Raw genomic sequence first — 57,671 nt, 5'->3', positions numbered from 1 at the left:
GGGTCAGCGCCACCACCGCGCTGTGCGGATCGAGCGCCAGTTCGAGTACGGCGTCGTCAGGCATGCAGGTGAGCAGGTCGGCCCCCGGCACATCCCATTCCGTGCCGTATTCCTCGCGCGGATCGCAGACCACAACACGGTAGCCGAGCTGTTGCGCCATGTTGGCCAGAAAGCGGGAAATCTGGCCGGCACCGATGATCAGCAGCCGCCAGGCCGGGCCGTGCTGGGTAACGAGCAAGCTACCGTTCCACGACAACTGCGCGCCGCACTGGCCGCCGGCAATGCTCACCCGGTTGGCCGTCATATCGAGCCGGCGTTCGACCAACTGGCCGGCGGCGATGCGCCCGGCCATGGTGTCGAGCAGCGCAATCTCAGGCGCCGGTTCGACGACCAGTTCGAGCGTGCCGCCGCAGGGCAGGCCGAAGCGATGGGCCTCGTCGGCTGTCACGCCGTAACGGACGACCTGCATGGCCGGCCCGGCAAACTCACCGGCCGCCATGCGGTCGATCAGGTCGTCCTCGATGCAGCCACCGGACACCGAGCCCTGGACGCGGCCGTCGTCGCGGATCGCCATCCACGCGCCGGGCGGGCGTGGCGCCGAGCCCCAGGTGCGGGCCACGGTGACTAATGCGAAGCGGTGGCCGTCTGCCGCCCAGCGGCGGGCGGCGTCGAGCACTTGCGTGTCGAGATTGTCCATGGCGCCCTCCTCAGGCGGCGAGGTCCGTGCTGCGGATGGGCAGGCGGTGCAGGCGCTTGCCGGTCGCCGCCGCGATGGCGTTGGCCACGGCCGGCGCCACCGGCGGCACACCCGGTTCGCCGATCCCGGTCGGCGCCGCGGTAGACGGCACGATATGCACCTCCACCCTGGGCATTTCGCCTATACGGAGCGGCGGGTAGCCATCGAAATTGCCCTGCTCGACGATGCCGTCCTTGAGGGTGATTTCGCCGTGCAGCACGGCCGACAGCGCGAAACCGACCCCGCCTTCGACCTGGGAGCGGATGTTGTCCGGGTTGATCGCCGTGCCGCAGTCGACGGCACACACCATGCGGTCGACGCGCAGGTCACCGGATTTACTCACCGTCACCTCGGCCACCTGGGCGACCACGCTGTTGAACGACTCATGCACCGCGACACCCCGGCCGCGCCGCTCGCCGGCCTTGCCCGGCTTCAGCGGCTGCCCCCAGCCGGCCTTGTCGGCGGCCAGGCGCAGCACGGCAGCGTACTTGGGATGATCCTTGAGCAGTTCGAGGCGCAGGGCCAGCGGGTCCTTGCCGGCCGCCGCCGCCACTTCGTCGAGGAAGGCCTCGGTCGAGAAGGCGGTGTGCGACGAACCGACCGAACGCCACCACAGCACCGGCACGCCGATGTCGGTCGGCGTGTGCAGGTCCACGGTCAGGTTGGGAATGGCATACGGCAGGTTGGCGGCACCTTCGACCGACACGCCGTCGATGCCGTCCTTGACCAGCATTTTCTCGAAGGGTGAGCCGATCAGGATGGACTGGCCGACCAGCCGGTGCGTCCAGCCGACGACATTGCCCTGGGCGTCGAGCCCGGCTTGCAGCGCGTGGTGGAAAGCCGGCCGGTAATAGCCGGCGCGCATGTCGTCCTCACGCAGCCAGACCAGCTTGACCGGCGCCTTGGCCTGCATCGCCTTGACGATGTGTGCGGCCTCCAGCACGTAATCCGAATCCTTGCAGGCGCGCCGGCCGAAGCTGCCGCCGGCGTACAGCATATGGATGACGACCTGCTCGGGCTTCAGGCCGAACAACCCGGCCAACGCATACTGGTCGCCGGTATGCAACTGCTCGCCGTTCCACACCTCGCAGCCGGCGGCGGTCAGTTGCACGACGCAGTTCATCGGCTCCATCGCCGCGTGGGCGAGGTAGGGGAAATCGTAACTGGCGCTGACCACCTTGGCCGCGCCGGCCAGCGCCGCATCGGTGTCGCCCTGCTTCTTGGCGGTCAGGCCGGGCTTCTTGGCCATTTCGCGGTAGCGGGCGAGGATTTCGTCGCTGCCCAGCTTGAAGGCGGCGCTGTCGTCCCATTCGACGCGCAGCGCATCGCGCCCCTTCTTCGCCGTCCACGTGTCGCGGGCCAGCACGGCGACGCCCTGCGGAATCTGCACCACCTCGACGACGCCCTTGACGGCCCGCGCCGCGCTGGCGTCGAAGGACTTAACCTTGCCGCCGAAGCGCGGCGGATGGGCGACCACGGCAACCAGCATGCCGGGCAACTGAACGTCCTGGGTAAATTGCGCCGTGCCGTTGACCTTGGCGTGGGTGTCCTTGCGCCTGGCCTGTTTGCCGATCAGCTTAAACTGGTCCGGACTCTTCAGCACCACGTCGGCCGGTACCGTTTCCCGGGCCGCCGCTTCGGCCAGTTCGCCGAAGGTGGCCGTGCGTTTCGAGGCAGCATGGCGCACCACCCCGCGCTCGACGGTGATTTCGCCGGCTGGCACCTGCCAGCGCTTGGCCGCCGCGGCAACCAGCATGGCCCGGCCGGCGGCGCCCGCCTTGCGCATCTGCTCCCACGAGTTAGCCATCGCCGTGCTGCCGCCGGTGCCCTGGGCGGCGCCCCAGAACAGGTTGTTGTAGCGCTTGGCATCGGCCGCCGCGCCTTCGACGCGGACCTGCGCCCAGTCGGCGTCCAGTTCCTCTGCCAGCATGGTGGCCAGGCCGGTGTAGGTGCCCTGGCCCATTTCGAGGTGCTTGGAAATCACCGTCACCGAGTTGTCGGCGCCGATACGCAGAAAAGCGTTGGGCTCAAAAGTCACCGGCGCAACGACGCCTTCGCCGGCCTTGCCCGGCCCGGCGGCCGCTGCAGCAGCGATACCGGGCAGGCAGAAACCGAGCGTCAGCCCGGCCCCGCCCTGCAGGAAGCGGCGGCGGGAGATGTTTTCGATAGTGGTAGCCATGCGCGTTCTCCTAGGCCAGGGACTTGGCGGCTTCGTGGATGGCCGCGCGGATGCGGACGTAGGTCGCGCAGCGGCAGAGATTGCCCGACATGGCGGCGTCGATGTCGGCATCGCTCGGCTTGCGGTTCCTGGCGAGCAGCGCCACGGCGCTCATCACCTGGCCCGACTGGCAGTAGCCGCACTGCACGACGTCGAGCTTTTCCCAGGCCGCCTGGACGGCCTTGCCGATGCGGCCGGCATCGACCGTCTCGATGGTGGTGATCTTCTTGCCGACCGCCGCCGACACGGGCAGCGAGCAGGAGCGCATCGGTACGCCGTCCACATGCACGGTACAGGCACCGCATAGGCCTTGGCCGCAGCCGTACTTGGTACCGGTCAGCTGCAGCGTGTCGCGCAGGACCCAGAGCAAGGGGGTATCGGGATCGACATCGGCCTGCTGGCGCCGACCATTAACGTTGAGGGTAATCATCTTGCCTCCTGTGATGTCCGGAATGAATCGATGCCCAGTGTGCGCGCCGCCACCCGGCCGACGGTAACCCAAAGCTGCAAACTTCTTGCCTGATCCTCCATAATTCCTTGATCAGCACTCGCCTCGAATAGGCAAACGCGTTACGCTGCTTGGCATGGAGAACAGCCTTCAGACCACCGCCACTCAAAATGATTCCGTCATCGACCCAGCACGGCGCATGCGCGAGCAGCGTGCCGAGCTGGCGGACATCGTCCGTCGCCACTGCCCGCACGACGGTGCCCAGGAAACCGCCATTCCCGGCCTCAGCGTGTTTCGCGGATCGACCACGTGCACGACGAGCTGCGGCATCGCCTCGTCCATCTTCGCGATGATGGCGCAGGGCGCCAAGCGCATCCAGGTCGGCGACGACTGCTACGACTACGACGCCGGGCACTACCTGGTCTCCTCGGTCGAGCTACCGGTTTTCTCGCAACTGACGCGCGCCTCGGTGCTCGAACCCTATCTCGGCTTCGGCCTGCGCCTCGATCCGGTCAAACTGGGCGAGCTGTGCGCTCGCTTGCCCAAAAATATCCTGCCCAGCGAGGTCGATCGCGGCATCGGCGTCGCCGCGCAAACGGTTGAAATCCAGGAAGCCGCGCTCCGCCTGGCCCGCCTGCTAGACACCCCGGCCGACATCCCGGTCCTCGCCCCGCTCGCCGAACAGGAACTGCTCTACCGCCTGCTCACAGGTGCCCTCGGCTCCCGCCTGCACCAAGCCGCCAGCCACGGCAGCCACAGCCACCGCATCGTGCGTACTATTTCCCTGCTCCAGATGCGCTTGGCGGAAACCATCAGCATCGACGAAATGGCGGCCCTGGCCAACATGAGCAAGTCGTCGCTACACCACCATTTCAAGGCGCTGACCGGCATGACGCCGCTGCAATACCAGAAGCAGCTCCGTCTGCAGGAAGCCCGGCGCATCATGCTCACCCACAACCAAGATGCGGCCTCGGCCGCCCACCGTGTCGGCTACGAAAGCCCCTCGCAATTCAGCCGCGAATACCGACGCATGTTCGGCACCCCGCCGGCCAGCGATGTCGCCCAACTACGGGGAACCGCCCCGGCTGCCGTTTGAGCGGCACAACGCCGGCCGGATAACCGACCGGCGCACGGAGAAATCGTCCGCCCGAATCCGGAACCATTCGCTCTGCCCGCCGTCCATAGGCTAGCCGGTCTGCCGTGTCCGTAGCCATGCCGTCGGATATCGCTCCGGCCTTCCCACACCATAGGAGGCAGAAATGAAAAAAACCTTGATCACCGCCGGCCTGATCCTGTTTGCTGCATCAGCCGCCGCCCAGGGCCTGAGCGTGGACGACATGAAGGTGTTCAACCCCGCGACGATCAAGTGGGGCGAGGACCCTGCCCTGCCCAAAGGCGCCAAGGTCGCGGTCCTGGTCGGCGATCCGTCCAAAGCCGAGACTTTCGTCGCCCTCATCAAATTTCCGCCCCACTACAAGGTCCAGCCGCATACCCATCCATTTCCCGAGCTGATTACCATCGTCAGCGGCAGCCTGGGCAACGGCATGGGCGATAAGTTCGACGCCAAGAAAGGCGAAGTGCTGAAGGCCGGCACCAGCTTCGCGCTGCCCGCCAAGCACGCCCATTACGTGTGGACCGCCGACCAGCCGACCGTCCTGCAACTGGTGGCGAGCGGCCCGTGGGGACTCGAATACATCAACCCGGCCGACGACCCGCGCAAGAAGAAGTGAGAGGTCGGCACCGGGTTTGAGTGCTGGACCCGGTCATAGGCAATTCGGCAAACGAATCGCCGCCACCACTGCCCGCAGATTTGCCGCTTACCAAATGCGGTCAGCAGCCTGCATTCGCCCACGCCGACGAAGTTACCCGTACCGGGCAGGCAGATACCGGTCAGCCGCCAAGGACCGGCGCCTATCTTGAAACCACATGTAAATAATAGTGGTTATCATTTACAGCCCAATTCACCTTCCTTAAACTCTCGTTTTTTGCCGCGAAGCCCCGTGGCTGCCAAGAAATCAGAGTCATCGCACCAGCCAGCTGTCGCCAGCCCGTGCTTCGACACGAAAGGAAAACGCTGTGCTGCCCCATACCCCCCTCACCCGCAAACCTGACGACGCCCGGCGCAATCACTGCAGCCACGGCTTTTACCAAGTCACCGGCGCCGACGTCGACCCGGCGCTACCGCCCAGCCGGGGAGCGAACTGAATATGGACCGCGCCAATGCTTCCGTCAGTACCGGGGACGCCATCCTGGCCGATCCCCTGCCGCGCCGCCGCAGCCGGCGAGCAATCTTCCTCACCTGGGTGCGCAAGATCCACCTCTATGTCGGCCTGTGGGGCGCCATCCTCGGCCTGCTCTTCGGCGCTACCGGCATCCTGCTCAACCACCGCGCGATCATGAAGATTCCGCTCGAGAAGACCGCCCAGAAAACCGTGCAACTGGCCTTGCCGGAACAGAAACCCACCACGCCGGAAGAACTGTCGGCCTGGCTCCAGGGCGAACTGAAATTCACCCCCGAACAGGTCGTTCAGGTCAAGAAACAACCAGCCAAAGCGGTGGTGTGGGCCGATCAGGAGGTGATGCAGCCGGAACGCTGGAGCGTCAGCCTGCAGACGCCGCAGCACGGCGTGTCGGCCGAATATTTCATCGGCAACCGCTTCGTCAAACTCGACCACACCGACGCCACGCCGATCGGCACCCTGACCCGCCTGCACATGTCGGTCGGCGTCAACGCCTTCTGGGTACTGCTGGCCGACACCATCGCCGGCAGCCTGATCCTGTTGTCGATCACCGGACTTCTGCTGTGGACGCAGCTACGTGCCATGCATACCGCCACAGTCGGCACCAGCATTGGCGCGCTGCTCGCTGCTACCTGGTTCATGTGGTCGATTTGAAGCCAGCATAGTTGGGTTTTGGCCTTTACAGCCGTTGGCGGACAGGATTACGGCCACTGACATCAACGGCCACTATCAAATGCTATCGGCCTTGCTGCATCAAGGTACATGGCGGACTCGGCTGAACAGGCAGAATGCCTGCCCTTGCCGGGCATGCAGCCCTGGGCCGTACAGGACAGTCCGGGTTCTACTGGCGGTGGCCATCCGGCCTCACCCAACCACCCCAGGAGACCCATCCATGCCGTCAGCCCACTTCGACGATCAAGCCATTCGTTGGCAGCCCTTTGGCGATTTTCCCCACTTCGTGTTTTCCATACTGCAGGTCGATATGGAACAGCGCATCGCCGACGTGCTGTTCAAATTCGCGGCTGGCCAGCAGATCGTTCTGCATCGCCACAAGGCTCTGAACCACACCTTCGTCGTACGCGGCGAACATCATATTTACGAGATGGACGGCAGCCGGCGGGAAGTCCGGCCGACCGGCAGCTACACCATCTCGCCAGCCAGCGAGGCGCCGCATCGGGAAGGCGGTGGCGCCGACGACGTCATCGTCCTGTTCAGCATGCGTCCGAAGCCCGGAGAAGTACTCTACGAGGTGCTGGACGACGATGGCCATCCGGTCGCCGAAATCACCCTCGACACCTTGTATGAAATTTTCCGCGCAACCAAGGAAGGCACCGCGTAAACATTTGGGCTCGGTCTGCCAATGGTCGCCATGTAATCAGAGGCGGCCATTTTTCATCACAAAGGCCAATCGCCGGTTCGATCGATGCACCGCCGGTCGGATAGCGCTGGATACGCCTCGTTGGCGCTCTCAACCTCTAACCAAAAATCGACCAGACAACAAAAAAGCCAACCGCTTTGGGTTGGCTTTGCTTTTTCAGATCAACGATCTGCCTGAATTCATTATGGAGCGGGCGAAGGGAATCGAACCCTCGGCATCAGCTTGGGAAGCTGAGGTATTACCATTATACGACGCCCGCTCTGGGCAATAAGGCTGCCATTCTAACGCAGAAGGCAGCCGGTTCAATCACTGCGGGTCGGCCGCCAGTCGGCCGTAGCGGCCGGCGTGGAAAAGCAGCGGGGCGATATCCGGGGTTTCGGCGAAGCGTTCGACGCGGCCGATGAAGAGGGTGTGGTCGCCGCCGGCATGCGCCGTTTCGTTAGCCACTTCGAAGGTGGCGCAGCAACCCGGGAAGACCGGGGCGCCGCCGGCGCCTGGATGCCAGGGCAGGCCGGCGAAGCGGTCGGCCGGCCAGGTAGCGAAGCGGTTGGAAAGATTTTCCTGATCCGCGGCCAGGATGTTGATGACGTGGTGGCTGGCTTTCTGGAAGGCCACCAGGTTGTTCGAATTGTTGTCCATGCACCAGAGGACCAGGGCCGGGTCGAGCGAAACCGCCGAGAACGAGTTCACGGTCAGGCCGATCGGGTGGCCATCCGGATCGATGGCCGTGACGATGGCAACGCCGGTGGCGAAACGTCCGAGGGCATTGCGCAGGGCGCGACTGTCGGTTTGCGGTTGGGTCATCGGGTAGAACGATAGGACTACGTAAAAAGAGGCCGTATTATCCGTGCTCCCGCAGCTTGCGTCGAGGCAGAATTTGGCCGTCCCCAATCGCTTTACCGAACAACTCATTGCCTGGCAGAAGGTCGCCGGCCGCCATGGCCTGCCCTGGCAAAACACCCGCGATCCTTACCGGATCTGGCTTTCCGAGATCATGCTGCAGCAGACGCAGGTGAGCACGGTGATCCCCTATTACCTGCGTTTTCTCGACAGTTTCCCGACGGTGATGGCCCTGGCGGCGGCGCCGATCGAGTCCGTCATCGAGCACTGGGCCGGCCTCGGCTATTACGCCCGGGCGCGGAATCTGCACAAGTGCGCCCAGCAGGTGGCCAGCCAGTTCGAAGGCCAGTTCCCGGCCAGCGCCGAGGCCCTGGCCGAACTGCCCGGTATCGGCCGGTCGACGGCCGCCGCGGTGGCCGCTTTCGCTTTCGGGCAGCGGGCGGCGATCCTCGACGGCAACGTCAAGCGGGTGCTGTGCCGGCAGTTCGGCGTCGAAGGTTTTCCCGGCGAAGCGGCGATCCACCGCCAGTTGTGGCAGCTGGCCGAAAGCCTGTTGCCGGAGGGCGATATCGAGCCCTACACGCAAGGCCTGATGGACCTCGGCGCCACGCTGTGCACGCGCAGCCGGCCGCGCTGCGGCGACTGCCCGGTGGCCGCCGGCTGCGTCGCCCGCCGCGACGGCCGCACCGCCGAATTGCCGATGACCAAGGCCCGCCCCGCTGTGCCGGAACGGACGTCGAGCTTCGTGCTGCTCACCGACGGCGCGCGGCTGCTGCTCGAACGCCGGCCGCCGAGCGGCCTGTGGGGCGGCTTGCTGGTGCCGCCGGAAGGCGAGCCGGCCCAGGTCGCCGCCCGCTTCGGCCTGAGCCTGGCAGAGCAGCGCCCTTTGCCTGCCTTCAAGCACACCTTCACGCATTTCCGGCTGACGCTGGAGCCGGTGCTGTGCCGGGTCGCCGGTGCCGGCGGCGTGGCCGAGCCGGGTCTGGAATGGGTAGAGCTGGAACGGGCGGCCGACGCCGGGGTGCCGGCGCCGATCCGCAAGCTGATCAGGCAGGTTGCCAGCGCAGCGGACTGATGCCCCAGCGTTCGTAGCTTTCGGCGCGGACAATCTGGCCGTAGTGATTGCCGACCTTGCGCGACAGGTCCACCTCGGCCGGTGTCGTCAGGTATTGCCGGCGGCCGGTGTGGTAGAAGACGCGGACGATGGGGGTCAGCATATTGTCCGGATGCAGTTGCTCGACCACGGCGAGGTGACCGCTTTCGAGCAGGACCAGGGTGCCGACCGGATAGATGCCGACCGTCTTGACGAAGGCGGCGACCAGCGCCGGATCGTATTGCCGGCCGCCCTCGTCGTAGAGCTGGCGCAGGGCCAGCGACGGCGACAGGGCGGCGCGGTAGGGGCGGGCCGAGGTCATCGCGTCGTAGGTGTCGACGATGGCCGCCATGCGGCCAGCGGTCGAAATCTCGTCGCCGGCCATGCGGTACGGATAGCCGCAGCCGTTGTAGCGCTCGTGGTGTTCGAGGACAACGGAAACCGAGGTGGCGGACAGGTGCGAGGTGGCTTCCAACACCGCCAACCCTTCCTCGACATGGCTCTGGACGATGGAGAACTCGGCCTGCGACAGCATGCCGGGCTTGGTGATCAGCCGCGCGTCGATGGCCGCCTGGCCGATGTCCTTGACCATGGTGCCGAGCGCCAGCTTTTCGATTTCCGGCTCCGGCATGCCCTGGTGCCGGCCGAAGGCGATGATCAGCCCGGCCGTGGCGACGGCATGCTCGGTGGCGTAGGTTTCCTCGCTCTTCAGGCGGGACAGCGGAACCAGCGCATCGGGATTGCGCGACACCGATTCGAGCATCTTGACGACCACCGGCTCAAGCCGTGCCGCATCGACGCCGCGGCCGGCCCTGGCCGACAGCATCAGGTCGGTGACCGTATCGCTGGCCTCGCGCAACAGCTTGGTCGCCCGCCGGCGTTCCTCGCCGAGCGAGACGGTGTGGGTAATTTCGGCCTTGATCTCGGCCAGAGACTTGAATTTCTGCTCGACTGCGTCGCTGCGGATGGTGGGCGGAGGCGGCGCCGGCAGGTCGACGCCCCTGTCGGTATCGATGCTGACCTCGGTGATGCCTTCGTCCTTCAGCTTCCAGATGTGCTCGTCGTCGCGCACCTTGAAGCGCTTGATCCAAATCGAGTGATCGAGCCAGCGCTTGTGCAGATCCACGACATACATGCCGGGCTGCAACTGATCGATGGAAATCTTGCGGATCATGGCAGAGAGCGGGCTATTTGGTCGCCCCCTCCTTCTTCGCTGCTTCCTTTTTCGCCGCCTCCTGCTCCTTCTGCTCGGCGGCGCGCATTTTCTCGGCCACCTTGCGGTCGTGCGCTTCTAGCTTCTGGCGGTGCTTCTCTTCGTCGGCCGCCCTGCGCCGTTCGCCCTCGGCCGCCTTCTTCGCCTTGTCGGCCTGCGTCGCCTCGATTTTCGCCTCCGCCGCCTGGCGGGTCGCTTCGGTTTCGGCCTCGCGCGCCTTCAGGCCGGAGGCACGTTGCGGTGCTTCCTCGGCTTTTTGTTTTTCGCGCTCGGCGATCTGCTCCTTCTTCACCTCGCGTTCGAGCGTCTTGCCCTCGCTCTCCAGGCGTTGCGCCTCGTGGGTGGTCTTCAGGTAATCCTTGCGCGCGTCGTCGCGGCAGGCATTGACCAGGAATTTCTTGTCGCAGGCCTTGTTGCGCTCGTCGAGCAGTTGCGCGGCCGCCACCTTCCTGGCCTTGCTGTCGGCGACCAGGGCCGCCGCCCGTTCCAGGCGGGCGTCCCAGTCGGCCTGCTGGGCGTCACTGATCTCGGCCATGGCCGCCAGCGGCAGCAATAAAGTGGCAGCGGCGATCAGGCCGGCAACCACTGATGAGGATCGATTTTCCATTTCTCGTAACTCTCGCAACTGGCGATGCGGTCCTGCACCTTGGCCAGATCGACCACTTCCGGCGGCACGTAATGGTGCTGGCCGGCATGGTAAAAAACACGAACCACCGGTTCGAGTAGCTTGCCCTCGTTTTGTTCGACGACGACGCCCATCCTGTTGCTCTCCAGGCGGACCAGCGCCCCGGTCGGGTAGATGCCGATAGCCCGGATGAAGGTCTGTACCAGTTGCGGGTCGAAGTGGTGCTTGCTCCATTCGAGCAGCTTCTTCAGAGCCTGGGTGGGCGGCATGCCGCGGTTGTACACCTTGTCGGAGGTGATTGCGTCGTACACATCGACGATCGCCGCCATCTGGCCGTACAGCGAAATATCCTTGCCGGCCAGCCGCTTCGGGTAGCCGCTGCCGTCGAAACGTTCATGATGCTCGGCAATGACCTGGCGCGCAATCGGGCCAACGCCGGAGACGCCTTCAACGAGGCGCAGGCTTTCGGCAACGTGCGACTGCATTTTGGCGAACTCGTCGTCGGTCAGCTTGGCCGGTTTGTTCAGGATGGCCTCCGGCACGTGGGCCTTGCCGATATCGTGCAGCAGGCCGCCCATGGCCAGTTCCTGGATCGCTTCCTTGGGCAGTTTCATGGCCCGGCCGAAGGCGATGAGCAGGGCGGCGACACCGACCGAATGCTCGAAGGTGTAGTCGTCGAGATTCTTCAGGCGGGCCATCGGCAGCAGGGCGTCCTGGTGGCGGAAGACCGAATCGACCATGCTGTCGACCAGCGGCTCAATGCGCTCGATGCGGACCGGCTGCCCGAGGCGCACATCGTCCAGCACCAGGCGGGCCAGCTTGTTGGCCTCGCCATGCAGGCGCCGGGCGCGCGCCGCTTCGTCCTTCAGCTCGACGACGACGGGCTTTTCGGGCTGTTTCTGGGCGATTTCCTGCAACCGCCGATCGAGTTCGGCATTGACCTCCGACTGGCTCGGCGCAGCCCAGACATCGGCCCCCTTGATGGTGTCGATGTACACTTCCCGGATGCCGAGGCCGAGAATCTTGTCGCAGGTCGCCTGGTCGCGCACAAAAAACGCGTTCGACATGAAGGGATGATCGAGCCAGCCACAATTGAGGTCGTGGATGTACATGCCCGGCAGGAGCTGTTCGGAACGGATCTGCTTGATCATGCTGGGAATTCTAGCAGGCTGGCGCATGGCATAGCCAAATTGCAGGAAAAACACCGGAATCGCTCGTAAGCACTGGAATATTGGCGACTTTCCGCGCCTCAAGAACTGCTGTCTGTGCGCCAATGGCATATCCGCCGCCGAGCATCGCCGACGCGGCAAGCCGGCGCCCCCGGCTTATAATCTGCCCCCTCATGATCGCCCTACGCCAAGTCACCTTCGCCCGCGCCGGCCGCCCCCTGGTCGTCGACGCCTCCGTTCAACTGCACACCGGCTGGAAGGTCGGCGTCGTCGGCGCCAACGGCTGCGGCAAATCGAGCCTGTTCGCCCTGCTTTCCGGCGAACTACACGCCGAATCCGGCGATGTCGAACTGCCGGCCAGCTGGCACATTGCCCGCGTCGCCCAGGAAACGCCGGCCCTGCCCGACAGCGCCCTCGATTTCGTGCTCGATGGCGACGTCGAATTGCGCCGCGTCGAACGCGAGCTGGCAGAAGCCGAAGCGAAGGGCGACGGCGAGGCCATCGGCCACCTGCACGCCCGCTACGGCGAAATCGGCGGCTATTCAGCCAAGGCCCGCGTCGCCGAGGTACTGCACGGGCTGGGCTTCACCGATGCCGATTTCCAGCGCCCGGTGGCCGACTTCTCCGGCGGCTGGCGGGTTCGCCTCAATCTCGCCCGCGCCCTGTCCTGCCGCGCCGACCTGCTGCTGCTCGACGAGCCGACCAACCACCTCGACCTTGACGCCGTGTTCTGGCTGGAAAGCTGGCTGAAGAACACGCCAGCCACCCTGCTCCTCATTTCGCATGACCGCGACTTCCTCGACGCCGTGGTCGGCCAGATCATCGCCATCGACCTGCAGCGCCTATCGCTGACCAGTGGCGGCTATTCCGACTACGAACGGGCCCGTGCCGCCCGCCTGGCCACCCAGCAGGCGAGCTACGAAGCCCAGCAGCGCGAGATCGCCCACCTGACCCGCTTCGTCGAACGCTTCAAGGCCAAGGCGACCAAGGCGCGGCAGGCGCAAAGCCGGGTCAAGATGCTCGAACGCATGGAAATCGTCGCCGCCGCCCACGTCGATTCGCCCTTCCATTTCAGCTTCCGCGAGCCGAGCGCCCTGCCCGACCCGCTGCTCAGTATCGAAAACGCCTCGGCCGGCTATGCCGAGCGCAAGATCATCGACCGCGTCAGCATGGTGCTCCGCCCGGGTTGCCGGATCGGCCTGCTCGGCCGCAACGGTGCCGGTAAATCGACGCTGATCAAGCTGCTGGCCGGTGCCGTCGCCCAACAGGGCGGCGAGCGCAAGGAAGCCAAGGCGCTGAACATCGGCTACTTCGCCCAGCACCAACTCGAACAACTACGCCCCGACGAATCGCCGCTGCAGCACATGGCCCGCCTCGAACCGCTGACGCCCGAGCAGGAGTTGCGCGACTACCTGGGCGGCTTCGATTTCCGCGGTGACATGGCGACGCGCGCCATCGAGCCTTTCTCCGGCGGCGAAAAGACGCGCCTGGCGCTGGCCCTGCTCATCCGCACCAAACCCAACCTGCTGCTGCTCGACGAGCCGACCAACCACCTCGACCTCGAAATGCGCGAGGCGCTGACCTTCGCCATGCAGGATTACGAGGGCGGCATGGTTTTCGTCTCGCACGACCGCCACCTGCTGCGCACCTGCGCCGACGAACTGCTGCTCGTCGCCGACGGCAAGGTCAGCGAATTCGACGGCGACCTCGACGACTACGCCGCCTGGCTGGCTGCCCAGCGCAACGCTGAGAAATCGCCGGAACCCGATGTCGCCGCTGAAAAGGCCGAGCGCATCAACCAGCGCGCCGAAGCCAAGGCCAACCGGCAGGCCGTGCTTGCCCAGCGCCGGCCGCTGGTCAAGGAAATCGAACAGCTGGAACGCAAACTGGCCAAGTGGAACGAGGAAAAGGCCGCGCTCGACGCGCAGTTTGCCGACCCCGACTTCTACGCCACGGTGGACCGGGTGAGAAGCGAGGAAATGCACAAGCAGGCTGGCCTGCTGGGCGAACAGATAGACGAGGCCGAAATGCGCTGGCTGGAAGTGCATGAGGCGCTGGAAGCGCTGCCCGCCGTCGACTGATCTCTGCCTTTGATAGCACCGTAGCCGTCAACGTTGTAATACTTTTGGCATATTCCACCCCTGACCGGACTATAATCCGCTCAAACAACTGAATTGGGGGGGAATTCGGATGTCTGCAACGATCCGTTGGGTCGCGGTGCTGTGCGGCTTTTTGCTGTGCTGCCCGCTGCTGAGCCAGGCCGACTCGAAAACACCCGATCGGCGCCAGCTGACCGTTGGCCTGATGCCCTATCTGACCACCCGGACCCTGCTGGCCAATTACCAGCCGATTGCCGAAGCCCTCGAGAAATCCCTGAAGCAGCCGGTCATGCTGCAGACCGCGCCGGACTTCGATACCTTCGTCAAACGCATCCTCGACGGCGAATACGACGTCGCGCTGCTCGCTCCCCATTACGCCCGGCTGGCCACCCGCGACTACGGCTACACCTCGCTGCTGCTGCATAAGGCGCCGATCCGCGGCGTGCTGGCGAGTAGCCGGAGCAAACCGCTGACCAGTTTCGACGATCTGCGCGGCGAGGACATCAGCGTAGTGGACCGCAGCGCCCTGATCGTCATCGCCGGGGCCATAACCCTGGCCGAAAACGGCCTCAAGGAAAACGTCGACTATCGCTTCGTCGAAACAATTAGCCATTCCAGCGCCTTGCACAACGCCATCAGCGGCAAGGCGCGGGCCGCCCTCGTTTCCTATTCGACGCTGGTCCTCGCCGCCCCCGACTTGCAACGCGATACGCAAGTGTGGCGCGACGTCGCCACCATCCCCGGCCAGTTCTACATCGCCCACAACCGGATTCCGGCGGCCCGCCAGCAGGCCGTCAAGGCCGCCTTGCTGGCCTTCGAGAAATCACCGGAAGGCCAGCACTTCTTCGACAAGACCAAGCACGGCGGCTTCCGCGAGCCGACAGCCGAGGATTACGTCCTGCTCGACCGCATGCTTCCGGAAACCCGGCGCCAACTCGGCAACACCTTGCGTTGATGCCCTTCAAGCTGCCCCATTCGCTGCGCGCCCGGCTGATTGCGCTGACCGTCGTGGTCGAGATGGTGATGATTTCGGCCATAGTCTGGAACAGCCAGCGGCTGACCGAGGAACACCTGGTCCGCCAGTTCGATCTGCGCCGAGCCGAAATCAGCCTGCTGCTGCAGGCGGCACTGGGGCCGGCCATGGCCCAGCGCGACTATGCGGCGGTCGCCGACACGCTGGCCAATGCCCAGCGCCTGCAAGGCCTGGTCTACCTGACGATGCTCGACGAAAGCGGCCAGCAGATCGCCGCAGCCAGCGACGATCACGCCACGCGAACCGACGGCGTGCGCGAATTCGACATTCCGGTCATTGTCGAGAAACGCTCCTATGGCCACCTGCTGACCGGTATCGATCTGCGTTTCCTCGAGGAGGCTCGGCGCGAAATCCTGTTCCAGAACGTCGCGCTGGCGCTGCTCGGTATTCTCGCCTCGTCGCTGGTGCTCGGCGCCATCGCGCTGTGGCTGACGCAGCGCCTCGGCCATCTCGCCGAAGCCAGCGACGCCCTGGCCGCCGGGCGCAGCTTCAGCCCCTTGCGCGGCAGCAGCAACGACGACATCGGCCTGGTCATCAACGCCTTCAACGACATGGCGCAAACCATAGAGCGGCGCGTCCACGACCTGCGCGATGCCGAGGCGCGGCAACGCAACCTGGTCGCCGCCGTCGATGCCGAACGTTCGCGGCTCGACGCCCTGCTCTCGGCCATGCGCCTGGGGCTGGTCTTCGTCGATCAGGACGAGCGGATCTGCTATCTGAACCCGGCCTTCGCCCGGTTGTGGTCGGTCAGCCTCGACGGCCATCTAGCCAACCTGCCGCTATCCGACCTGCGCCGGTGGCTGGATCCGGCCTTGGCTGAAAGCAAGCATGACCTGCTGTTCGCCGGCGACGGCACGAGCAGCGAACTGATCACAGCCGACGGCCGGATCGTCACCCAGCAGGGCGTGGCGGTGACCAGCACCGGCGGCATCGAACTCGGCCGGCTGTGGATTTTCGAAGACATCACCAGTGAACGGCAGATCAGCGAACACCTGGTCTTCATGGCGGAGCGCGATCCGCTCACCGGACTGGCCAACCGCGCCCGCTTCACGGCCGAACTGGAAAGGCTGCGCGCCCATTTCCAGCGCGACCCCAGCCAGCATGGCGCCGTGCTCTATTTCGACCTCGACGAATTCAAGGCCATCAACGACAGTTTCGGCCACCGGGCCGGCGACAACGTCCTGGTCCGCACCGCCGACGCGGTCGGGCGGCTGGTGCGCAGCGACGAACTGTTCGCCCGTCTCGGCGGCGACGAATTCGCCATCGTCGCCCCGGGTGCCGACCGCAGAGGCGCCGAGGCCATGGCCGAGCGCGTAGTCAAGGCGCTGAGCGCCCTCAGTTTCGAATTCGACGGCCGGCGCTTCGGCCTGACCAGCAGTCTCGGCATCGCCTTGCTGCCCGAGCACGGGAGCAACGTCGAGGAACTGGTGTCGCACGCCGATGCGGCGATGTACCAGGCCAAGCGCAGCGGCAAGAACTGCTGGCGCATCTACCGCCCGGATCTGGACGAATCGGCGCAGGTCCTCAGCCAGCTGGCCTGGAACGACAAGATCCAGGCGGCGCTCAACGAGGACCGCCTGGTCCTCCATTTCCAAGGCGTGCATGTTGCCAGTACCCGCCAGATCAGCCACTACGAAGCGCTGGTCCGCATGGTCGATCCCGATAATCCGGGCAGCCTGCTGCTGCCCAGCAGTTTCATCCCGGCCGCCGAGCGCACCGGGCGCATCGTCGATATCGACCGCTGGGTCATCCGCGCCGCCATCAGCAAGCTGGCCGGCATGCCGGGATTGCCGGGGCTGGCGGTGAACGTGTCGGCCCGCTCTTTCGACGATCCGACGCTGGCCGGCAAGATCCGCGCCCTGCTCGGCGAATTCGGCGTCGAACCGCGCCGCCTGATCATCGAGCTGACGGAAACCGCGGCGCTGGCCAATATCGGCGATTCCGAGCGCTTCATCGACGACTTGCGCAAGCTGGGCTGCACCGTCTGCCTCGACGATTTCGGCGTCGGCTTCTCGTCCTTCGCGTATCTGAAGCACCTGTCGGCCGACGTGCTGAAGATAGACGGCATGTTCATCCGCAACCTGCTGGGCAACCGCGAGGATTATGTCTTCGTAAGGGCGATCGTCGAAGTTGCCCGTGGGCTGGGCAAGAAGACGGTGGCCGAATTCGTCGGCGACGAACAGACCCTGGCCCTGCTCGCCGAGATCGGCGTCGACTATGCGCAGGGCTACCACCTTTCCTTCCCGATCGCCGAAATAAGCGCACCCTGATCGGGTAAAATCGCGGTTTTTCCGAACTCGCGCTGGAGCCAACCGTGCAAATCGTCTGCCTTGACCTCGAAGGGGTCCTCGTCCCTGAAATCTGGATCGAATTCTCCAAGCGCACGGGCATTCCCGAACTGATGCGCACCACGCGCGACGAGCCGGACTACGACAAGCTGATGAATTACCGCCTGAACATCCTGCGCGAGCACAAGCTCGGCCTGCCGGACATCCAGAAGGTGATCGGCGAAATGGGCCCGATGCAGGGCGCCCGCGCCTTCCTCGACAAGCTGCGCGAAGATTACCAGGTGATCATCCTCTCCGACACCTTCTACGAATTCGCCCACCCGCTGATGCGCCAGCTAGGCTGGCCGACGCTGTTCTGCCATTCGCTGGAAGCCGACGCCAGCGGCATGCTGGTCAATTACCACCTGCGCATGCCGAACCAGAAGCAGGAAGCGGTCAAGCGCTTCAAGGAACTCAATTTCAAGATCGTCGCCGCCGGCGATTCGTACAACGACACCGCCATGCTCGGCGAAGCCCACGGCGGCATCCTGTTCCACCCGCCGGAAAACGTCATCCGCGAATTCCCGCAGTTCCCGGTGGTCTTCAATTACGACGACCTACGTACGGAAATCGACAAAGCGTTTGCGAAAGCTGCCTAGTTGCCTAGGATCGAGTTGCCTAGTAAGCCCTTCTCGATCCTGACTCCTCTATCCTGATAGCAAAAAAATGCATCGCGACCGTTTCTACACCCTGTCAGCGTCCTGTCCCGACCAGGTCGGCATCATCGCCCGCGTTTCCGGCTTCATCGCGGAGCATGGCGGCTGGATACTCGAATCGAGCTTCCATTCGGACATGCTGACCGGTCGCTATTTCATGCGTATCGAGATCAAGGCCGATTCGCTGCCCTTCCTGCTCGCCGAATTCCGCGAGCGGTTCCGCAGCGAAGTCGCCGAACCGCTGTCGATGACGTGGACGATCAACGACAGCGCCGTCAAGAAGCGTGTAGTCGTGCTCGTTTCCAAGCAGGAGCACTGCCTGTACGACCTGCTGGCGCGCTGGCAGGCCAAGGAACTGGATATCGAGATTCCGTGCGTCATCTCCAATCACGATACCTTCCGCGGTTTCGTCGAGTGGCACGGCATCCCGTTCATCCACGTCCCGGTCACCCCTGACAACAAGCAGGCGGCCTACGCCGAGATCGCCCGTATCTTCGATGACGTGCGCGCCGACACCATGGTCCTCGCCCGCTACATGCAGATCCTGTCGCCAGAACTGTGTGACGCGCTGGCCGGCAAGATCATCAACATCCACCACAGCTTCCTGCCCAGCTTCGCCGGGGCCAAGCCCTACCACCAGGCCTACACGCGCGGCGTCAAGCTGATCGGCGCCACCTGCCACTACGTAACCAGCGAACTCGACGCCGGCCCGATCATCGAGCAGGACGTCATCCGCATCGACCATTCGGACTCGCCGGAAGACATGGTGCGCTATGGAAAGGACATCGAGAAGACAGTGCTGGCCCGGGGCCTGCGCTATCATCTCGAAGATCGCGTATTAGTTCATGGTAATAAGACGGTGGTCTTCCGTTAGTATCGAGGCTTCACCCTATTAATCCGGAGAGGTTCGACATGATTGCCCCGGCCCCTCCCCGTTTGCTGTTCCTCGATCTGCGCCAGCAAGGCGACGGTGCCATGCCACCGGTGGCCGGCCTCGAGCCTATCAGCCCGTCGCTGGGCAACAACTGCAACAAGGCCACTAACGCCCTCGCTGTTTTCGTCGCCATCGACGGCGACGCCGCCTATGCCGACTGGCGCAAGCGCCTGCATCCGCTGTGCCCGCGCGCCTTCCCGCACGTCATCCTGCTCGCTCCCTACGATCCGGCCCTGGCCCGCAAGGTGATGGCCGACGACGCGGCCGACTGCTGCGCCATCGACGATCTCGAACGCATGGAATTGATCGCCGCCCGTCTCGAACGGCGCCGCGACCCGGACTCGGAAGACGGCCGCGAAGCCAGTGAGGCCATGCTCTACGTACGTATGCAGACCGCTGTCGACATGCTGCCCAGCCCGCTGTTCATGAAGGACCGCAACGGCCGGTATATCGCCTGCAACAAGGCGTTTGAGGACTACATCGGACAATCGCGCGACGCCATTCTCGGCGCGACGGTTTTCGACGTGGCGCCGGCCGATCTGGCGCGGATTTACGCCCGGGCCGACCAGGCGCTGATGACGCAGGGCGGCAAGCAGAGCTACGAAGCCCAGGTGCGCTACGCCGACGGCAGCTATCACGACGTGATTTTCTACAAATCGGTGTTCTATGCCGCGACGGGTGAAGCGGACGGCATTTCAGGAACCATGCTCGACATCAGCGAGCGCAAGCAGCTGGAAAAACAGCTGGAAATTGCCGCGTCGACCGACTTCCTGACCGGCATCAACAACCTGCGCACCTTCTACGAGCTGGCCGGGCAGGAATTCAGGCGTTTCAGCCGCAACGGCGGCGACCTGTCGCTGGTGGTCATCGATCTCGACCATTTCAAGCAGACCAACGACCGGCTCGGCCATGCCGCCGGCGACGAGGCACTACGCCTGTTCGTCGCGGCGGTGCAAGGCAGTCTGCGCGACCAGGACATCTTTGCCCGGGCCGGCGGCGACGAATTCCGCCTGCTCCTGCCCGGTACCGATCTGACCGGTGCCATCCTGGTCGCCGAACGCATCCGCCTGGCCGTCGCCCGCCTGCAGGTCAGCAGCCCAGGCGGATCGGTGCATTTGTCGATCAGTGCCGGCGTTTGCTGCTGCCTGCCCGGCGACGAAAGCCTCGACGCCGTGATCCGGCGCGCCGACGCCGAGTTGTACCGGGCCAAGGCGGCCGGCCGCAACCGCGTTTATTCGCCGCAAACTCCCCAATAAAAAGGTTCATCGCGCTTTTCCCGGAAAAGTGCGATGAACCAAAAAAATGGGCACCCGCAGGTGCCCAAAGGGAGAGAGACTAAATTTCTTTGCTTAGTGGTGGTAGGCGCTTTCGCCGTGCGAGGTAAGGTCCAGACCTTCACGCTCTTCTTCTTCCGGCACACGCAGACCGATCACGATATCGACCAGCTTGTAGGCGACGATGGAGACGACGCCCGACCAGACGACCACGGTGCCGACGCCCCACAGCTGGCTGATCACCTGGGCGGTCATGTCGAAATCGCCGACCTTGTTGGCCACGTAGTCATAGACACCCGTACCGCCGAGGGCCGGATCGACGAACACGCCGGTCAGGATGGCACCGAGGATGCCGCCGACGCCGTGCACACCGAAGACGTCCAGCGAGTCATCGGCACCGAGCAGCTTCTTCAGGCCATTGACGCCCCACAGGCAGACGATGCCGGCGAGCAGGCCGATGATGATGGCCCCCATCACGCCGACGAAGCCGGCGGCCGGGGTGATCGCCACCAGACCGGCGACGGCGCCGGAAGCGGCACCCAGCATGGAGGGCTTACCCTTCAGGATCCATTCGGCGAACATCCAGGACAGTGCGGCACAAGCCGTGGCGACCCAGGTGTTGACCATGGCCAGGGCGGCACCGCCGGAGGCTTCGAGAGCGGAACCGGCGTTGAAGCCGAACCAGCCGAACCACAGCAGGGAAGCACCGATCATGGTGAAGGTCAGGGAGTGGGGAGCCATCGAGACGTTGCCCAGGCCGGTACGCTTGCCGACCATGTAGGCACCTACCAGACCGGCGATCGCGGCGTTGATGTGCACCACGGTGCCGCCTGCGAAGTCGAGAGCGCCCTTCTGGAACAGGAAGCCAGCAGTCTTACCGGCCAGCTCACCGGCAGCAGCGTCGACATAGGCATCCGGACCCGCCCAGTACCAGACCATGTGGGCCATCGGGATGTACGACAGGGTGAACCAGATCACCATGAAGACCAGGATGGCAGAGAACTTGGCACGCTCGGCGAAGGCACCGACGATCAGGCCGCAGGTGATGGCCGCGAAGGCGCCCTGGAAGACGACGTAGGCCAGTTCGGAGATATTGACGCCCTTGGAGAAGGTAGCGGCAACGGAATCGACCGTCACGCCCTTCAGGAACAGCTTGTCGAGCACGCCGAAGAATTCGTTGCCCTCGGTGAAGGCAGCGGAGTAGCCGTAGATCACCCAGAGAACCGAAATCAGCGAGAAGGTCACGAAAACCTGCATGAGCACCGACAGCATGTTCTTGGTGCGGACCAGGCCGCCGTAGAACAGGGCCAGGCCCGGGATGGACATCAGGATGACCAGCGCGGCACTCATCATGACCCAGGCGTTGTCGCCCTTGTTGGGCGGTACCGGGGCTGCGGCAGGTGCCGGAGCGGCAGCTTCGGCGGCAGCTTCGGCGGCAGCTTCGGCGGCAGCGGGGGCCGCAGCCGGGGCAGCAGCAGCCGGGGCAGCGGCCGGAGCCGGTGCGGTGGCAGCTTCGGGTGCGGCGGCCTTTTCTTCAGCCCAGGACGGAGCACCGAACGTAACGGCGCCGACTACAGCCAGCAATGCGAATAAGCGTTTCATGGGGCGCTCCTTACAGTGCATCGGTACCGGTTTCACCGGTCCGGATACGAATGACTTGTTCGACGTCGAAGACGAAGATCTTGCCGTCGCCGATCTTGCCGGTGGATGCCGACTTTTCGATGGCTTCGATGACCTGATCGAGCTGCTCGTCCTTGACGGCGGCTTCGATCTTCACCTTGGGCAGGAAATCGACGACATATTCGGCACCGCGATACAGCTCGGTATGCCCTTTCTGCCGGCCGAAACCCTTCACTTCTGTGACCGTGATGCCTTGCACGCCGATGGCGGACAACGCTTCACGCACTTCGTCAAGCTTGAACGGCTTGATGATGGCGGTAACGAATTTCATGATGAGTAGTTCCCCATTTAGGTTGAAATCTGACTTCCCCCACCGGCGCCGGCCGATGCACTAGCGGGGGAAGTTTTAGGTTTGCTTAGAAAGTCTTGGCGAAGGAGACCAGCGCGGTGCCTTTGGCGACGTTCTTGTTGTTCCAGCAGTAAGCGGGAACGCTGTCGCCACAGGTATTGGCATTGGTGTCGGTGTAAGCCAGGCCGAAGACGCCGAAGCCGACATCCTTGGTCACGCCCAGCTTCCAGTCGGTGTAGGAAGCGTCGCTGAAGTTCTTGATCTTCTGGTGGCCGAGGTGGGCCTGCACGCCCCAGCCGTCGCCCAGATCGTAGTTGGCCGACAGATCGATATAGCCCGAACCGCGGGTATTTTCGCCATTGGTGCCGGACCAGCCGACCATGTATTGCGAAATCGTGTGGTTGTACTTCAGGGTGATGAACTTCCAGCCGATGGCACCGTAGACTTCCATGGTGTCCGGCGTCACGCCGCCCAGGGAGGTACCCGGGTAGTAATACTTGATGGCGCCGACGTCGAAAGTGAAGTCGCTGGCGAAGGAGCCTTTGTAGCCGCCGTAGAAGTCAGCTTCCAGGCTGCTGTTGTCCTTATAGTTGTTAACTTGGACCCAGGAAACGTTGGAACCCCAGACGCCGACATACAGACCGCTGGCGTGGTTGTAATCGAAACCGCCTTGCAGCGCCGGGTGGCCTTGGGTCTGGCTGATACCGCGGAAGATGTAATCGCTAACGACACCGATGTTGCCGGTCAGCGCGGGGGCCGGGGCGGCAGCTTCTTCGGCAAAGGCCGGAGCGGCAAAGGCGCCGACGAGGGCCAGGGCGATCAGAGACTTCTTCATTTTTTCTCTCCTACTGATTGATGAATACGAAAACGAAAATTGTGCGATACAGCATTAGCAGGACGCGTGCCAGGCCTGTTTTTGATAGCAATCAAGGACTTGATGGGTATTACCAAGGTAATGCACCAAACCGGCGCACCAAAATTGTGCAGTTACAGAGTGTTACGCACCAAGCATGAGCGATGATCCAAAAGAAGGGTCTATCCCCCTGTGATAAACTGCCCGGCCACGGAGGAATACCATGCTCGACCCCAAGATTCTGGAAGATTTCGGCGCCAAGATGAGCGCCCTGCTGGCCAATACACCGGCCAAAGATATCGAAAAAAATGCCAAGGCGATGATGGGCGGCTTCTTTGCCAAGCTTGATTTGGTCACCCGCGAGGAATTCGATGTCCAGGCCGAAGTGCTGGCGCGCACCCGCGACAAGCTGACGGCGCTGGAAGCCCGCGTCGAAGCGCTGGAAAAGGCCCGCTCGGGCCAGTAAGCCACGCATGGCGCTGGCCGTCGCCCACAGTCGCGGACTGGATGGCCTCAATGCGCCGCCGGTCATCGTCGAAGCCCATCTGGCCAGCGGACTGCCCAGTTTCGCACTGGTCGGCCTGCCCGATATCGAAGTCAAGGAAGCACGCGACCGCGTACGGGCAGCCATCGTCAATTCCGGCTTCGAGTTCCCGGCCAAGCGGATCACCGTCAACCTGGCACCGGCCGATCTGCCCAAGGAATCCGGGCGTTTCGACCTGCCCATCGCCCTCGGCATCCTGGCCGCCAGCGGTCAGATCCCGGCGGCCCAGCTCGCCGATTACGAATTCGCCGGCGAATTGTCGCTGTCCGGGGAATTGCGCCCCATCCGCGGCGCGCTGGCCATGGCCCTGCAGACCAGCAATGGCCACAAGGCCTTCATCCTGCCCGAGGAAAGCGCCCGGGAAGCGGCGCTGACCGGTTCGGCGCACATCCTGTCCGCCCGCTCCCTGCTCGGCGTCTGCGCCCACCTGGCCGACCGTGAGGCCTTGCCAGCTGCGGAGACCGCCGCCGATGCGCCGGGCCGCCCGCTGCTTGCCGACCTCGCCGAAGTGCGTGGCCAGATTCAAGCCAAGCGCGTGCTGGAAATCGCCGCCGCCGGTTGCCATTCCCTGCTGATGATCGGTCCGCCCGGTTCCGGCAAGTCCATGCTCGCCGCACGTCTGCCCGGCCTGATGCCCGACCTGGACAACGAAGCCGCCAAGGGTTCGGCGGCCGTCCTGTCGCTGGTCGGCCAGTTCCGACCGGAGAGCTTCGGTTTACGCCCGTACCGTCAACCGCACCATACCGCCTCGGCCATCGCGCTGGTCGGCGGCGGTGTTAGTTCCAACACTAATTGCGAATATCGCCAGTTCTCACGAAATTAAGTGCGAGCGAACATCGATATTTGCGAATTCCGGTAGGGCCAAAAAGCTTCCACAGCATCGGGTAGCCAAGAATCTCGGCTGCTCGGTGAGGTTTTCTGGTCTCCAACTGCTCGTAGTGGTCGAACCTATTTGGCCACCACCCATTCCTCCACCGAACGTTTTCTAGACCAACTCCCTCACGGGCTTAGTCTCTTCAAGCAATGAATATCAGAACGATATTGATGCATCAACGAATCGATCGAGGAATAAAAGTGAAACAACAAAACTTTGGCCGTCATGCGGCTTTAAATTCGCCTGTAAATTCTCATCAATTGTTCCGGACACGCAACGCCTTACCGAACCAGCTGCTTGAAAAGGTCTGTGCATCTGCATGTCTAAGACATCTGCCTTGGCTCGACATGAGCATTCGTCCTGGTGAGCGAGAGTACTTCGAAGCATGGGCAAAACATCGCACTGTTTCTGCCATTCGACAATTAAATATACAAGAGGGGAAGACCTTTGCTGCCCTTGGCCCCCAAGGTTTCTGGACCCTTCAGGAGAAGCGATTTGGGCGATGGTGGCGCCCACATAAATTAGAAGAAGTATTTGTTGAAATCATGTATCCCACTTGGGACAGCATGCTTGAGAAGAACCCGTCCTATTTGATCGTGATAAGCAGCGGCCCCACCGGCTCACACGCCATTTATCAAAACGATCAGTTTCAGCATCTTGTTACCGAGGAAAATGAGAAGTGGCTAAAAGACGTTTCAAACAGGTCAATCGCTATTGGTCAGGATGGAATCGAACGTTACGCCTCTAATGACCTAGCTCCTCGGGAAAAGCCCGAATCATCATTGCAACTGCATATTCATGAGGCTCTGTCATAGGCCTAGCTAGAAAATCAGAATTCATTTTGAATACGTCGACATCTTTAAGATGAACTATCCCAGGAGAGCCACCGCTCCTGGGAATAGCGTACTCTGCTCGAACAATCCGGAATTCTCCTTCGGTCCGAATCCACAAGTCCTCAAAACTCCTGACTCTGGCATCGAACCAGAAGCGATACCACTCCCGACGCTTGTACTTGGTTTTTTCAGATCTATCCAGAATCGGAGGATAGTCACTCCATACCAGGAATATGTAGGGAACTTCCCATTCCGACAAAGAGGGGCGATGCCACAACTTCATCTTATCCGCTATGTGAATCATTTCGATAAAGCGGTGAATATCTGCATATCCTCGTAAATGGCTTTTGAGCAGCCCCCAATGCTGCTTCCAATTTCTGAAGAAACTAGCCCTTAACTGTCGGCCCCGCTCACAGTCGGGTGGCACATCCGTCAGAAATTCGTATTTTCGGTCTGCTAGATTACGTAGAGGGCAAAATGGGGCCTGCGCAGAACTACCAATATGGGAAAAATGCCTGTCGTGCGGAGCCCTGTCTTCTCCAACAAGTTTTACATCCTCAAGGCAGGCTGGGCAGCGTGCTTGAGGGCGAGGTGTGTAAAGCCAGCGCCGGTCATGCTTACCGCCATAGTGTGCAAAATACGCTTGAGTTGTACATTCTTCATCCCGATCTGGCCAAAATGCTTTTTTCATAAATCTCTTTTCACCGTCCCAAAATTCTCTGTCCAGCGATTAGTTAAACCGCACCCATTCATCCGTCAGACAGTGCGTGGATCCGCCACTAAATCAACGTTAGACCACCTCGGAAATTCTTGGCGGACTAATCCTGTTGCGTATAAATTGCATTACAGACATGGGTGGGGAGCGTAGCTTCCAGCTTGAAAAGAAGCCGAACCTTATTGCCTCCGCAATTAGGTTCATCCGCATATCTGCTGCTTTACAGCAATCGATATAGCGCCGCCCAATGGCACCGCACCCGCAGTGCTCACCATCCCGCAGTTCCAGGAGACGCTCGTAAGGCTGGGAGACCGCTTGCGGCCCTGGCCAGTGCCCAAGTACCTCATAATGGAGCTGCCGCAGTGCCCATACTGAATAGAGATCGAGAAGTTCAACAAGTGAATCCCCGAAGGCCCACGTGCCGTCTGTCGGCTCGAAAGCACAGATAGAACCGTCAGGGAAATTCGTGTGGCGAGGGCCGATCCACGACGCTCCAGCCATTTTGCTATACCAAAAGGCCCAGCCCCTTACGGCCTGCCTTTCGGCTGAAATAGCTATGAGGAAACTTACTTTCCGCCCCAGTCCGGAAAGGAGAGAGCTTTCTGAATACAACCAAAAGCCCTCCTCCTGTTCCCACATCTGCGTGCCCGGGTAGGCTTCGCATACCGACGTCAACGAGCTCCGGTATATGTTTCCTTGCCCTGAGCTGACGACCGGTGGGGTTGCACGGGTCGCCCATGATCCTGGGGTGATCCATGGTCCACTGGGCGGCCTTTGCCATCCGACGGCCCCTGACCATGGTTCGGCTGGGGATCCTCGCGATCTTTTTGATTCATGATACTGCTCCTTGCCCAGCGGATTGAGGTAAGCAGTGGATTGGCTGGGCCAAACAAATCCACCGTTTTTCACTACAGGAAAGATGTGTCGATCAAGCTGCCGACCAATCTCCCCCAAAAGATTCTTCGCGTTTTCATTCATAGATAAGGCCTTCACTGAATTCACAACGAAGCCATCCAAAAGACCCAGCTACGCATAAGCTGGAAATAACAAGCACCGATGGAATGGGCTTCGCAAAGAGCTGTGCAGTTAATTCGTTCATATCCTTACCCATAAAAATGGGGACAATGACGTCCCCACCTCTTACTTTTCTCGACGAACACCTTTAAACGGAAGCCCGTCAGACTTGACGTCCATAAACTGCCCGGTTTTGGTATCGCGCTTGACCCAGTGCCCCGACGGGGTCTGTGTCTGAGAACGCTGTCTGACGGCACCGTTGCGGTGACCATCACCTTTAGGTGGATTAGTTGCCATGAAAGAAACTCCTGAACGATTGATGATTTGATGTGTAATTGCGATTTTGCAACCACGAGGTGGACTCTATAGCGTTGCCACATCGGCTGTCAATTGCTTATTTGCAATTTTTTTGGCGTACGCTCATTGCATGAGTACGCTTGTCGGCGCCTACGCTTTTCTTAGCAGGGGGCTAAGGAGGCAACACGGTAATGGGCACTATGGGGACGCCTCACAGCGAACGATGGAAGGTGGATGTCGCTTACAGAAATCTATGCTTGAACGGTTCCAAAGAGCGATTCTCTAAAAAAGAAGCGCGAAGGCGCTGAGAACCGTCGAGCTTGTAATCAAGTGGCATTTTGCTATAGTTCAAGCAACCAGAATTCGCCAGAGAAGTAAAATCACTTTAAGTCAAGGGGTTAAGTCGTTGACTTGGTGCACATTTTTAACTTCTCACCATCAACATTAACGGGAGAATCCTCATGCTCGCAGCCTTTCCTGAGAAAAGCGGCAGTTCTCTTGACCTCGTCACGCTTGTGCTATCTATGATTGCAAAGGACGGACAGACAGTACCGCAGCAACTAAAGACGTTACTAGTGAACGTAATTGGTGAAGCAAAGACGCTTGCACAAGATCCCAAGCGACAGGGGGCAGTGCGTTACCCAGAATCTATTTTGCTTGCCCTTGAGATGCGTGACGAGGCAGATCTTGCCGACTCGGTAATGCATGTCACCAACTTCGAAAGCATTGGCCCAGAAGTGGCTAACCGCATGCTCTCCTTCATGGGACATCACACTGCTTAACAAGACCAACCTTCGACTGTTAGAGGGACAGCTCGAGGAAATTGCTGAAACCCCGTACTTCGATGCCCCTTTAAGCAGATACGTCTCGCAGTTGATCGACGTGACTCGTAAGTTACGCGACAACTGCGCAGAGGTGCCCCCCTTGGTAATCGAACGCTGCACGCTGTCGATCGCATCTGCGACACAATTTCTTGCTGGCAGCACGTCGAAGCGAATCCCATACGAAATTGTGCATGGTTTATTGCTGGCCCTACGCGGATGGATTTCGCGACCTGCCGTTATAACAACTGCGATTTCCCAAGACTTGTATCGAGGCTTCTTTTTCCGCGGAGTCGATCCCCATTTCCATACCTTGGCGGAAGCCTTTCTTGAGGTTTCATTTGAAGCCGATTTAGTCCAGATATCTCTTCCGCAAATTTACAGACATCGGCCGCTATATAACACTCCTCTTTACCACGAACTGGGTCACTTCATCGACCAACATCATGGGATCACAGATCGCTCTTTGACGTTGTACGACGAGCATTGGCAGCTACCCGGACTAGAACTCGATAGCCTCTCGAATGCATCGCTGCAAGCGATACAAAAAAATCATCGAGGCGAATATTTCGCGGATTTATTTGCCGTCAGCTTTGCAGGAACTGCCTTCAGTGGCTTCCTCGATGCGTTTGCGGGGGATAGTCCAGCAGGAATATCTCACCCAGCGACAGCAGAACGGTTAAGGGTAGTTGAGGACTTCCTCGAAGGTAAGCCAAATGCAGTGGTAGAGCTTTTCCAGACCACGCTCAGTGCGCTAGAGCTTCCAAACCTACAGCTCCAATTCGAGGTGCCGGATGTTACCGAATTCTTTGATAACGTACGGCCATATCCTCTTACGTCAGATCGACAAGTCCATGGCATTTTTGATAGCAGCTGGCGCTATCTGGAGAATATTTGGGCTCATCCTAATGGTCACTGGGAAGACCTAGGAAATAATGACAAGATTGAGCAAGCAATAAATGACTTAGTTGAAAAATCAATTAGAAACCGAATGATCAGCATGAAATGGAGGGGCCATGCATCTTCTTGATCGGGCCGCCATTTTGGATTCCTTGCAATCCTCTGCCCCGGATTCTTTATTTATTGACCCCCTCCTTGAAGAGACGCAAGTCGGAAACGTCACCATTGACCTGCGCCTCGGTTACGATTTTCTAGTTTCTATTCTCACTCGAAAACCGTCTATCAGCATTACTCGCGAGGCAGATGGCTCACACCGAGCAATAAAGACATATTTCCAAGAGACACGGCGAGAAATTGGCGAAAAATTTGTTGTCTATCCTAACCAAGTCGTACTTGCGACAACTCTTGAATATCTTTCGCTCCCCCCCGATGTATACGCTGACGTATTGTCTAGAAGCAGTTATACCCGCTTAGGCGTACCTATTAACACAATGCTTCAACCTGGTTATCGCGGTTGTGCCGCATTAGAGTTATTCAACCATGGGAACAGCCCGATTGAATTAGTTGTTGGCTGTCGTATTTGCCAACTTCGCTTATATCGACTCAATGCACCGAGGTCGTATCTAGACGAAGGCCATCCCAGAAAATATTTTGGTACAGTTAGACCCGTGGTTTCTGCTGCAGATAACGACCCCGAACTTCAAAAACTGGGGCAGATAAGGTGTTCTGGAGGAGCCCTAACTTAATCAATCGGCTTGAGACAACATTAACTCGCCGATTTGCTTTATTTATATTTAAGCATGCATATTTATTAGCAATAAATAGATTTTCATTTATGTGAAAGATATTAGTCTTTCACTCAATTTACGCTCTCGCCGCAAATTTATTGAATTAATCTGATGGGATTTTTATCTTATTTAAATTGAAATTTCGGAGCACAATTGCTAAAATGCAACGATCAACGGGGAGATTAAAATGCATGCAGCTACGCTATCGTCATTGGAGAGACAGGTGAATACACAGGTTGGAGACTTCGATGCCATGGCGTTCTATCGAGCACTCGATGCAGAGAGAGAAAGAAAGCTGCTCAATTGGAAACAGCTTTCTCAAGCAACTGGCGTGAGTGCATCAACGCTCACGAGAATGGCTCAAGGGCGGCGCCCTGATGCTGATAGTTTGGCAAAGCTTGCAGCATGGGCAGGGCTGAATCCAGCAGATTATGTTGATAGAATGGGACGCGGCCCAGCAGAGGAGTCGCTAACAAAAGTTCTCGCCTATTTCCGTGCTGACTCCAGCCTTACAAAAGAAGCAGCTGTTGCGCTAGAAGAAATGGTGCAAGCTGCTTATAACCGCCTAAAGAACAAGAATTGACGCTCCGACGAGGATTCAAGACCGAAGCCAAGCAACTAGCTGCGGAAATCCGTTCAGAATTAGGGCTATCACCAATAGATCCGTTAGACCCCAAGGCTCTAGCCGAGCACTTGGCAATCGACATTCTCCCTCTTAGCGATTTCAGGGAAGAAGCGCCTGCTGTGATGCACTTCCTAGAAGAGGGGGTCGGAGTATTCTCGGCAATAACAATTTTTTTCGATACCGCCAGAATCATTATCCATAACGATAGGCACTCGGAAGGCAGACAGCGCAGCAATCTTGCGCATGAGCTTGCTCACGCACTATTGCAGCATCAACCTATGCCGTTATTTTCGGACCTGGGTCTGAGGCATTTCAACAAAGACATGGAAGATGAAGCCAATTGGCTCAGTGGAACGCTACTTGTTTCAGAGCAGGCTGCACTGCATATCGCGCGAAGTGAAATCGAAGTAAATTCTGCCGCCGAGCTCTATGGCGTCAGCACCAAAATGCTTCAATATCGCCTGAATGTGACCGGAGCCTACAAGCGAGTGGCTGCAATGCGTTAGCAATGGGGTCTGCGATTGACGGAACAACAGGCCGCATTTCCTCACTACACGATTCACTCAGTTTTCCAGTTCTATCTCCCGGCTCAGCACTTCAATCAGGTCGAATTTGTGAATTTGGTGTACAGAGGGGGGATTTCTCACTTGTACACCTTCAACAATAGCGAATCTCTCAATCACATTCTCGGCATCGAATATTCCAATAAAACATGCTCGACGCTGGCGATGTCTCCCATCTGGCTCGGTATACAGAGTCACCGTATCAACGACCCCGTCCTCATCAACGATTGTCGGAAGTGCGAACACACATTCATCCCTTCCAAACGCGAGAAGCGGCTTGGCTCGAACAGTATTTCCTCTATCTCTTCGTTGAGACATCAGCATAGTCATTCCAGTCTTCACAAAATGTGGAAGATCGGTTGTATCGGCAATAGAGAGCGGCGAAGATCCGTTAACACATGCATCAACGGCACCAGCCTTCCCTGAACCATCGGGCTCACCAAACGCTAGCTGCTCCAGGGAGCCGTCGGCGTGCACACGCATGACACCAGCTACAGTCGAGGCGACAATTTGCTCCCTCCAGATTGACTTACCTTTCAGATCCGAGAAGCGATACGCTTGATCGAAAGGGATACGGCGAGGAGTCTTGGCCGAGCCTGGGTCTGTACTGCTGAGCATTGCTCCCGATTTCTTACTTTGAAATCGTTTTGCCGCACTGGTTTCTTTCAAAGGTCCTTCCATGCCTAGCCCCCTCTTTTTCAAGGTTCGGTCACTTACTTCGTAAGTTAGGGATTCAAATGGAAAGCGATGCGAACAATGCTGAAGGCGGAAAACCAAGAAATTACATCGGGAGCTCCCCGAGACGGGTAGCCACATTCCGTGGCTCACGATTGTCGTCAAACCCTGAAATGGGAAATAAGTATAGGGGTAGACGACTTCCCCCATAGAAGCAGCCCTGAGACAATGCCCATAAATATACGAAGCCGCTCGCCAAGCATACGGTTCTTGCGCGATGCGACCGATATCGGAGGCCGAAGTCCCGGACAAGCCATCCGCTAATTTGAGATGAAGGTGACGCCTGTCAAAGTCGTAGTATTTCTCGCGCCAAAGTGCCTCTTCTCGAAGAGGCTGGGTCACCAATCTATGGAGTAGTTTGCTCGATGAGCCAAAATAAAAACGGATCAGTTCGACACCAGGGATGATTACGGAAATGTCGTCAGTTGCCTTAACTTCCAAGCAGTAAGACTGAGTGTGATGGCGGTGCCAAGGATGCTCTGCAAATGGAAGGAGATAGCTCTCTTCGACCGACAATCCCGCCTTTACTACGGTTGTCGTCTCCGGAAATATTTTCAGACCAAAACTGTTTAATGAATACGGTGGGGACTTCGCGAAAGCCCCCTGCTGCCAGATATCGCCAATCCGAAGCATTGGTAAGCAACCGAGTGGCACCCAGACATCACGCTGTTGGGAAATATCGGTCCTGAACTCCGCTGAAGCCCCGAAATCATCTAGCGAACCCAGTAGCGGCGAAACTGCGACTTTGATGTAAGGGTGCCTATACTGCTTCACCATCCCCGGATACGCCAACTCTCCAAACCAATCAAGGCGCCATGGACGTTCGTCAGGCGTAAGCTGGGGCAAAGAAAATGTGAAAGTCATGGGTATGCCCGTAGCAAACGGCGCGCCTTCTGCGCCAGGTTCTCGACCCCGATACCATCTTCAGAGCTCCCAACGAAAAATGCTGTCCGCGGTTGGCCTCTAACCAACGCTCGGCGAGTGGTGATTAGGTACCAGACGAGATGTCCTTTAAGCACAGGGGGAAGTACAGTGGACCTCGGCGCCAATATGGGCTTGATTTCATCGAGAGAGATTCCAAGCACTTTCGATGCACTCCAGCCCATCACCTTCATCGTCAAAAAAATCATGCGATCTCGCTCGGATAGCAGCCGCCTCACGCTGCCAACCTCGAGTGATTGAATCCGGACAGCCAAAGCGGCCAGCACACTGTCAAACTCGTCGTCATTTCGTGGCCATGGACTCCCCCTCTCCATCTTGTAGCCACTCATAGCGTGCTCGCCTCTGCGCCCGATCGCCTGCTGTATGGACGCCTGGCTGACTGTTTTTCCTTGCCGAGCAAGATAGTTGGCTACCTGCCGGATTTCCGCTGCATTCGGGGCATATCTGGACCGGTCCAAATCCTGTTTTAGCACTTGGTCAAACCAGTACGGCACCTCGCAAAGGTCGCCAAGAACTAATGAGCGTCCCAATCCCGCTTCCCGACAGATTCGGATGAAACGGTTCGGATAGTCCATTAGCATCCAAAGAGCACTGAGTAACAAGCGATGCCGATCACGCAATCCCAAAGACTCGAACTTGGCAGATACCTGCACACGGGGCAAAACCAATTTTGTTGCTTGGGAAACCACCGCTTGTAGTTTATCGGAGCGTCGTGATTGCCCACTACTGGCCAGGATTTCGCACAGCCGGTGCAGTACTTGAAGCCAAAGATGAGCGTATTGGTGATAGTGCTGGCCAGCAACTGCAATCCCACCATCAATAAATGTCAGCAGAGAGCGGAGTGCAATATAGGTTTCTGCATCGAGCCAATCAGCCCCATACACTGGTGCCCGTCGATAGTCGAATCCGCAGCGCCAGCACAAGGTATGGTTACCAAGCTGCCCGTCTTTCCGAAGACCTAGATCATTCCGAAAATAAATGATCGGCGCGCCGCATTCCGGGCACCGATCATGGAGCAAGCTACCGTGTCGATCACAGATCGTAGATAAGGCCAGTCGCCAGCGGCGCCGGAAATACGGAACGGGGTCCCAGAACAGACACGTCGGACAAAACTGTACGCCATACGCGCGGCGGGTCCGATGATAGATGCCGAGGGGGAGTATCCAATGCGTAGTTCCTTGGGCATTGTGGTGCTCGAACAGAATGCCCTCATAACAAGACAGCATCCCGCCTCGCAGTTCATCAAGAGTTGAGCCCGTCCTAGTGCTCAATAGCTTGAGAAAGGCGTCACTGGCGGACCGATCAATATCCCTATTCCACGGAGAGGCACTTCGCCCAAAGGTTGTATTGGTAAAGGTTTGCAGTTTGATCCGATTGGCGTGAGCAATACGCAATATCCAGAAGCTTAGGAGTTCGTCCGGCAACCGGTGAGGATGAAGAGGCCAAAGGTCACCAGACAATCCCGACATGACGTCAGAGAGGCGCCCTTTCCCTCAGGCGAACCGAGGGCGATTTGTAGCCACAAACGTCCACCATCTCATCAGTTATACGCTCTAGGCCAGTATCGATTGCCAGCTTGGTGAGCTTACCGAGCAGGAGTTTCAACTCACCGATGGTCCCTTCACACCGGCAATGCAGCAGTGTGGCGAACTTCTTTTTGGAGAGTCCAGATGGATACTTCAGAGGAATGATTCGCTCGAAAGATGCCAGCAATTCCCGGAACGCAAGATCACATTGCCAGAGCGGCAAATACGCAGGGATGGCCCGATTCTCGAAGGCCGGCACTGTCCGAATCACCCGCATCATTTCTTCGGTACCAGCCATGGCAACTGGAATCTTCAGTTCGATCGACAACGAGCGCAGAGCATTTAAGAAAGTTTTCTGCTTAGCGATAGTTCCTGATTCAGCAAAATTGACCTCATCGATGATCAGCATTCCAACGTCGATATCGGACAGGATTCCAAAGACCATGGATTGCTTGTCCTTGGCTGACATGCTTGGGCGCACCTTGACAAATACCCGCCTAAAAATCTCATCATAGAGCCGCGACTCGTCCGGTAAGCCAGGACATTGGATCCGGAGAACCGGCAAGTGAATAGCACAGCCGGCCGGGTTATCGTCCGGCCTATGCTGTTCCAAGAAATAATCAAGGATACGGCTCTTCCCATTGTTCGTTCGGGAACAGATCGCCAAGAAAGGCATCCGAGCGACTTTCGGATGAGTGAAAAGATCCTCCAACTGATGCAGGATATCTTCTGCGGCTTGGTAAGGAATCCAACTGTCTCGCTTTACAAAGTCCACCCGCTCCTTGGTTGATCGCTCAAGCATTTGGCGTGCAATCTTAGCAAGGTGTGCGCCCACCTGATCCATGGTAGCGCTTTGATCACTCATCAATATCGGCCTCGACAATACCTACTGCAGGGGAAACGACTTCGTTATCATCGTCCTCCTGCGTTTCCGCTAAAGCAGCCATAGAATTCGGCGGAGCTAACGCAGACGCCAGAGGAGACTTTCGAATCCGGGTCGGCATGACAGGCTGCTGTTCCCGTTTCTCCTTTGCCCGCCGTGCCTTCTTGGTCTTGCGTTCGGCCTCTTCCTCGATGTCCCGCATCTCGAGGAGAGCCTCGAAAAGTAGTGCCTCGTTGACGTTCTTGTAGCCCTTTTCCCGCAATTTACGTTCAGCCGCCAGAACCTCCCACAGGCTCACCGGCGGATGAGAACGATCTCGATAGGGAATAGTGATAAAGGTCTTGCTGACGGGGTCCAAGAAATAGATTTCCCGCATATCTCGGGGATTGAAACGAACCAAAAACTTGCGTGCTTCTTTTGAGTTGTTAGGATCTTTGGACTTTATCCATGGCCGCAAAGCATCGTCGTAGTAATAGATCCAGTTCAGGACGACTCCATACTCCTGAACCGTCCTGGACTCAAAAGGCAAGAACTCAAGCATGAATGCATGAGGATCAGCCATACGTGCTGGTAGCCCAATACCAATTTGGTTCTCGGAGCCATGAATCCCTTCCCAATACTTGGCCATCGGCGTGTTCTTGATGCCCCGATGGAATTTATGGGGATAGTACTTGGCGATGTAAATGGTGAACCAACGCTCAAGCTCCTTGCGGGTCAGGATCGCCCGTCCTTCGGCATCGTATTCCTGCTTCTCCGCCACATTCGAGAAAGTCGTACCTTTCAGCCGATGAGCTCTCCGCATGAATGTGCGGAACCCGCGCTCCACGTGACCGCCGTACCTGGGCTGCCCCTTGGGCCGGTGCTCGACGGTGATGTCATACTCCTCGCATGCCCGTCCCACTACCGTACCGCGAAATTCCCTGGCGTTGTCCAAATGGATTTTGCGCATCTTGCCCCAGCAAGGCCATTCAACATTCACGTCCAGCTCTCGTAGCCACTCCTCTTTGGGGAGCACGGCATGCGAAATAGCTAGGCCGGTCGTGAAGGCACTGGGTTTTTCCAGGTAAATCGCAAAACCAATGATCATTCGGCTAAACACATCGATCACGATAGTCAGGTATGGACGGTCGATTGGGAGGCGGTCATGTTCGTCGACGACGATTACGTCCATGGGTGTGTGGTCGATCTGGACAACCGCAAGCGGGTAGTCAGCGCCCGGAAAATGTCCGCGGATAGGCTCGAAGATTTCAGCAGCGATCTTTTTGCTCCGGCGCTTCGCGATCTTGGTTCGTTCAGATATCTCATTTATTCGATTCCGAACTGTGTTGTCGTGGGGCTTCTTGACCTGATTTAGGCTGCAGAGGAGCCTGACCTCTTCAATGACGGTTTCGACATCCGGTTTCTCTGCAGTCAGATACTTGGTCTCAATTGCTTTCTGGATAATCGCTTCTTGGGGCTCGCTCAGGCGTTTTTCACCACAGTCTGAGCGGGGCTTCCGAAGAAAAACAGAAAGCCTTCCCGCCTTTTGGTATTTCTCGATCCAGCGATAGATTGTGCAGGGGGTGACGCGCAAAGATTCTGCCACCGCCTTCACGTCGGAAAGGTTACGGCGGGTAGTAGCATCGATGAGTGGTTTTAGCTTGGTGAACCTCTCGACAACAGCCCCCCACTCGGCCGCGTCGACCGTCACGAGATCTGGTGGCACGAATACTTGAGATTTCGGATTCGAATCGGCGGAAAGATACCTAACTAGGACACGAACAACTTTTGTGGTTCCAAGCTCACGGGCAATTACTGCATCGAACCCTTCGCAGTCGACCACGACCAGCCGACGCGTACCTTTTCGGACGATTGAGCCGGGTACAAAATTTATCTCAGTGGCACTCATGGATTTGGCAACGGCCAAATTGGGCTACACATGTCGAACTTCTGCATTAGATCTGCGCCGACACGGAAATTTGCAATTAACTTCCACAGCACTGGCAATAGCTTTGCCCGTTCCAACGCATTGTCCAAATGCAACGCCATCAGATTTGCTGGAGTCGTCTGACCCAAAAGCTTCAGGCGATCCAAGATCATAGCCTCGTGAGCGACAGTACTATCGACTTCGCGGTATGGCCTGAGAAATCGAGCGTTTCCCAGATAAGGCGTTCGGATTTCGCGCTCGGTAAATACTCGGAATTGCCAACCGCGTTCCTTGGCAAAGCGCCGAGCGGCACAGAAACGTTCCCTCAGTTCGTGGAATCGACCTCGATACTCATCACGATATTTGATCTCCGCCAATAGATGGGGCATGTCCCTGGCGGGAAGCACGTCTCGCCGATAGATGACGAGCACGTCTGGCCGGTAAGGCACCATTTCTCCTCTGCAGCCAGGGTAGTAAACATTGACGGGCTGAGTTTCGTGGCGCTCGACGTTCAGGTCGAAGGCAATCAGGTCAAGGAAATCACGTTCAAGCGCAGATTCGAACGGTTGACCAGAATGGCCATGCCTACCAGTGATGCTACGGCAGTTGATACCGATCTTGCGGACCGCCATTGCCTTTTCCCTTTGGCGCAACTGCGCCTAGATTTTGCAATTAGCATAGGTAGAAAAAAGGATTCTCGCAACAAGCGATATATCACCAGGAAAACAGTCTTAAAACAGTTCGATAGACAGACGCGCTATTTACCTACCTACCACTCAGGCGACTCCGGTCATAAATGGCTGCTTTCGTCAGCGGACTTGGACGGCACCGGACAAAAATCATAAATATCGGGATGAAGAAAGTCCGCACCGCGGAACGTTTGAGCTAGACGGTAAGCACACCCGTCAATTTCTTCACTTTGACGTGCAACAAGACGCCACTGGTGAATCAATCCGCATTGTTCCAACATTGACGGTCCAACCCGCCGCAGTCTAGGCGGGTTGATTTAATGGTCATATACTTTGAGGTTTTCTGGTGGTGCTCGCAGTTATGTTATTTGCAGTGACGGAGCAAGAGCAAAGCCTAGACGGATAGTAAGCCGTGACGCTCCTCCAGATTACAGCCACATAAAAACTAGCAAGGGATAGGCTTTGGTAACGGGAAAGAAACGCGACATCTTCGTCAGCGCTATCGAAATGGTGGACTTCGGGGGCTATTCCTGCATCCCGACGGCCGTTGGTTATTCCAAAACAGAGTGCTCGGTCGGTTTCGACGCTTACACCATGTCAGATGAGCCAGGACGGATTTGCAACAATTTTAAGATTAAGCTTGGCGAGCAGGAGCCGGGCTTGCAGAATCCAAAGCTTGTTGAATGTGCGGATGGACAGTATCGCTCAATCCACCAAATATCTAGCGACTACCTAAAATCCTTGGTCAAAGAGGCTGAGCGTTGGATGGGTTTTCGTGGATTAACCAAGGCTTCGAGGGTGATAGTGGCGGAGCCTGTAGCCATTCACGAGAAGAATGATTGGCTTGCAAATTACCGGAATCACATCCGCCGAATTCTTTCCTCAAGCTTTACTGACGTTGACTTCTTACCGGAGCCATTTGCGGTATTCCAATACTACCGCTATGGATCTAAGCATCCGCTCATAGCCCAGAAAAAGAAGCACGTTGCTTTAATCCTAGATTTTGGTGGGGGGACGTTCGACGTCTCAGTGATAGAAACGACCGCTCAAGGTGACATCAGCAACTCAGGACGGAACTCGCGTCCCCTAGCCGCATCGTCCATTGCCGTAGGGGGATTCTTTTTCAATCGCATGATCGCCGAATATTTACTATTCAAACCCTATGAAGGAGGAGGAAAAAAGGCTCCGTCGGCAATTTATGAGGCAATAAGAAAGTACGATGAACTTCGTCGGGACTCGCGTGCTCAGGAACGGGATTTCAGACAGGACTACCAAAATTTCTTTAGGCATTTTGAGTCACTTCTATTCGAGGTCGAGAGGGCCAAGGTAACAATCTGCTCAAATATCTCGGACTGGACCCTTGACGGGCAGCCCAGCAGGTCCGTAGGTTATTCAGTCAGGGTTCCTGCTTCCCCTTTGAGCGAGAAAACAACCTACTTGCCGGTCCGGCTGGATGCAATCGAATTACGGAAGTTATTTATCGATAGGTTGTGGAGGAAACACCTTCACCCAGCTATTTCCAATGCACTGGAAAGGTCCAAGGGTGAATTAGAAGCACAACAGATTTCCGTTATCCTACTTTCCGGAGGTTCGTCCAATATCCGCTGGCTACATGGTCTACTTAGAGAGGCCAATCATCGGGACTTGGATGGGGCAGATCTACTGGAGCTTCAGGAGAATTTCCAGGAAATTGTTGCTAAGGGGCTCGCTATTGAGTGTGCACGAAAGACATTTAGCAAAGGCGACGGCGATTTCAGGGCTGTAACTTACAATAGGTTGTGCCTTGCGCTGAATCCCGATGAGCGGGGAGTCGAGGTGCCCAGGTTCCGGCCCGTTACTCTCGGACTTCCAGAAGGCGGCTCGGACGGAGTGTTACTTCCTTCTGCAAGCCTATTGGAAACTTATATTGACAAGCCAATTGCTTGGAAAGCTAAGCTGTCTCACCCGCCAAAGCAGAAACTTGACTATTTCTTCATGGCCTCTTCATTTGACCCTGAAGACATTCAAAATGTGCATAACATTGTCGACCACGCCGTTCACCGCCCTTCCTCTACGAGCTTCGACAAGCAACTCACCATAGAATTAAATGTCAAGGAGGACGGGACGACAGATCCTAGATTTATCTATCGTTCAGCAGGCCCTGGTATACCGGAAATATCAGTAGATGGCCGGCCTTTCTATATGGACATGACCTTCGGCGGAGCAAACGGCACAGCGGAGGCCTACGTAGGTATTGACTTCGGGACATCGAACTCTTCAATCTCATATGTGGATCAATCCTCGATCACGGTTTATGCGGAGAGATCCCGTAGTCCAGCTTGGCAGAATATCAGTGACCTAGCTATCTCCCTACCGTATCCGATTGCAGCACCTCTAGTTCGATATATTTCTGCGGGAACAGATGCTTTAAGAGCAATCGAAGTCATCGAAGGGTTCTTGGCTTTTGGCGCCTATATAGCCTATGCGGAGCATTGTGCGATAAAGGGGCGAAAGGAAACGAAGCTCTTTAAGGAGTTTACTCAGCGGTCTGCCGGGCCGTTATGGGCCCTCCTCCGAAAGTGCCTCGAGCAACTGGGTGAGAAGGCTGATTTTTCAGCTCCGTTGAAAAAGCTATTTGAGCAACCGCTTTATGACGAACTAGATACCATGGTGACAGTCATTGGTGCTGTGAAACACGGGAAAGCCTCAACAACACCGGACTACAATCGCTACGTGCGGCTTCTAGGGAATGTTTTCGCCCATTTTTTCTCACAATACTTGTTTGGATACTTTCAAGATGTTCAGAAAAAACCTTTCCGTACGGAGTACAAGGGCGTGTTCCGGCATGCCATAGGCGGACATAATCCTTTCTTAATGGTTTATGAATATGAGGGTACTTCTTCGTTTTCCGATGAATTGGCTGTGCTGGTCGATCGGGAATCTGGTCGTGTCTTGTCCCTAAGCCCCTTCATGTTTTGGTATCGCCCACTAAATGGCGATTCCCTCTGCACCTCGGAACTGTACTTTTACGACTTGCCTGAGAAATCCAGATACACCTACAAGCCAGTTGGCTCTAATGGCAGCCTTGTACTTGAGGAAGAGGGATTTGGTCCAGTAATCGAGGAGTTGAATAGGATGAGGCAGAGCGATTTGAACTTGGCTTATGTTGATGGCGTTGCGCTTACATCAATGATGGACTAAAGCATAGTTCAAGCATGCTCTCTCACGGGGAGACTGAATTAATCAGGTGCGCGATTCAGTTACGCCGAGCGTCTGAGGTACGACGTTAGGCACAACCCCGGCATGTCCTGATGACGTCAATTATTCAAGCAGCTACTCTTTTCAAGTATCAAGACGACTCAGCGCGCACAGAGAGCATTTTTAGAACCAGGAAAGTTTGGCTAACCAGCGCATTGCCACCGGTATCTGGTCATTGACTCAAGGTCCACAACGGCCGGTTGACATTTCGCAGGAAGCTCGTCGGCCATTTCGATCGCCCCCCGCGCAGTCTTGGAGCGCTAATTACCTATGCTTGATATTTGGCACTAAACGGATGCCGGACCACCGACTACGCTGAAATCAGTCGTCCCAGAACTCGCTAACTGAACAAAGCCGTTGATATCAACACATCCGGCAAGCCCCTGCTTGGTTTTCGGGTCAAAACGTAAGATACGCCAGAAACCATGTTCTTGACCAAAATCGATGAATACCGGTTTGGTAGTATGCCATCGCTTGAAGAGCGTGCTTTTCCCGAACCAATGAAAAGCTGCGATACCGTCCTGGTTTTGTCGTCCGCGCATGTTCGAGAAATTGAACCTGTCCGCATCGTTTTTGCAGCCATCGACAACCCATATCATCGTCTTGTAGAAGGCTTCTCTCGCCCTGACTTCATTGGGGTGAATGGTTGAACGCTGGAATTCAATCACCAGCCCTAACGGAGTTTTCACGTCTGCTATGTGTAGCTCGCCTAAGCCATCATCTTGTGCCGGAATCTCTTGCCACTCTTGAGGAAAGCGATTTTTCCATGCGCGATGCCACTCCGTTTCGGTCTCCCACCACGGATCGCAATGGGTTCGCGACAAATGCGCCCAATGCCAAGTAATGTGTTTCCCGCACTTGGAAACAACCTCGGCACCACAGCCAGGACAAGAAGCTCTTAACTTGGGTGTGGCTTCAATCCGTCTTCCGTCCAAAAGAGCAAACCGCATATCTGCTCCCAGTTATCTCTTAGCCGTTTTTTTTATCTGCTTGAGTAATGTCGCCGCCTGGATTTCCGCGGCTTGGCTGGAATCTGCATCAAGACGCTTATCGCAATAAAGCTGTTTATTGCTGATGTCGCTGGAATCCACACTGGGAGAACCAGACTTAAGGATCACGAGGCGCCAGGCACAACCAAGAATAGGATTCAACGGTGGCGCATTGTTGTAGCCACCAGTAAGCCAATAAGCGACATTACGCTGTGCTTGATAGTCACCGGCCATAGCCTTCTTTTCGAGTAGCTCATATTCCTGTATCGAAGATGCAGCCGCAACGGTGGAGAAAAACATGAGACCGAGGAATAGTAGTCGATGATTCATGATCGCTATGTGGTTGAGCTTGGGTGGGAGCGCTAATAGGCCTTATTTATATCGTACCAGTTGATGAATTAGGGAGTAGTAACCAACTATCGAGCTCCTGTGACGCTAAATCACCACCCTGTATCTGAATGACAGCGCCCCCAAGCACTGCGGATCTAAACCGCCAATCACCCATACGGTAGCTCCACCCGTGTTTCGGCCCCATTTCAGCGACAACCGGCAGCAACTCGGCCTGAGCGGCCATTCGGAATGGTAGGTCAATTTGGTCAGCAATGGAGCAGTACCGACCATTTCTAAGCCTTTGATTTATCTTCAAATGTTTTCAGCCAAGGGAACCACGACTCGTTCAACCGCACATCAAACCCTATCGTGGTCGTGCGCAATAGCATTGCAACAGCACGCAGGCCTTCATATCGAAGCGCGACCTCAATAGCCGGCACAACGACAGCCGGTGATTTGAGTGCGAACCTCTGGTTCGCTAGTCGAAACCATTGGTGCTTTGCCCACGATACGAACGCTGATTCGAACGCGCCCTTGAACGAATTGCCATCACACGCCTGCAAGAATCGAAGAGTAGTCGTATAGATCTCATTGGGGCTCAACTCAGGCCTCTCAATGGCCAAACGAATAGCCGATGCCACATAGTCCTGCGTGGATTCATCTTTGCCATCTGGAACTGACAACATCCTGCCGAACAAATCAGCAGCAGATTTACAACCGGGTTCAGTGCGCAGAGAATTGGCAAGTTCCAGCAAAGGATCGGTGTCCTTTGCGATTGCACAGAGCACACCCAGTGCAAGGACTGCCTGACTGAGTCGACTCTGAATCTGATCTTGTTCCAGTGCAGACTCGGGCGCATCGCGAACCGTCGCATATTCAGGTGCAGAGAGATTCCACTGTTTGAGTGAATCGAAGTTGGCGGTCACATAAGCAAGATTGTTCATCCATGGACGCAGCGCTTGAACGAATTCCAGTGAAGAACGTCGTCGCACTGCGCACTCCAAAAACGATGATGTGCATGTCAGTGATAGGGCCGGCACTTCGCGCCCGCAAAGTCGAGCCTGCAAGTTTGTCGCTGCCACCGCATTTCCCAGATAACGTGCCTCTACAACGGCTAGCAGGTACCAGGCAGTGTCAATGTGAGCAAGCTGTTGCTCGCGGATCGCCTCCGATGGCTGGAGGTTGCTGCACATGCCAGCCACCATGTAAGGGGGCTGGTTATCAATCTCGATCCCCTTGGGATAGCCCATGGCCTCCCCATATAGCCAAAGGAGCCCATGGCGTACTACTCGCTTGCAGTACGCGGCATTCAGGCTGTCGTCCGAATCAAGCGTAGATAGCTCCATGAGCGCCTCTGCGTACTCGGCGATGCAGCTTTGACGATCCCCCCCCTTAAATGCTGCCAAGGCGGCATCAGCTCGAAGCCCTATTCGCATATGGGTGAGACTACTCGCAGGGCCAGTTAGGAGTGACTCGTAAGCCCGCGCAAACCAGCCGGCGGCACTAGGCCAGTCGCCTGTCCCGGCTGCACTGATGCCAACCTCACGAAACAAGAATGTTCGCTCCAAGGGGTCGGCATTGAGCACAGCCTCGGGACCGCGCTCTAGTTCAAACAAGACGTCTTGGTATCGCTTGTGCCTAAAGCGTAGGCGGACTTTTGCTCGCGCGATTACTGAATTCGCACCAAACGTATGCTCAGCATCGGCCAAAACATGCTCAGCTTGCTCGGGAGAATTTGCATATTCATCCAGCATTACCGCACGCGCAACTCGAAAATGTACAGCGATGTCGATCCGATGCCAACGAATGCAGCATGCTTCCAATACCTCGAAGTTTGCGGCGGCATCCTCCGCCTTAAGCGTTCCGGCCTTTGTCTCTGCCAACCATGCTGCATTGACCGTTGTCTGAATCCATCCCTGTTCTAGGTTGGCCACTGGCAAGAACGTCTCGCGGTAGAGTGGGTCGAGTCCGTCCAGATCATCGAACAATTGCCTCTGACGTTCGACACTACCGATAGACATGGCAACGTTCGTAAACAGGAAGCTGATGGCGGGAGCAGCCCAACCATCGACGTCTCCTTGTACACCGTCAAGGTGCTGTATCAGCGACGGGAACATGGGATCTGACTGGGAGACATCGAGAAGCCTCTGCAGCAGACGTGCCGGTCGAGGCAAAACTGACGCGAGAGTTTGCGAGATGAGTGCCTTCGACAACGCCAGCATCTCAAACCCTCGATCGACCCGAGTCTGCTCCCCGGTGTCAATCTCACGGGTAAGCGCGGACCAAACAGAGAGCGCAAAATCGGGCATTTTGGCCTCGGAGGCCAATAGGAGCTGAGCCAATCTCAGCATCTTGGACAGATGGGGATTCTTGGCAAAGATCAGACGATCTGTCTCAGCGTAGAGCAGCAACGGAAGCACTGCTGCAATAGCATTCAATTCGGCGTCGCCACCGAAGACCGCCAGCGCGATTTTTGTCAAAGGCTCTTCCACTTCCCCCATCGTGGAATGGAAGAAGAGCGTATTGACATCTGCGGCATCCAAAGTTTTGCCGGTAGGGCTTAGCCATCTGGCAACTTCTGCGTGTGTAGCTCGTTGTTCGTTCGCCGACAGGTCTTCTGCACCCGCGCCACCCACCAGGGGTGATACGCGTAGGCGTCCGCCACCAACTTCATCGATCCAAGGTCCAATCAGCGAGTTGAGCAACTCTCCCGGTAGCGGGAGTCCCGGCTCCACGTTACCAACTGCACATCCGAGCTCGCGTGGAAATCGCCCATGTAACAAGCTGGTTCGAAGGAGAAGCCGGCGACGGTTCTCGTCCAGCCTTGCGACTAGTGTCGTGCGGAGCCGTCGTCGTTCCGAATCAACATCCGCTTGGACTTCCTTAATCGAAATCGTCTCTCCTTCCAGCGAGGACCAACCTGACCGCCGGGCGCTCGCGATGACTGCTTTCGCGAGTTGTGGATGACCCATACTGCTAAGTAAGAACACTAGGCGGGCCGACCTACCAACATCACCGCCAGCGATGGAAACCAGTTGAGCGACCTCATCTTGGTCAAGGTTGGGGACTCGAACAACATGCTCCATTGAAAGCCCGCATGTGTCGAGTGATCGTGTTGTCGGTTCTCGATAAGCCGTTGCAATGCAAACCGCATCGCGTCTTCGAATTGCAGTTAGCAATTGGCTGAATCGCCGGCAGACGGTTGAGTCTTCGATCTCGTTGATGTCGTCAACGATCAGCCCGGAAAATTCACGTTGAAGGCCCTGTGCCAAAGCGGTGGCTAGAATATGCTCCGTTTCTTGGGCCGAGCGATCTGCCAGCGGTAGCACGAGCCACGTCCCCCCAAGCATTCGCGCGACGTTACGTGCGTTAGTCGTCTTGCCAAGACCACTTCCACCTACGACGAAAACCGCGCCTGTAGATTTCAGAACAGCATTTATTGGGTCGGTGACATTCGGTCTGGACAAGACATTTTTAAGTGTCGGGTAGGATGTCTCGACTTCGAGGATAGAGCGCCCCCCAATAGAGATGTGACCGCCCCCGCTGGAGGTAGATAGTTGCGCTAGTAGGCTCTCAATAGAACTCTTGGCCAGAGTCATCTTGGTCGCAGTTTCGCATAGCCTCAGCAGATCAGTCTGCCTGAGGTGACGACCAGAACCTGTTTTGACAATAGCCTGTAGTATGTGTGTGACGACAACGCCGGGCAGAGCATCGCAGTCCCGTGGCGAAACTCGGAGCCGATCCGAGGCAAACTCAACCAGCGATGCAGCGAGTTCACGTTCTAAATCCTCTAGGGGCTGGGATCCTGTATCCCAATGGATTCGGCGAAGCAGGTCGTTCCGCAGTTGCTCGTCCGTGCGCGAAGAGATAAACCTCTTAACCCGCGCCGATATCGAGGATGCCATTAATGCACTGCGCAGCGGCAATACATCAGCCATTGCAGCCGCTTTACGCCAATAGGTAAGCACACCTTCTCCAGCCGCTCGGTCGGCCTTTTCGCGCTCAACCCCGATCTCTGAAGTCGTTAGGTAGCGGAGGTGAACCTCTCGCGTTGGGTTGCGTTCTACAAGATCGACAAACCCGTCAAGCGCCACTTGGACATCCTCATTGTTTATCGTGAGGCTGCTTGACCTAGCTGTATCCTTGACCTGTACCCCATTCAATACATTTCCTACAAGTGTTGCATAGTCTTCTGCCACCTCTAGCAACAATTCCTCTCCTGACTGCAATGCAACCCAAGCTATGGAACTCGCGTATAGCTGATACGCGTAGCCGCGCAGTGAGGCCACTGCTTGTCTACTGGGATCCCCGTCAATAGCTGAAAGTGACTCACCGGCAGTGAAATGAGGAAGCGGATTCATCATGCGAAGTTTATGTCATAGCCGCAGTCGGCAACATGCCATATTGCTGACGTAGGTACTATTTCTCTTTAACGGCTGCAATGGCCGAAGCGGTGACTGCCGCTGCGAATATGGCGGAATTCTGGGCTTTGCCGCTATTGGTATTAAGATTCATAGCAGTAGGGATCAGCAAATGAAACCTCAAGAAATCACAACAAAATATTATTTTTAATCAATCTAATACTAAATTCATAGCATTTTTATTTTCGTCACAAAATTGCTCGAGTGACATGTTCATTGATTAAAATCGACGCAAAAGCAAAGTGGCCGGACTGAATTCCAGGCGAGTGGTGGCACAGAACAGAATGTAAGGTTGGCAATTTGAGATTCACGCTCTACTCCGATCTACATCTTGAAATCAAGGCATGGGAACCGCCGGTGCTTGATGTCGACCTGGTGATTCTGGCCGGCGATATTGGAAGCCACACCCGAGGACTCGCTTGGGCAGCAGCAACGTTTCAGCAACCGGTCATTTACGTGGCCGGCAACCACGAATACTACGAAGCTCACCTTGGCATGTTGGCTGAATTGCGGAAGCCGGCATGGGAAGAATCGGGTACGTATTTTCTGGAAAGGGGTACTTTCGAACGGAACGGGGTGCGTTTTCTCGGCTGTACGCTCTGGAGCGGATTCGACCTAAATGGTGCCGACAAGGCGCATGCCTATATGGCCGTCGCCAAGCGGGGCATCAACGATTACTGGATGATCCACGCCAGAGGTGGCAAAACCTTGGAGCCACGCGACACACTCAAACTGCACCGGACTGCGGTTCGCTGGCTGGATGCTGAACTCGCCAAGCCATTCAGTGGCAAAACAGTGGTGGTCACACATTTTGCGCCGCATCGAGGATGTGTTGCGCCACAGTACGAGGGCAGCGACATGTCGCCGTATTTCGTCACCGATCTTTCACCCCTAATGGAAAAACACCGGATCGATGTTTGGTGTCATGGCCATACGCATACGAATAATGATTTCATGGCAGAAGGTGGCTGCCGCGTCATCTCGAATCAACTTGGCTACCCGAGTGAGCAAGCCCGCGTCGGGTTTCGGAATGACCTAGTCATCGAATTATGATTGTCTTCGTCGCCTCTACGAAGAGCCCACATCCGGTAAGAGAGATAGCGTCTGCAACAACCCTAACTTGCTATGAAACCTGACGACTTGCCTACCTCCGCTAATCCGACAGTAGCCAAACCAAATCCAGATAAGCAACCAGCAACCACAACCTTGTGGTTCTCATTCGCAAAGCTCATTGCAACGCTGGGTAGCATAGGAGGTGTACTGCTGCATCTGATTGGCTATATCAGCTACCTAAGCTATATGTCAGCCTGGGGCCTCGAATCGGGGCCGTTCCATAAAGATATCGACGAAGTATTGTTTATGGGCTACCTAGCAATTATGGATGGCTCCAACCATGCGTTGTCTCTAATAGGAGGGCATGTATGGGCAATTTTGGTTGTTTGGCTCTCCCTTACCGCCTACGCATTCCTGATATTTCGACAGGACAAATCTGATACGCGAGAGAAAGCAAAACAGATTTTTCAACGATTGCCGAACTGGGTTCCAGATCTGCTCGGTAGTGTTTTGGGATCTACGTTAACGCTGGCACTTTTCCCCATAGGTCTATTGTTTGTACTGGTTGTGACAACCTTACCGGTCAGCATTGGAGATAGCTTCGGCAGGTCCCTAGCGGATAGCCAATATAAAAAAATCACTGCCGGATGTGAGCATGTCACTCAAGGTAATCGTTGTCTTGAAATCAGGAAAGACGGAAAACTAATTGCTCACGGATTCGTGATCGATAGTTCCGCATCGCACATCGCGCTCTTTGACGTTGATTTGCAGCGCGCAAGGACTCTTGTGCGGGAAGGCACAGAGCTTATCGCGGACAGCCGGTCCAAATAGGGCAAATATCAGAAGTAACATCTTTGACCAGTCCGGAATCAGCAGCCATAGCGCTTCCGGCCATTTACTATGCGATACCTACCGCCGCGGGGCCCGGTATAGCATGTCTCGTCAACCGCTGGCGTATAGAGTCGATTCGGTTGTGCCTGGCGCTGTGGAGCCTGCCATGCTGGGTTTGGCGCCGACGGAACATAGCTACCACGATGGCAGTGATACTCGGCAGTTGCGCGTTTAAAGTGGCATCCGTTGGCATCAAGTCCTCCTCCATGTGAATGCACGTTACCTATCCACAAACTGAGCAGGGCCGGAACAACGGCTGCCTTCATTTTTCTTATCATTTCTCCCCCTACAAGTGCATGCAAACGGTGTATTTTGTTTTAATAATACGCCTGCACTGTCAGTGAGGAGGAACGATTTCTTCGTGCGGGAGAAAGGCCCGTGGCGGCACGTAGGGATAACTGAGGAGTCTACGTGCCCTCTACCTTCCTTCGTCACTTGCCAAAGAAAGATTGCAATCTGAGGCTTCATACTGAAAGGCAAACGCATCAGATGGGTGCTTCGTAGAAGACCGATTCCAATACGGCAATTGCCGTTGTTGAAGAGGCGACTGATCCAGCCATTATGCTATGCGCAATATGTATGCGACGGCGCTGTCGAGATGTCTGTCTCTTCAATTTCAGCGCCATATGGCAACATCTAGCTGCTATGCTCACGAAGTGGATTTATTCAGTCACTCCTTTATGCTCCCTGCCTCAAGGCACTCGGTCAGACAATATGTTCGCGAAAAGCGCTATGGCCGGAGCCGGTTTTCGCATTTAGCGTTGGAACTTACAGGCGGCAATCCGCCGCGTCCCGGCGAGATCAGCCTTGCGCATCAGGGCATCTTATTCTTGGATGAATTGCCGGAGTTTGATCGAAAAGTTCTGGAAACCCTGCGCGAACCGCTCGAATCGGGCCGCGTGCACATCGCCCGCGCCGCCCGCCACGCCGAATTCCCGGCTCAATTCCAGCTCGTCGCGGCGATGAATCCGTGCCCCTGTGGTTTTTTGGGCCACGGCAATAATAAATGCCGGTGCACACCGGACCAGATCGCCCGTTATCGCGGCAAGCTCTCCGGCCCCTTCGTCGACCGCATCGACCTGATCATCGAGGTCCCCGCCCTGCCGGCCGATGCGCTGGCCGGCAAGGCCGAGGGCGAATCGTCGGCGACCGTCCGCGCCCGCGTCGAAGCGGCCCAGGCCCGCCAAAAATCGCGGCAGGACAAGCCCAATGCCCGCCTCGACACAAAGGAAGTCGACGCCTGCTGCCAGCCGGACGAGGCAGGCAGCAAGCTGCTCAAGCAGGCCACCGCCCAGCTCGACCTGTCGGCCCGCGCCTGGCACCGCATCCTCAAGGTCGCCCGCACCATCGCCGATCTCGCTGGCAGCGACGACATCCGCGCCGCCCACGTCGCCGAAGCCATCCAGTACCGGCGCTTCCCCCGTGGCTGAAACGCCACAGCGCACTTCCCGCGGCATCGCCGTCCTGCTCGCCGCCCTGTCGGCGCTCGGACCGTTTTCCATCGACACCTACCTGCCGTCGTTTCGGGAAATTGCCGAAAACCTGCACGCTACGCCGCTGGAAGTGCAGCAGACCCTTTCGGCCTACCTGTTCTCCTTTGCCGCGATGACCCTGTGGCATGGCGCGATTTCCGACCGTTTCGGCCGGCGCCGGGTCATACTCGTCGCCATCAGCCTGTTTGCCTTCGCCTCGGCTGGCTGCATGCTGGCCACCCGCATCGAGCACCTGTGGTTCTGGCGCGCCATGCAAGGCATTACGGCCGGTGCCGGGATGGTCGTCAGCCGGGCCATCGTCCGCGACATGTTCGACGGTTCAGCCGCCCAGCGGCTGATGTCGCAGATCACCATGATGTTCGCCTTCGCCCCGGCGATTGCTCCGCTCATCGGCGGCTGGCTGCAGGCATATTTTGGCTGGCGCTCGGTATTCGCCTTCCTCGTGCTGTCGACCGGGTCCTTGTGGCTGGCCTGCTGGAAACTGCTGCCGGAAACCCTGCCCCCAGAAAAACGCCAGTCTCTGCGCCCGGCCTACCTCGCCACCACCTACTGGAAAGTGGTGACCTCGCCGCACTTCCTGACCGCCTGCGCCGCCTTGGCTCTCAATTTCGGCGGTTTTTTCCTGTATGTCCTGTCCGCCCCGGTTTTCCTGATGGGCCATCTCGGCGTATCGGAAACCGGCTTCCTGTGGCTGTTCGGGCCATCGATGTGCGGGCTGCTCAGCGGTTCATGGCTATCCACCCGGCTATCCGGCAAACTGTCGCTGCCACGCTGCATCGCCCTCGGCTACGTGATCATGGGCAGCGCTGCCGCCATCAACCTGGTCATCAATCTGACCCTGCCGCCGGGTCTGCCCTGGAACGTCGTGCCAATCTTCATCTACACCTTCGGCATGTCCCTGGCCACGCCCTGCCTGAGCATTTTCGCCCTCGACCCCTTCCCGGCCCAGCGCGGCCTGGCCGCTTCCTGCCAGACTTTCTTCCAGTCCGGATTCAACGGGCTGACTGCGGCACTGATCGCGCCGGCGCTGTGGGGTTCGACGCTGACCCTGTCGTTGGGCATGGCCGGGCTGCTGTTCGGCGGCGGCATGGCCGCCCTGCTCCACCAGTGCCTGCGACAGGGTGAAAGCAAGCCAGCGAAGGCGTAAACTGGGCTGTCGCCCTCGACTGGAGTTCGCATGAAACTGCCCGCCTGGATTTCTGCCGCCGCTTCGGCCATCGTCGCCGCCGCCCTGCCCGCCTGCCATTACGTCAATCTGAAAGAGATCAAGCCGGGCGTCACGACCCAGGCCGAGGTCCGTTCGCGCATGGGCGAGCCGGGCTTCATCCATTGGAACGACGACGGCACGGCGACCTGGGAATACGCCCGCCAGCCCAACGGCACCAGCTGCTACATGATCAGCTTCGGCCCCGATCACGTCGTCGCCAAGGTCGAACAGGTGCTCAACGACGCCAATTACGCCAAGGTCCGCGTCGGCATGAGCAAGGACGACGTCCGCCGCCTGCTTGGAGCACCGGGGTCGAAGCAGACCTTCAACAACCTGCGCGAGGAAATCTGGGAGTGGCGCATCGAAGGCATGCCGCCCATGGAGGAAACCTATTTCATGGTGCATTTCGACACCGATAATGGCGGGGTCAAGAAAACCTCCAAGCGGGTCGCGGCGAAAGGCTAAGGCTTTACTGCAGCAACGGACAGCTGGCCAAAACGTCCCAAAAATCAAGACCCTTGGCAGTCTGGGCCGCCCCCGGTAAACTAACGCTTCTGCCGAGGAGCGCTGCGACCCTTAATTCAAGGGGCCAGGCTCGGCAACGATCAACGGCGCTCGCAAACCCCAGCTTCTCCTAGTTCCGGTTTGTGGCGCCGTTTGTTATTGCGGCGTCCCCGGTGCGAGATTTGTAACAAGCCGCTTTGCCGAGGTGATCCATGCAGCCTGATCGTACGTCCGAACTCTCTTCCCTGCTCCAGCAGCGCCTGCTCGTCCTTGACGGTGCCATGGGCACGATGATCCAGCGCCACGGGCTGCAGGAAGCCGATTACCGCGGCGAGCGCTTCAAGGACCACGGGCACGACCTGAAGGGCAACAACGACCTGCTGGTCCTCACCCGCCCGGACATCATCGGCGGCATCCACCGCGACTACCTGGCCGCCGGCGCCGACATCCTCGAGACCTGCACCTTCAACTCGACCGCCGTATCGCAGGCCGACTACAACCTGACCGAACTGGTCTACGAGTTGAATTTCGAAGGCGCCAGACTGGCCCGTCAGCTGTGCGACGAATTCACCGCCGTCAACCCGGCCAAGCCGCGCTTCGTCGCCGGCGTGCTCGGCCCGACCAGCCGCACGGCGTCGATTTCGCCGGACGTGAACGATCCCGGCTACCGCAACGTCAGTTTCGACGAACTGGTCGCCAACTACGTCGAGGCCATTACCGGCCTGGTCGAGGGCGGCGCCGACATCCTGTTGGTCGAGACGGTGTTCGACACCCTGAACGCCAAGGCCGCGCTGTTCGCCATCGAGCAATACTTCGACACTGCCGGCCGCCGCTGGCCGGTGATGATTTCCGGCACCATCACCGATGCGTCCGGCCGCACCCTGTCCGGCCAGACCGCCGAGGCCTTCTGGAATTCGTTGCGCCATGTCCAGCCGCTGTCCTTCGGCCTGAACTGCGCGCTGGGCGCCAAGGAACTGCGCCAGTACGTCGAGGAACTGTCCCGCGTCTGCGACTGCTACGTCTCGGCCCACCCCAACGCCGGCCTGCCCAACGCCTTCGGCGGCTACGACGAAACCGCCGACATGCTGGCCGACGAAATCGAAAGCTGGGCCAAGGCCGGCATCGTCAATATCGTCGGCGGCTGCTGCGGCACCTCGCCGGAACACATCGCCGCCATCGCCCAACGCGTCGCCCCAGTCGCGCCGCGCGCCATCCCGGCCATCGCCCCGGCGCTGCGCCTGTCCGGCCTGGAGGCCTTCAACGTCACGCACGAGTCGTTGTACGTCAACGTCGGCGAACGGACCAACGTCACCGGCTCCAAGGCCTTCGCCCGCATGATCCTCGAGGGCCGCTTCGACGACGCGCTGGCCGTCGCCCGCCAGCAGGTCGAGAACGGCGCCCAGGTGATCGACATCAACATGGACGAGGCGATGCTCGATTCGCTGGCCGCCATGGACAAGTTCCTCAAGCTGATCGCCTCCGAACCGGACATTTCGCGGGTGCCGATCATGATCGACTCCTCCAAGTGGGAAGTCATCGAGGCTGGCCTGAAATGCATCCAGGGCAAGGGCATCGTCAATTCCATCTCGATGAAGGAAGGCGAGGCCAAATTCCTCGAACAGGCCAAGCTGGCCCGCCGCTACGGCGCCGCGGTCATCGTCATGGCCTTCGACGAGCAGGGCCAGGCGGATACCTTCGCCCGCAAGACGGAAATCTGCGCCAAGGCCTACCTGTTGCTGACCGAAATGGGTTTCCCGGCCGAAGACATCATCTTCGACCCGAACATTTTCGCCATCGCCACCGGCATCCCGGAACACGACAACTACGCTGTCGATTTCATCGAATCGGTGCGCTGGATCAAGCAGCACCTGCCGCACGCCCACATTTCCGGCGGCGTTTCCAACGTCTCCTTCAGCTTCCGCGGCAACGACCCGGTGCGCGAGGCGATCCACACCGTCTTCCTGTACCACGCCATCCAGGCCGGCATGACCATGGGCATCGTCAATGCCGGCATGCTCGGCGTCTATGACGACCTCGAGCCGGAACTGCGCGCCAAGGTCGAGGATGTCGTTCTGAACAAGAACCCCGGCGCCGGCGAAGCGCTGGTCGATTTCGCCCAGACGGTCAAGGAAGGCAAGGCCAAGGACAGCGGCCCCGATTTGAGCTGGCGCGAGCAGTCGGTCGAAAAGCGTCTCGAACACGCGCTGATCAAGGGCATCACCGATTTCGTCGTGGCCGACACCGAGGAAGTGCGCGCCAAGCTGGAAAGCAAGGGCAAGCCGCCGCTCGCCGTCATCGAAGGCCCGCTGATGGCCGGCATGAACCACGTCGGCGACCTGTTCGGCGCCGGCAAGATGTTCCTGCCGCAGGTCGTCAAGTCGGCCCGCGTCATGAAGCAGGCGGTTGCCCACCTGCTGCCCTACATCGAGGCGGAAAAGAGCCGCACCGGACTGGGCAGCAAGGGCAAGATCCTGATGGCCACGGTCAAGGGCGACGTGCACGACATCGGCAAGAACATCGTCGGCGTCGTCCTCGGCTGCAACGGCTACGACGTGGTCGACCTCGGCGTCATGGTTTCCTGCGACAACATCCTGAAGGCGGCGCTCGAACACCGCGTAGACATCATCGGCCTGTCCGGCCTGATCACGCCGTCGCTCGAGGAAATGGCCCACGTCGCCGCCGAAATGCAGCGTCTGAACATGAAGCAGCCACTGCTCATCGGCGGCGCGACGACCAGCCGTGCCCACACCGCGATCAAGATCGCGCCCAATACCGATGGCGCCGTGGTTTACGTGCCGGATGCCTCGCGTGCCGTCGGCGTCGCCACCAAGCTGCTGTCCATCGAGCAGCGCGACGGCTACATGGCCGAAATCGCCAGCGAATACGAAACCGTGCGTGCCGAACACAGCGGCCGCAAGGGCGCCACCATGGTCACGCTGGCCGAAGCCCGCGCCAACCGTTTCACCGGGGACGAAGCCTACACGCCGGTCGTTCCCCAGCAGCTGGGCCTGCATACCCTCGACCTCGATCTCGACACCCTGTCGCTGTTCATCGACTGGTCGCCCTTCTTCCAGAGTTGGGACCTGGCCGGCCGCTACCCGGCCATCCTCGAGAATGAGACGGTCGGCGAAACGGCCCGCCAGCTGTTCGCCGATGCCAAGGAAATGCTTGGCAAGATCGTCAGCGAGGAATGGGTCACCGCCCGCGCCGTCTTCGGCCTCTACCCGGCGCGCGGCGACAACGAGGACGTGATCATCTACAGCGACGAGTCGCGCACCCAGGAGATCGCCCGCTGGGTCGGCCTGCGTCAGCAGCACAAGCAGCCGGCCGGCCGCCGCAACGTCGCGCTGGCCGACTATGTCGGCGATCGCGACTATGTCGGCGCCTTCGCCGTCACCGCCGGCCTGGGTATCGAGGCCAAGGTTGCCGAATTCGAGGCGGCCAATGACGACTACTCGGCAATCATGCTCAAGGCCCTGGCCGACCGCCTGGCCGAAGCCGCCGCCGAATGGCTGCACATGCGCGTACGCACCCACTACTGGGGCTATGCCGATGACGAGTCGCTCGACAACGACGCGCTGGTCGCCGAGGAATACAAGGGCATCCGCCCCGCCCCCGGCTACCCGGCCTGCCCGGACCACACCGCCAAGCGCGAGTTGTTCGCCCTGCTCGACGCCCCGGCCAACGCCGGCATGAGCCTGACCGAGTCCTGCGCCATGACCCCGGCCGCCGCGGTTTCCGGCTTCTACATCGGCCATCCGGGCGCGGCATATTTCGCCATTCCCAAGATCGGCCGTGATCAGCTGGAAGACTGGGCGCAGCGCAAGGGCATGGCGCTCAAGGATGCGGAGTACTGGCTGGCGCCCCTGCTCTGAGTCGCCGAGCACCGCACCGGCGCTGCGACTTCAGGCGGTCGGACAGACCGCCCGTTGCGTCCGCCGGTGCACGTAGGCCTCGAAGTCGACGACCGGTAGCGGCCGGCTGAAGAAATAGCCCTGATAGGCGTAGCAGCCAGCCTCGCGCAGGAAATCGAGCTGCGCCGCAGTTTCGACCCCTTCGGCGATGACTCCAAGATCCAGCGCCCGGGCCAACGCGACGATGGTGCGGGCGATGGTCGCGTCGCTCGGATCTTCCAGCACATCGCGGACGAAGGTCTGGTCGATTTTCAGCTGGTCGAGCGGCAGCCGCTTCAGGTAGGACAGTGACGAATAGCCGGTACCGAAATCGTCGAGTGCGAAACCAATGCCGATCTCGCGCAGGGCCAGCATCTTTTCGATGATTTCCTGGACATTGTCCACCAGCACGCTTTCGGTCAGTTCCAGCTTCAAGCGCACGGGGTTGGCCCCGCTGCGGGTCAGCGCCGCCTGGACCTGGTGGACGAAATCGTCCTGGCGCAACTGTCGGGCGCTGACATTGACGGCGATGCTCAGGTCGGCGAAATCCGGTTGCCCAGCCCAAGCCGCCAGCTGGCGGCAGGCGGTTTCGAGCACGAACTGGCCAAGCTGCACAATCAGGCCGGTTTCTTCGGCCAGCGGAATGAAATCAGCCGGCGACACGACGCCGCGCAGCGGATGGTTCCAGCGCACCAGCGCCTCGGCCCCGGTCAGGCACCCATGAACTGCCACCTGCGGCTGGTAGTAGAGCTGTAGTTGGCCATGTTCGATGGCGGCACGCAGATCGCCCTCGAGTTCGGCCCGGACGCGGACGGCCGACTCCAGCGTCGGGTCGAAGAAGCGCACGAGGTTGCGGCCGCTTTCCTTGGATTTGTACATCGCCAGGTCGGCCTGCTTCATCAGTTCATCGACGCCCAGCCTTTCGCCCTGGAACAGGGTGACGCCGATGCTGGCCGAGCTGCGGTGCACGGTGTCGCTGAGCAGGTAAGGCGTATAGAGGATGGCCAGAATCTTGTCGGCGATCATCTCGGCAATACTGGCGGCATGTTCCTGCTGTTCGCCGAGTGTCGACAGGACGACGACGAATTCGTCGCCGCCGATCCGCGCCACCGTATCTTCGAGCCGCACCACCTGGGTCAGCCGGCTGGCCACCTGGCGCAGCAGGCGGTCGCCGCGGTCGTGGCCGTAGGTGTCGTTGAGGGTCTTGAAATTGTCGAGGTCGATGAACAGCAGCGCGCCATGGTCGCCGCTGCGCACACCGGCGAGTTGCGCCTGGCGCAGGCGGTCGACGAGCAGGGTGCGGTTGGGCAGGCCGGTCAATTGGTCGTAGAAGGCCAGCGTCTTGATCCGCTCTTCCGAGCGCTTGCGTTCGGTGATGTCGATATGCGTGCCGATGTAGTGGCTGACGTTGCCGGCCTCGTCCTTGACGGCTGTGATGGTCAGCCATTTGGGATAGATCTCGCCGCTCTTGCGGCGGTCCCAGACTTCGCCCTGCCAGGTACCGGTAGCAATGACGGTAGCCCACATCTGCCGGTAGAACTCGTCGTCGTGCCGGCCAGAGCGCAGGATGCGCGGCGTCTGGCCCAGGACCTCCTCGGCGCTGTAGCCGGTGGTGTCGGTGAAGGCCTTGTTGACCCGCAGGATGACGCCGCGGGCATCGGTAATGACCATGCCTTCCTGCGACTCGAAGGCGGCGGCGGCGATGCGCAGGTCGGCCTCGGCCAGGCGCCGTCCGGAGATGTCGGTGACGTAGGTGAGGATGCAACGCTGCCCGTTGAGATCGATGGTCTCGCTCGACAGGATGACGTGGTGCTGGCTGCCGGCCTTGTGCAGCCAGGTCGTTTCGTATTCGGTCAGCCGCCCGCGCCGGGAGATTGCCGCCAGCCAGGCTTC

General features: G+C 58.6%; 46 protein-coding genes, 1 tRNA gene, 1 pseudogene and 1 riboswitch (2 of these 49 only partly in view). Of the genes and pseudogenes, 26 read left to right on the top strand and 22 right to left on the bottom strand.

What is annotated here, in order from left to right:
- The 3 genes in view from LZ012_RS02690 to LZ012_RS02680 are tightly spaced (at most 10 nt apart) and all read right to left on the bottom strand, a layout consistent with a single transcriptional unit that may run on beyond the window.
- A protein-coding gene (locus LZ012_RS02690) for an XdhC family protein (protein WP_275707291.1) crosses the window boundary here: on the bottom strand, nt 1-697 show its 5' portion. Its footprint begins 302 nt before the window's first position; the window shows 697 of its 999 coding nt (coding positions 1-697); it begins with the start codon at nt 695-697; its stop codon lies beyond the left edge, outside the window.
- A gap of 10 nt (nt 698-707) precedes the next feature.
- Nucleotides 708-2,915 carry a xanthine dehydrogenase family protein molybdopterin-binding subunit gene (locus LZ012_RS02685; RefSeq protein WP_275707289.1) on the bottom strand — a complete coding sequence of 736 codons (2,208 nt, stop codon included), beginning with the start codon at nt 2,913-2,915 and terminating at the stop codon, nt 708-710.
- A 10-nt stretch (nt 2,916-2,925) separates the two neighbouring features.
- Complete coding sequence (locus tag LZ012_RS02680) at nt 2,926-3,384, bottom strand: (2Fe-2S)-binding protein (RefSeq protein WP_275707287.1); 459 nt, start codon at nt 3,382-3,384, stop codon at nt 2,926-2,928.
- Between the two features lie 154 nt (nt 3,385-3,538).
- On the opposite strand from LZ012_RS02680, the gene LZ012_RS02675 reads away from it, so the two are divergent.
- The 4 genes from LZ012_RS02675 (at nt 3,539) to LZ012_RS02660 (ending at nt 6,981) form a co-directional block, all read left to right on the top strand.
- Nucleotides 3,539-4,498 (top strand): AraC family transcriptional regulator, encoded by a 960-nt coding sequence (locus LZ012_RS02675; RefSeq protein ID WP_275707285.1) that lies wholly within the window; start codon nt 3,539-3,541, stop codon nt 4,496-4,498.
- Nucleotides 4,499-4,661: 163 nt separating this feature from the next.
- On the top strand, nt 4,662-5,132 hold the full coding sequence (locus tag LZ012_RS02670) for a cupin domain-containing protein (RefSeq protein WP_275707283.1): 471 nt from the start codon (nt 4,662-4,664) through the stop codon (nt 5,130-5,132).
- Nucleotides 5,133-5,609: 477 nt separating this feature from the next.
- The gene (locus tag LZ012_RS02665; protein WP_275707281.1) at nt 5,610-6,296 is read left to right on the top strand and encodes a PepSY-associated TM helix domain-containing protein; all 687 of its coding nucleotides are present in this window, start codon (nt 5,610-5,612) and stop codon (nt 6,294-6,296) included.
- A 238-nt stretch (nt 6,297-6,534) separates the two neighbouring features.
- The gene (locus LZ012_RS02660; RefSeq protein ID WP_275707279.1) at nt 6,535-6,981 is read left to right on the top strand and encodes a cupin domain-containing protein; all 447 of its coding nucleotides are present in this window, start codon (nt 6,535-6,537) and stop codon (nt 6,979-6,981) included.
- A gap of 224 nt (nt 6,982-7,205) precedes the next feature.
- Here LZ012_RS02660 and LZ012_RS02655 read toward each other — a convergent pair.
- Nucleotides 7,206-7,279 (bottom strand) — tRNA-Gly (locus LZ012_RS02655).
- A gap of 47 nt (nt 7,280-7,326) precedes the next feature.
- Nucleotides 7,327-7,824 carry a flavin reductase family protein gene (locus LZ012_RS02650; RefSeq protein WP_275707277.1) on the bottom strand — a complete coding sequence of 166 codons (498 nt, stop codon included), beginning with the start codon at nt 7,822-7,824 and terminating at the stop codon, nt 7,327-7,329.
- 73 nt (nt 7,825-7,897) lie between these two features.
- Here LZ012_RS02650 and mutY point away from each other — a divergent pair, with 73 nt between their 5' ends.
- Nucleotides 7,898-8,935, top strand: coding sequence for an A/G-specific adenine glycosylase (mutY, locus tag LZ012_RS02645; RefSeq protein WP_275707275.1), 1,038 nt, complete (start codon nt 7,898-7,900; stop codon nt 8,933-8,935).
- Here the strand turns inward: mutY and LZ012_RS02640 are convergent.
- The 3 genes from LZ012_RS02640 to LZ012_RS02630 are packed head-to-tail and all read right to left on the bottom strand — an operon-like array spanning nt 8,907 to nt 11,942.
- Nucleotides 8,907-10,127 carry an HD-GYP domain-containing protein gene (locus tag LZ012_RS02640; protein ID WP_275707273.1) on the bottom strand — a complete coding sequence of 407 codons (1,221 nt, stop codon included), beginning with the start codon at nt 10,125-10,127 and terminating at the stop codon, nt 8,907-8,909. The genes mutY and LZ012_RS02640 overlap by 29 nt on opposite strands.
- Nucleotides 10,128-10,140: 13 nt before the next feature.
- The gene (locus LZ012_RS02635) at nt 10,141-10,773 is read right to left on the bottom strand and encodes a hypothetical protein (protein WP_275707271.1); all 633 of its coding nucleotides are present in this window, start codon (nt 10,771-10,773) and stop codon (nt 10,141-10,143) included.
- On the bottom strand, nt 10,737-11,942 hold the full coding sequence (locus LZ012_RS02630; RefSeq protein WP_275707269.1) for an HD-GYP domain-containing protein: 1,206 nt from the start codon (nt 11,940-11,942) through the stop codon (nt 10,737-10,739). The genes LZ012_RS02635 and LZ012_RS02630 overlap by 37 nt, the downstream gene beginning before the upstream one ends.
- A gap of 191 nt (nt 11,943-12,133) precedes the next feature.
- Between LZ012_RS02630 and LZ012_RS02625 the strand changes: the two genes are divergently transcribed.
- The 6 genes from LZ012_RS02625 (at nt 12,134) to LZ012_RS02600 (ending at nt 20,265) form a co-directional block, all read left to right on the top strand.
- Nucleotides 12,134-14,041 carry an ATP-binding cassette domain-containing protein gene (locus LZ012_RS02625; RefSeq protein WP_275707267.1) on the top strand — a complete coding sequence of 636 codons (1,908 nt, stop codon included), beginning with the start codon at nt 12,134-12,136 and terminating at the stop codon, nt 14,039-14,041.
- A gap of 109 nt (nt 14,042-14,150) precedes the next feature.
- Nucleotides 14,151-15,014 (top strand): phosphate/phosphite/phosphonate ABC transporter substrate-binding protein, encoded by an 864-nt coding sequence (locus LZ012_RS02620; RefSeq protein WP_275707265.1) that lies wholly within the window; start codon nt 14,151-14,153, stop codon nt 15,012-15,014.
- Nucleotides 15,014-17,362: an EAL domain-containing protein gene (locus LZ012_RS02615; RefSeq protein WP_275707263.1), complete on the top strand. Its 2,349-nt coding sequence runs from the start codon at nt 15,014-15,016 to the stop codon at nt 17,360-17,362. Before LZ012_RS02620 ends, LZ012_RS02615 begins: the two co-directional genes overlap by 1 nt.
- A 44-nt stretch (nt 17,363-17,406) precedes the next feature.
- Nucleotides 17,407-18,018: a bifunctional phosphoserine phosphatase/homoserine phosphotransferase ThrH gene (thrH, locus tag LZ012_RS02610; RefSeq protein ID WP_275707261.1), complete on the top strand. Its 612-nt coding sequence runs from the start codon at nt 17,407-17,409 to the stop codon at nt 18,016-18,018.
- Nucleotides 18,019-18,085: 67 nt separating this feature from the next.
- A complete protein-coding gene (gene purU / locus LZ012_RS02605; RefSeq protein ID WP_275707259.1) occupies nt 18,086-18,949 on the top strand; it encodes a formyltetrahydrofolate deformylase in 864 nt (287 codons plus the stop codon).
- Between the two features lie 38 nt (nt 18,950-18,987).
- Complete coding sequence (locus tag LZ012_RS02600) at nt 18,988-20,265, top strand: GGDEF domain-containing protein (RefSeq protein ID WP_275707256.1); 1,278 nt, start codon at nt 18,988-18,990, stop codon at nt 20,263-20,265.
- Between the two features lie 93 nt (nt 20,266-20,358).
- On the opposite strand, the gene LZ012_RS02595 is transcribed toward LZ012_RS02600, so the two are convergent.
- The 3 genes from LZ012_RS02595 to LZ012_RS02585 form a co-directional block, all read right to left on the bottom strand.
- Nucleotides 20,359-21,885, bottom strand: coding sequence for an ammonium transporter (locus LZ012_RS02595; RefSeq protein ID WP_275707254.1), 1,527 nt, complete (start codon nt 21,883-21,885; stop codon nt 20,359-20,361).
- 10 nt (nt 21,886-21,895) lie between these two features.
- Nucleotides 21,896-22,234, bottom strand: coding sequence for a P-II family nitrogen regulator (glnK, locus tag LZ012_RS02590; RefSeq protein WP_027456934.1), 339 nt, complete (start codon nt 22,232-22,234; stop codon nt 21,896-21,898).
- An 85-nt stretch (nt 22,235-22,319) separates the two neighbouring features.
- Nucleotides 22,320-23,087: a TorF family putative porin gene (locus tag LZ012_RS02585; RefSeq protein WP_275707252.1), complete on the bottom strand. Its 768-nt coding sequence runs from the start codon at nt 23,085-23,087 to the stop codon at nt 22,320-22,322.
- Nucleotides 23,088-23,328: 241 nt separating this feature from the next.
- Between LZ012_RS02585 and LZ012_RS02580 the strand changes: the two genes are divergently transcribed.
- From LZ012_RS02580 to LZ012_RS02545, 8 genes are all read left to right on the top strand, one after another.
- The gene (locus LZ012_RS02580) at nt 23,329-23,571 is read left to right on the top strand and encodes an accessory factor UbiK family protein (protein ID WP_275707250.1); all 243 of its coding nucleotides are present in this window, start codon (nt 23,329-23,331) and stop codon (nt 23,569-23,571) included.
- 7 nt (nt 23,572-23,578) lie between these two features.
- Nucleotides 23,579-24,472, top strand: a complete 894-nt coding sequence (locus LZ012_RS02575) for a YifB family Mg chelatase-like AAA ATPase (protein WP_338033134.1) — start codon at nt 23,579-23,581, stop codon at nt 24,470-24,472.
- A gap of 251 nt (nt 24,473-24,723) precedes the next feature.
- Nucleotides 24,724-25,338, top strand: coding sequence for a hypothetical protein (locus LZ012_RS02570; RefSeq protein ID WP_275707248.1), 615 nt, complete (start codon nt 24,724-24,726; stop codon nt 25,336-25,338).
- 2,505 nt (nt 25,339-27,843) lie between these two features.
- Nucleotides 27,844-28,164, top strand: coding sequence for a hypothetical protein (locus LZ012_RS02565; RefSeq protein WP_275707246.1), 321 nt, complete (start codon nt 27,844-27,846; stop codon nt 28,162-28,164).
- Nucleotides 28,165-28,306: 142 nt separating this feature from the next.
- The gene (locus LZ012_RS02560; RefSeq protein ID WP_275707244.1) at nt 28,307-29,233 is read left to right on the top strand and encodes a M48 family metalloprotease; all 927 of its coding nucleotides are present in this window, start codon (nt 28,307-28,309) and stop codon (nt 29,231-29,233) included.
- Nucleotides 29,220-29,849 (top strand): dCTP deaminase, encoded by a 630-nt coding sequence (gene dcd / locus LZ012_RS02555; RefSeq protein ID WP_275707242.1) that lies wholly within the window; start codon nt 29,220-29,222, stop codon nt 29,847-29,849. The genes LZ012_RS02560 and dcd overlap by 14 nt, the downstream gene beginning before the upstream one ends.
- A 265-nt stretch (nt 29,850-30,114) precedes the next feature.
- Nucleotides 30,115-30,474, top strand: coding sequence for a helix-turn-helix domain-containing protein (locus LZ012_RS02550; protein WP_275707240.1), 360 nt, complete (start codon nt 30,115-30,117; stop codon nt 30,472-30,474).
- Nucleotides 30,471-31,022: an ImmA/IrrE family metallo-endopeptidase gene (locus LZ012_RS02545; RefSeq protein ID WP_275707238.1), complete on the top strand. Its 552-nt coding sequence runs from the start codon at nt 30,471-30,473 to the stop codon at nt 31,020-31,022. Before LZ012_RS02550 ends, LZ012_RS02545 begins: the two co-directional genes overlap by 4 nt.
- Nucleotides 31,023-31,079: 57 nt before the next feature.
- Here the strand turns inward: LZ012_RS02545 and LZ012_RS02540 are convergent, their stop codons facing one another.
- The 6 genes and pseudogenes from LZ012_RS02540 to LZ012_RS02520 form a co-directional block, all read right to left on the bottom strand.
- Nucleotides 31,080-32,678, bottom strand: a complete 1,599-nt coding sequence (locus tag LZ012_RS02540) for a hypothetical protein (RefSeq protein WP_275707236.1) — start codon at nt 32,676-32,678, stop codon at nt 31,080-31,082.
- Nucleotides 32,675-33,775, bottom strand: a complete 1,101-nt coding sequence (locus tag LZ012_RS02535) for a hypothetical protein (RefSeq protein ID WP_275707234.1) — start codon at nt 33,773-33,775, stop codon at nt 32,675-32,677. Before LZ012_RS02535 ends, LZ012_RS02540 begins: the two co-directional genes overlap by 4 nt.
- A gap of 6 nt (nt 33,776-33,781) precedes the next feature.
- Nucleotides 33,782-34,225: pseudogene (locus LZ012_RS19770) on the bottom strand (TniQ family protein); the annotation flags it as partial.
- Nucleotides 34,226-34,229: 4 nt separating this feature from the next.
- Nucleotides 34,230-35,147, bottom strand: a complete 918-nt coding sequence (locus tag LZ012_RS02530) for a TniB family NTP-binding protein (protein WP_275707232.1) — start codon at nt 35,145-35,147, stop codon at nt 34,230-34,232.
- On the bottom strand, nt 35,140-37,053 hold the full coding sequence (locus tag LZ012_RS02525; protein WP_275707230.1) for a Mu transposase C-terminal domain-containing protein: 1,914 nt from the start codon (nt 37,051-37,053) through the stop codon (nt 35,140-35,142). The genes LZ012_RS02530 and LZ012_RS02525 overlap by 8 nt, the downstream gene beginning before the upstream one ends.
- Nucleotides 37,050-37,703 (bottom strand): TnsA endonuclease N-terminal domain-containing protein, encoded by a 654-nt coding sequence (locus LZ012_RS02520; RefSeq protein ID WP_275707229.1) that lies wholly within the window; start codon nt 37,701-37,703, stop codon nt 37,050-37,052. Before LZ012_RS02520 ends, LZ012_RS02525 begins: the two co-directional genes overlap by 4 nt.
- Nucleotides 37,704-38,222: 519 nt before the next feature.
- On the opposite strand from LZ012_RS02520, the gene LZ012_RS02515 reads away from it, so the two are divergent.
- Nucleotides 38,223-40,940: an Hsp70 family protein gene (locus tag LZ012_RS02515; RefSeq protein WP_275707227.1), complete on the top strand. Its 2,718-nt coding sequence runs from the start codon at nt 38,223-38,225 to the stop codon at nt 40,938-40,940.
- Between the two features lie 344 nt (nt 40,941-41,284).
- Here LZ012_RS02515 and LZ012_RS02510 read toward each other — a convergent pair whose 3' ends face one another.
- The 3 genes from LZ012_RS02510 to LZ012_RS02500 form a co-directional block, all read right to left on the bottom strand.
- Complete coding sequence (locus tag LZ012_RS02510; RefSeq protein WP_275707225.1) at nt 41,285-41,947, bottom strand: competence protein CoiA; 663 nt, start codon at nt 41,945-41,947, stop codon at nt 41,285-41,287.
- Nucleotides 41,948-41,959: 12 nt separating this feature from the next.
- Nucleotides 41,960-42,316: a hypothetical protein gene (locus tag LZ012_RS02505; protein ID WP_275707223.1), complete on the bottom strand. Its 357-nt coding sequence runs from the start codon at nt 42,314-42,316 to the stop codon at nt 41,960-41,962.
- A gap of 293 nt (nt 42,317-42,609) precedes the next feature.
- On the bottom strand, nt 42,610-46,680 hold the full coding sequence (locus LZ012_RS02500; protein WP_275707221.1) for a hypothetical protein: 4,071 nt from the start codon (nt 46,678-46,680) through the stop codon (nt 42,610-42,612).
- A 357-nt stretch (nt 46,681-47,037) separates the two neighbouring features.
- Here LZ012_RS02500 and LZ012_RS02495 point away from each other — a divergent pair, with 357 nt between their 5' ends.
- The gene (locus LZ012_RS02495) at nt 47,038-47,790 is read left to right on the top strand and encodes a metallophosphoesterase (RefSeq protein ID WP_275707219.1); all 753 of its coding nucleotides are present in this window, start codon (nt 47,038-47,040) and stop codon (nt 47,788-47,790) included.
- Between the two features lie 72 nt (nt 47,791-47,862).
- On the top strand, nt 47,863-48,621 hold the full coding sequence (locus tag LZ012_RS02490; RefSeq protein ID WP_275707217.1) for a hypothetical protein: 759 nt from the start codon (nt 47,863-47,865) through the stop codon (nt 48,619-48,621).
- A 38-nt stretch (nt 48,622-48,659) separates the two neighbouring features.
- Here LZ012_RS02490 and LZ012_RS19765 read toward each other — a convergent pair whose 3' ends face one another.
- A complete protein-coding gene (locus LZ012_RS19765; RefSeq protein WP_420839459.1) occupies nt 48,660-48,947 on the bottom strand; it encodes a YHYH domain-containing protein in 288 nt (95 codons plus the stop codon).
- A gap of 300 nt (nt 48,948-49,247) precedes the next feature.
- Here LZ012_RS19765 and LZ012_RS02485 point away from each other — a divergent pair, with 300 nt between their 5' ends.
- From LZ012_RS02485 to metH, 4 genes are all read left to right on the top strand, one after another.
- A complete protein-coding gene (locus tag LZ012_RS02485; protein ID WP_338033133.1) occupies nt 49,248-50,111 on the top strand; it encodes an ATP-binding protein in 864 nt (287 codons plus the stop codon).
- Nucleotides 50,104-51,321, top strand: coding sequence for a multidrug effflux MFS transporter (locus tag LZ012_RS02480; protein ID WP_275707215.1), 1,218 nt, complete (start codon nt 50,104-50,106; stop codon nt 51,319-51,321). The genes LZ012_RS02485 and LZ012_RS02480 overlap by 8 nt, the downstream gene beginning before the upstream one ends.
- A 30-nt stretch (nt 51,322-51,351) precedes the next feature.
- Nucleotides 51,352-51,846: an outer membrane protein assembly factor BamE domain-containing protein gene (gene bamE / locus LZ012_RS02475; RefSeq protein ID WP_275707213.1), complete on the top strand. Its 495-nt coding sequence runs from the start codon at nt 51,352-51,354 to the stop codon at nt 51,844-51,846.
- 88 nt (nt 51,847-51,934) lie between these two features.
- Nucleotides 51,935-52,005: riboswitch (S-adenosyl-L-homocysteine riboswitch) on the top strand.
- A gap of 92 nt (nt 52,006-52,097) precedes the next feature.
- Nucleotides 52,098-55,760, top strand: a complete 3,663-nt coding sequence (gene metH, locus LZ012_RS02470; RefSeq protein WP_275707211.1) for a methionine synthase — start codon at nt 52,098-52,100, stop codon at nt 55,758-55,760.
- Nucleotides 55,761-55,790: 30 nt separating this feature from the next.
- Here metH and LZ012_RS02465 read toward each other — a convergent pair whose 3' ends face one another.
- A protein-coding gene (locus LZ012_RS02465; protein ID WP_275707208.1) for a bifunctional diguanylate cyclase/phosphodiesterase crosses the window boundary here: on the bottom strand, nt 55,791-57,671 show its 3' portion. Its footprint extends 969 nt past the window's final position; only the last 1,881 of its 2,850 coding nucleotides appear in the window; its start codon lies beyond the right edge, outside the window — the gene reads right to left on this strand; its stop codon occupies nt 55,791-55,793.

This window comes from Dechloromonas hankyongensis (assembly GCF_022012295.1).
GTDB classification, from domain to species: Bacteria; Pseudomonadota; Gammaproteobacteria; order Burkholderiales; family Rhodocyclaceae; genus Azonexus; species Azonexus hankyongensis.
This window is presented reverse-complemented; position numbering and strand designations above follow the sequence as displayed.

Excerpts from the sequence above, each read along its gene's own strand:
- LZ012_RS02625 (WP_275707267.1), top strand. The coding sequence starts at position 12,134 with ATGATCGCCCTACGCCAAGTCACCTTCGCCCGCGCCGGCCGCCCCCTG.
- LZ012_RS02530 (WP_275707232.1), bottom strand. The coding sequence starts at position 35,147 with ATGAGTGATCAAAGCGCTACCATGGATCAGGTGGGCGCACACCTTGCT.
- LZ012_RS02595 (WP_275707254.1), bottom strand. The coding sequence starts at position 21,885 with ATGAAACGCTTATTCGCATTGCTGGCTGTAGTCGGCGCCGTTACGTTC.
- LZ012_RS02575 (WP_338033134.1), top strand. The coding sequence starts at position 23,579 with ATGGCGCTGGCCGTCGCCCACAGTCGCGGACTGGATGGCCTCAATGCG.
- glnK (WP_027456934.1), bottom strand. The coding sequence starts at position 22,234 with ATGAAATTCGTTACCGCCATCATCAAGCCGTTCAAGCTTGACGAAGTG.
- LZ012_RS02565 (WP_275707246.1), top strand. The coding sequence starts at position 27,844 with ATGCTCGCAGCCTTTCCTGAGAAAAGCGGCAGTTCTCTTGACCTCGTC.
- LZ012_RS02600 (WP_275707256.1), top strand. The coding sequence starts at position 18,988 with ATGATTGCCCCGGCCCCTCCCCGTTTGCTGTTCCTCGATCTGCGCCAG.
- bamE (WP_275707213.1), top strand. The coding sequence starts at position 51,352 with ATGAAACTGCCCGCCTGGATTTCTGCCGCCGCTTCGGCCATCGTCGCC.
- purU (WP_275707259.1), top strand. The coding sequence starts at position 18,086 with ATGCATCGCGACCGTTTCTACACCCTGTCAGCGTCCTGTCCCGACCAG.
- LZ012_RS02635 (WP_275707271.1), bottom strand. The coding sequence starts at position 10,773 with ATGGAAAATCGATCCTCATCAGTGGTTGCCGGCCTGATCGCCGCTGCC.
- LZ012_RS02675 (WP_275707285.1), top strand. The coding sequence starts at position 3,539 with ATGGAGAACAGCCTTCAGACCACCGCCACTCAAAATGATTCCGTCATC.
- LZ012_RS02525 (WP_275707230.1), bottom strand. The coding sequence starts at position 37,053 with ATGAGTGCCACTGAGATAAATTTTGTACCCGGCTCAATCGTCCGAAAA.
- LZ012_RS19765 (WP_420839459.1), bottom strand. The coding sequence starts at position 48,947 with ATGAAGGCAGCCGTTGTTCCGGCCCTGCTCAGTTTGTGGATAGGTAAC.
- LZ012_RS02615 (WP_275707263.1), top strand. The coding sequence starts at position 15,014 with ATGCCCTTCAAGCTGCCCCATTCGCTGCGCGCCCGGCTGATTGCGCTG.
- dcd (WP_275707242.1), top strand. The coding sequence starts at position 29,220 with ATGCATCTTCTTGATCGGGCCGCCATTTTGGATTCCTTGCAATCCTCT.
- LZ012_RS02520 (WP_275707229.1), bottom strand. The coding sequence starts at position 37,703 with ATGGCGGTCCGCAAGATCGGTATCAACTGCCGTAGCATCACTGGTAGG.
- LZ012_RS02650 (WP_275707277.1), bottom strand. The coding sequence starts at position 7,824 with ATGACCCAACCGCAAACCGACAGTCGCGCCCTGCGCAATGCCCTCGGA.
- LZ012_RS02670 (WP_275707283.1), top strand. The coding sequence starts at position 4,662 with ATGAAAAAAACCTTGATCACCGCCGGCCTGATCCTGTTTGCTGCATCA.
- LZ012_RS02680 (WP_275707287.1), bottom strand. The coding sequence starts at position 3,384 with ATGATTACCCTCAACGTTAATGGTCGGCGCCAGCAGGCCGATGTCGAT.
- LZ012_RS02685 (WP_275707289.1), bottom strand. The coding sequence starts at position 2,915 with ATGGCTACCACTATCGAAAACATCTCCCGCCGCCGCTTCCTGCAGGGC.
- LZ012_RS02580 (WP_275707250.1), top strand. The coding sequence starts at position 23,329 with ATGCTCGACCCCAAGATTCTGGAAGATTTCGGCGCCAAGATGAGCGCC.
- LZ012_RS02500 (WP_275707221.1), bottom strand. The coding sequence starts at position 46,680 with ATGATGAATCCGCTTCCTCATTTCACTGCCGGTGAGTCACTTTCAGCT.
- LZ012_RS02665 (WP_275707281.1), top strand. The coding sequence starts at position 5,610 with ATGGACCGCGCCAATGCTTCCGTCAGTACCGGGGACGCCATCCTGGCC.
- LZ012_RS02620 (WP_275707265.1), top strand. The coding sequence starts at position 14,151 with ATGTCTGCAACGATCCGTTGGGTCGCGGTGCTGTGCGGCTTTTTGCTG.
- LZ012_RS02585 (WP_275707252.1), bottom strand. The coding sequence starts at position 23,087 with ATGAAGAAGTCTCTGATCGCCCTGGCCCTCGTCGGCGCCTTTGCCGCT.
- LZ012_RS02490 (WP_275707217.1), top strand. The coding sequence starts at position 47,863 with ATGAAACCTGACGACTTGCCTACCTCCGCTAATCCGACAGTAGCCAAA.
- LZ012_RS02510 (WP_275707225.1), bottom strand. The coding sequence starts at position 41,947 with ATGCGGTTTGCTCTTTTGGACGGAAGACGGATTGAAGCCACACCCAAG.
- LZ012_RS02660 (WP_275707279.1), top strand. The coding sequence starts at position 6,535 with ATGCCGTCAGCCCACTTCGACGATCAAGCCATTCGTTGGCAGCCCTTT.
- LZ012_RS02640 (WP_275707273.1), bottom strand. The coding sequence starts at position 10,127 with ATGATCCGCAAGATTTCCATCGATCAGTTGCAGCCCGGCATGTATGTC.
- LZ012_RS02505 (WP_275707223.1), bottom strand. The coding sequence starts at position 42,316 with ATGAATCATCGACTACTATTCCTCGGTCTCATGTTTTTCTCCACCGTT.
- LZ012_RS02540 (WP_275707236.1), bottom strand. The coding sequence starts at position 32,678 with ATGACTTTCACATTTTCTTTGCCCCAGCTTACGCCTGACGAACGTCCA.
- LZ012_RS02630 (WP_275707269.1), bottom strand. The coding sequence starts at position 11,942 with ATGATCAAGCAGATCCGTTCCGAACAGCTCCTGCCGGGCATGTACATC.
- LZ012_RS02485 (WP_338033133.1), top strand. The coding sequence starts at position 49,248 with ATGCGCAATATGTATGCGACGGCGCTGTCGAGATGTCTGTCTCTTCAA.
- metH (WP_275707211.1), top strand. The coding sequence starts at position 52,098 with ATGCAGCCTGATCGTACGTCCGAACTCTCTTCCCTGCTCCAGCAGCGC.